This is a genomic window from Gilliamella sp. B3127 (assembly GCF_026536935.1).
Lineage (GTDB): Bacteria > Pseudomonadota > Gammaproteobacteria > Enterobacterales > Orbaceae > Gilliamella > Gilliamella apicola_E.
Window position 1 is genome coordinate 57,672 of sequence record NZ_JAFNNI010000001.1, and the last position, 57,671, is coordinate 115,342.

The following is a 57,671-nucleotide window of genomic DNA, read 5'->3' on the forward strand; positions in this document are numbered from 1 at the left end:
TATCTGCTATTGGTGCCAAAATACCATCAATATTAAACGTTAATGTCACATTTAGCTCACGTGCTCGGCTAAATTTACTATTTAAAAACCCTGCAATAATTGGATCTTTAATATATTGACTAACAAGTTTAGATTCCGCTTGTTGATTGCCAATAATTTCTTCAAGATAATCAATTAATTCAGATTTATTGTCATTAAAGGCTAACCCATAAATAACATGTAATTTATTATTAAACTCATGAGATTGTGAACGTAAAGCATCGGCATAACGATTAACTCCTGTTAAATTTTCTGCCAATCTACGTACTTCTGTCATATCTCTAAACGAAGCAATAGCTCCAACTAAAATATCATTAACAAATAATGGAGTTCGATTGGTTAGTATCACCACCCCATTAATATTTTGTTCACAATCATATTCAGCTTTTCCACTCATCATCACTTCATGCAGTCGAGTATTTGGAATAAAGTCACCAATAGGTAAGCTTATAATATTTTCTTTATCTTTTTTAATGCGCAAAATTCTAATTGCTTCATCATTGATCTGTGTAATTAATCCATCTCGATTGATAACCACAATGCCTTCTTTTACCGTTCGGATAATAGCATTTCGCTCAGCAAATAGCTGTGCCATTTCAACTGGCTCAAGGCCGTATAAAATTTTCTTTATATTGCGAGATAACAAATAGGCCAAAAGAATAGCTATCGATAATGAAGCAAACAAGGATAGCCAAATCGGCTGACTTGTTCTTGATGCTAAATGATTAATTTTTTGCAAGGTCTGACCAACTAAAACTACACCAATTTGTTGATCTTTATCATTCATAATTGGCTTAAATGCCCGAACAGAATCTCCCAAAGTGCCTTTCGCAATTGAAGTATAGGACTCACCATTTAATGCGCGCTGTTCATCTCCGCCGACTATAGTTTGACCTATTTTATTTTCATCGGGATGCGAATATCGAACGCCTTGCATATTAAATATCACAATAAAATCAGTTTGTGTTAATACTCTGGATTGTTCTGTTGTTTTTTGAATGGAAGCAATATTTTGTGGTGTTGGATTTTGTATTTCGTCAATGATACTTTGTGATGTAGAGATAATATTTGCGATATTCTCAACTCGTTGGCGAGAGTTGATAAGATATTCGTTATTCACTACATGAACAATATAAATATTTTGTGCAATAACTGAAAGTATAAACACTAAGCAAATCAGGCTTATTAACTTAACTTTGAGTGGTAATTTATTAAATAAATATCTCATTCTCATTTACTGTATAAAAAGCGATCACTTACTATCATAACTTATTAGGCAGGAAAACCTACTAATAAATTTCGTATTAGTAGGTTTTTAGCTAATTTAATCGACTATTAAAGATTATTTGCTGCATTTTTTACACTTTCAGCAACCACCTTGGCTACATTAGGTTCAAATGCATTTGGCAATATACAATCAATTGATAGTTTGTCAGGTGTAATGATATTGGCTAATCCTTTTGCTGCTGCAAGCTGCATGGCCAATGTAATATTTTTTGCTCTAGCATCTAAAGCGCCTCTAAATATGCCAGGGAATGCTAAAACATTATTAATTTGATTCGGATAATCACTACGCCCAGTACCGACAATATAAGCACCAGCTGCTTTAGCTTCGTCTGGGAATATTTCTGGTGTTGGATTTGCCATAGCAAAAATAATTGATTTTTCTGCCATCGTTTTAACCCAATCTGCTTTTAATACTCCTGGGGCTGAAACACCAATAAACACATCAGCACCTTTAACCGCATCTTGTAATGTACCTTTTTGTTTGTTCTTATTGGTTCTCTTCGCCATGGCCAAATGGTGAGGTGGTAAAGAAAGATCATCTTCGGATAAAATACCAATCTTATCGACAATTTTAAGATCGGTTACTCCAGCGGCTAATAACATATCGGCAATTGCTAAACCAGCTGCTCCGCCACCGTTAATCACCACCTTGGCCGATTCGATCGACTTACCTGCAACTTTAAGTGCATTATAAAGCGCTGCTAATACAACGATTGCTGTACCATGTTGATCATCATGGAATACAGGAATATCTAATAATTCTTGTAATCGTTTTTCAATCTCAAAACACCTTGGTGCACTAATATCTTCTAGATTGATACCGCCAAATGAGGGCGCTAATGCTGCTATATGTTTAACTAACTCATCTGGATCTTGAGTATTAATTGATAAAGGTATTGCATCAACATCTGCAAATTGTTTAAATAAAATTGCCTTGCCTTCCATTACTGGAATTGCTGCTTCTGGCCCAATATTTCCTAACCCTAAAACAGCTGAACCATCAGTGATAACCGCAACTAAATTACGTTTACTGGTATATTCATAAACTGAATCGGGATTTTTAGCAATTTCTGTGCAAACTGCCGCAACCCCTGGTGTATAAGCAACACTAAGATCTGCCATTGAATTAACAGGGACTTTCGAGTGAGTTTCAAATTTACCGTGCATTTGTTTACTGATTGCTAACGCTTTTTCTTGTACTGTTGTCATAATGCTTACCTTTTTAAATACTTAAAACTATATTTAATATTTTTTGAGATCAAACCAATATTCATCTCAAACTGCTTTTAAAACTTCTTATTCATTCTTTAATGTTTATAAAACTACATATGTAAATAACGCATCAGTGCCGTGGTGCATATCACCATTAAAGCTCCCCCTAATCGTGTTGCAACTTGAGCAAAAGGCATCAAGTTCATTCTGTTGGCTGTTGAAAGTATTGCTACATCACCAGTTCCACCCATTCCACTTTGGCAAGATGAAATAATAGATGCCTCAACTGGATACATTTTTAAGAAGAAGCTACAAACAAATCCTGTCATTGAAACAGTGAAGACGATAGAGATAATGGTAATAAAGTATGGGATAGTTAATACCTTAACTACGCTATTTAAATCTATATAAAGTAGCCCAAGTCCTGCCATTAATGGAAAGGTAAAGTTTCCTGAGATAAATTTGTACCATTGTTGGCTTCCTCGTTCGACACTCGCTGGTAATAAACGAAAATATTTAACTACAGCGGTAGCAATAATCATTAAAACAGGACCAGGGAAATGAGTTACTTTTTCTAAAATCATACCGAAGATAAATAGCGTAGCTAAAATCATAACTGCGCCACTCATTGCACGAGCATCAAGTGGTGTCTTATCATCTTTTAACGCTTCAGCTAAGCCATCAAATTCAATTTTTACTAATTGACCGTGCCCACTTAAGTGAGGTTTAACTTCACCAATTCGGCTCATAATCGCCGTAAAAGTGATTGCAAAAAAGTTACCTACAACAGTTGCAGGAATTAATGCGCTAACAAAAACATTATAATCTTGATTAAGGATATTGCTGTAGGCATTGGAAAGTTGCAAAACACCTTCACCAATTCCTCCTGCCATTACTGGTGAAACTGTATAAAAGAAGGCGTGCTCCCAATCATCACCAAAAGCTACGGCGACACAGACGCCAACAAACGCAGCTAAACACATACCTAATAGCATCGGAATCATCATTCGAATAAAGCCTTGAACTAAAATAACTCGATGCATACCAAGAATACTACCGCACACTAAACTGGCGATATAAAAGAGTAAAAAGTTAGAGTCTTTCATTAACATCTTTGTTGCTGATAAAGTATTCTCATCAAAAACGTTGTAGTAAACCAATAATGAAGGAACGATAAGTGACAAAATGGCAGGCGCGCCAAATTTTTTGAAAAATGGAATATTCTGCCCGACAGTGCCTAAAAACCAACCTAAAGGTAATATCACAGCAAAACCACCAATAAGGCTTTTAGGTAGCATATCTAATTGTGCAGCAATAATAACGATAATCGAACAAACTAAAAATATGGGGAGGGGAAGTGAACCTATATACATTTTGTTTTCTTTTATATCTTGTAACATACTCATAACTAAACCTCTTTATTTTTTTATAGCACATATGCAGTATAGTTATGCAGAAAGAAATCAGAAGAATAAGAAAGTTAACTAACTAGTTTTGTAACTAATGTAAGTATCTTAATAATTTTATGATTGATTTATATAGGTTTTTATGACAAAGTCACCTTTAAAATGGAAGAATTAGTAATGACTAATTTATTAGAAAGACTTTTATCAGTTATCTAATTAAAGAATGGATTGATGTCAAATTTTGACTATTTTTAGACTCAAAAAACCCCGCTCCTCAACTTTTTTTATACATCAATGAATCAACAATTTTTGTATTGTTTATCTAATAGATAACAAATAATTTAGGGAATAATAAATTAAGGAGTTAGTTTAATTTAATGAAAAGAAGGATATTACTTACTTATTAGCTTATTATTTTATAGCTAGTCTTCATTCATCCTTTAATTTAACTAATTGATAGCCATTTTCAGTTGGTTTAATTTCAAAAGTTCCTAAATCTCGAACTGTTCTATCTTCTACGTCTTCACAATCGCCAGAACGCGAGAATAAATTGATTTGTAATCGAAGATGTGTTTCATCAATTTTTTCAAAAGTACCTTCCGAACCGGTAAAACAATCGTTACCACACCTAGCAGAGTATTTTGATAAGAAAGTACCATTAGTATTAAAAGTTAGCGAGTTACCGTAAATAAATTTCGTTCCATCCGAACTTATATGTAATCTTTCAGCGGGGGGATTGGATAACTCAAATAAATCCAATTTATGATTTACTACTTTATTAATTTGCCAAAAATCATTTTTCCAAAAGTCATTTATGTCATTTTGTGCAAAGCTAGAAAATGGAAGCAATAATAAAAAAAGAATTTTTTTCATGATGAGTTTTACTTTTTAAAAAGTTTTGATAAAAATTGTGTATAGATTTTAGACTAAAAAAAACCGTTCCTCAACTGTAACTTTTTTTGAGGATGCAGTATTAATGTAATAAACAAGCTTGAATTTTATCGACTTCTTTATTGAGTGCATCAATAACTAAATCTGGGTGGGCTCTTTCTAAGGTTTTTACATTTTCAAACCCTTCATTGCCAATAGAACCAGTATATTGTTGAGCTTGTTTGATATTGCTAAATAGGTAACGGATATTTTTGGCATTGCGAGTTGCGGTTAATGTATAACTAACGAAGTATTTGGATTGTGATTGATAATTGGTAACAGCGTTAGCAACAATATTATTACCTTCAACTAATTTGATAGTATCACCACCATTTATCGTAATTGCTTGTTGAGAAGGCATATTATAATATGGCCACCATGCCGAACTTAAATAGTTTTCACGGCCCAAAACTACTGGGCTATTATCAAGTTCTTGTGCAATACAGAGTGATAAAGAAGAATGAAGGACGGTAATCGGTTGTGAAGTGCTGTATTTATTTATGATATCCACACCTGACGTGTTTTGAGTAATTTCTACACCTTCCGTTTGATAGATTGACAGCATTTTCTGAGAAGAACAACCAGTTAGCAACGCAACTAAAACAGTAAAACCAATTAACTTTCTCATAACTCATCCTTCTTTGCTTGATTAGTTTAATTCTAAACGGTTATAAAAGTATTTACCAGTATTTAGGTGAGAAGGATTTAAATATTTTTTAGCACTAAAGCTATTAAAAATATTCTATTTATTGTTGTGAATTAGTTATAATTTTTTAAAGAAAAATGAGAGAAGTTTGTCTTTCTCCCATTTAATTTATTAATCTTCTTTACCGCGAATTTTACGTGATAACCGTTTAAATCCGTGAGTAAATTTTTTAATTGCCATAGCCATGAAAGGAACATTAATTTTAATACCAAAGCGTTCACGTAATTCGATTGCATCATTGGCTTTAGTTAACCAAATAAAACCGGAGTTAGTTAAGTCTATTGCTTTGATTTTACCGTCTGGAGTTAAAATAAAGTTACCACCATGAACATCGTTTGAAACAAGATTATAGCTATGCAGTTTTTCAATGCATGCTTTAACTTGTTCTCCATATTCACGCATTTCATCCCATGTTAATGAGCGTCCTTCTATAAAATTAAAGATCATATAGTGGCGATTGGTGGTTTTATCAAAAGCAACTAAATAGAGTTCATAAGCGATATCGCATTTATCCAACGAAATTTTAGCTAGCTTACGAATTAGATTAAAATAAAAATCACCAGTTATTTTAGCAATAAGTCTACGTTCTAAACGATGCTCAACACCGCCATCAATTTTGAAAATAAATTTAGATTGATTGTGATTAATTAGATAAGTATATCTCTCAATTTTATCACTTGGATCGAGTAGCTCATGATGTCCTTCTTCGGCCAAAAATTGGTCAAAAAGTTCCAAATAATTTATCTCATCATTTTGTACGTAAGCGAACTTCATATTGCCGCGATCGATTTCAATAATGTTTGCAAAGTTATTCAAGTTTTAAAGTCCTAAGATACATCAAAAAATGAGTTTATCTTAAACACTATCAAGCTTAAAGTAAATGAAACAGTCAATATTAACAGGTGATGCGTGCGAAAAAATATTGGTTACTAGTTAGCTGATGTTTATTTTACATAAAATTGGCAAAAGGCGGGCAAGTAACGTTTACTACAAAAGCATTTTTGCTATGTCTCAGTGTATTTATTGTCAATAAAGTTAAATCAATCTTTACTCTAATTATGCAATTTAGCTTAGCGATTAAATACAAATGAGTTTATTGTTAAAAGCGGATCAAAACACGATTTTTTTATTTGCAAAATAATTTAATTTCTTCAACAATTCCTTAATTAGGATCTCATTATCTTTGATTAATGCTGAAACTAAATGCAATCCTTTTTCTAAATTATATTGATAAATATGAAAATGTGATTAAACTCACATTTTGTTTAAAAAACTAGTTGTCCATAGTTGTACATGGTTGTCTATGGATGTATATTTAACTTAACCAACATTTTGGGGTAACCAATGAGTATCAATAAATTTTCTAGCACACCACTTTATGTACAAGTCAAAGAGTGGATAAGAAATCAGATTTATCGTAATGATTTAAAAGCGGGCGACAGAATCCCGTCGGAAAACGAGATCATGAGCCTACTTTCTGTTAGTCGAGGCACAGTTCGAAAAGCGGTAGAGTTACTGATTAATGAATCTGTGTTGGAACAGATTCAAGGTAAAGGAACGTATGTAAAAGCTGAAAACATCTCTTATCAATTAGGTTATGGACTACAGTCATTTGCCGAATCGTTAGAAATGCAGCACGTCAAGTTCACCACCGAGGTTATCACCAAAAGAGTAGAGAAAGCAAACGAATATATTAGTGGAAAATTACAAGTTCCGCTTAACGCAAATATTTTTTATATGGAAAGGGTAAGAAGCGTCAATGGTGAAAAAATCATGTTTATTGAAAACCGAATCAATTTAGCTTTATGTCCTGAAATAGAGCAGGTCGATTTTACTAAACATAGTTTATTTAACCAAATTGAACGCATTACCCATAAAAAAATAGATCATTCGGACTGCCGTTATTCAGCCCGAGTGGTAGGTAAGGAGCGGGCAGATATATTAAATATTAGTGATATCTCCCCCGTTCTTCATTTAGAACAATTAGTTTACCTTGATAATGGTCTACCAATCGAGTTTGGTAATGTATGGCTAAAATCAAACGTAAACTACTTGGGGACAACACTTAGACGAAAGTAGGAGTTAGTTATGGCATTAGTCAATGGGTATACTTTATTAGGTGAAGCTAAAAAACAAAAAACATTAGCTGGCGCATTTAATACAACAAATTTGGAAACAACTTTAGCCATATTAGATGCAATTGAAGAGAGCAACATACCAAGCATGGTGCAGATTGCACCGACAAACATCGTGTTATCGGGTTATAAATATATTGTCGATATGGTTCGTAATCGAGCTAGTACCATGAAGACACCATTTTGTCTGCATTTGGATCATGGCAAAACTTTTGAAGATGTTAAGCAAGCGGTTGAGGCTGGTTTTACCTCAATTATGATTGATGGCTCTCATTTATCTTTTGAAGAAAATATTCAATTGACAAAAAAAGTGGTCGATTTTTGTGGTGGATACAACATTCCGGTAGAAGCAGAGTTAGGCGCCATCACCGGTAAAGAGGACGATGAAGTTAATGAAGCCGATCGCAAAACCGATCCTAATCAAGTTCAAGAATTTGTTAAACGAACTGGCTGTGCAACTTTGGCTGTATCAGTTGGTAATGTGCATGGTTTTGAACAACAGCCCAAAATAGACTTTGATTTACTTGGCAAACTATCCGACATATCTCCCGTATCATTGGTTATCCATGGTGGCTCAGGAATTGATGATCAAACTTTGCAAAAAATCAGCCAATATAATGTTGTTAAACTCAATATTGGTGGTGATTTGCGTAGAGCTTATATTAGTTCAATTGGTAAACAATATGTCGCTAATAATAATGAATATAATCTTATTAAAGTATTGTTAAAAGCAAAAGGCGATGTGAAGCAAGTTGTTTACAACAAAATACTATCTATGAATTTATTAAACATTCATCGTTAAACTAACGTCATAGGTGGTAAATATGCAATTAGAACAATTGGATGACAATATTATTTTTTTAAACAAAAGCTTTGAAAGCCGTGAAACAATGTTTAAAGCCATTAGCCATGAATTATTAGCAAATCATTATGTTACAGAACAATACTTACAAAAAGTTATTGAACGAGAAAATGAACATCCAACCGGATTTAAATTAAAAACCCTTAATGTTGCGATGCCTCATGTTGACAGTGAGTTTGTAAAAAAAGATGGCATGTTTGTTGTGACCAGTAAACAAGGCATTATTTTTAAAAATGCCGAAACTGATGAAGACCTCTCCGTCAATATCGTATTTGGTTTACTGTTAAAACAATCCGATACCCACTTAACTTTTTTAATGAAATTAGCATCATCGTTCAGCAATGATCAGATTTTGCAAAAAATAGTTGAAAGTAATAACAAATTTGAAATCAAAAAAATCTTAAAAGATATTTTGAAATAAGGAGCTTTATTATGAAAAAAAGAATCATTTTTGCCTGTACCAGTGGTATTGCAACTTCAACTATTGCAACTGAGAAAGTTAAAAATTATTGTGCCGAGCATGGTATCGAGGTTGAAAACATTCAGTCTGATGTCGCAACTGTACAATCTCAAGACGGTATGGCTGATTTAATTATCGTGACTTCTAAAGTGTCTTATCAATTAGAAAAAACACCAATTATCAATGGTGTACCTTTAATTACCACTATAGGTGAAGAAGAAGTCTTAGCCGAAATCGTTAGGATCTTGCAAGGAGATTGATTATGGCTGATAAGTTACTTGAAATTGTCCAATATATTTTGGGCTTCGGGCCGACCGTCATGTTACCTGTTGTCATCTTTATAATGGCACTGTGTTTAGGGGTAAAAATAGGGCGGGCAATTCGTTCATCATTAACCATTGGAATGGGTTTTGTTGGTATCTTTGTTATTTTTGACTTGTTAGGAACCAGTCTTAGCAGTGCAACAACTGATTTAGTTGAACATGCCGGAATTGATTTACCCGTCATTGATCTTGGGTGGCCACCGTTAGCAGCAATTGCTTGGGCTTCACCGATTGCCCCTTTTGTGATTCCAATGACCATTATTATCAATATTGTGATGTTAACCGTTAATTGGACTAAAACTGTAGATATTGATTTATGGAATTTCTGGCATTTTACCTTTGTTGGTGCGCTGGTTTATAGCAGTACTGGCAGCTTTGTCTATGGATTGATTATAGCAGGGGTTACTGCCGTGATAACTTTTGTTTTGGCTGACTGGTGTGCGCCTATGATTCAAAAGTATTTTGAGTTACCCGGTATATCACTTCCGACACTATCATCTGTTATCTTCTTTCCTATTGGTGTGTTAGGTAATCTTATCTTAGATAAAATACCGGGATTACAAAAATTGCATGCCGACCCTCAAACGATACAAAAAAGATTTGGTATTTTTGGCGAACCGATGATGATTGGATTTGTCATAGGTGGCGCAATTGGTATAGCGGCGGGTTATGATGTTAAAGGGATTTTAAACTTAGCGATTAATCTTGGTGCTGTCATGTTAATTATGCCAAGAATGGTTAAATTACTCATGGAAGGATTGTTACCATTATCCGATGCAGTGAAGCAATTTTTAAATAAAAAATTTCCTAACCGAAAAAATTTATACATTGGTTTAGATATTGCTGTTGCTGTTGGGCATCCATCGGTGCTTTCTACTGCACTTTTACTTATTCCCGTTGGATTGATTTTATCAATTATATTACCCGGTAATAGGTTATTACCACTTGGCGATTTAACCAATATTTGGGTACCTATTTCCATGGTGGTATTAGCTTGTCGTGGCAATATTGTGAGATCATTTATTATCGGCATACCTTGCTTAATTGTGAATCTTTATGTTGCTTCAGCAGTGGCGCCGATAATTACCAACATTGCAAAAAGTATTAATTTCCCGGTAAAAACCGACGGTGAATTTTCAAGCTTATTAGATGGTGGTAATCCCTACCGTTTTTGGGCAGTGAAAGTATTTGAAGGAAATTATATCGCTTTAGCGTTAATTCCAATAATTTTCATCACTTGTCTTTTATTGTATCGCCACACTAAAAAAACATGGGATCTGGTCTAAAAAAATAACGTATACCCACTATAAATAACACTTTTAATTGAAGTAATGAATCTGATAAGGCAACTTATCGGAATGGAGAAAGCTACACTTTTTTCAAGATAAATAAATTTAACTATATGATTAATTTGTTATTTTATGGTGGTATGCACTCAATTTGCTTGAAAACTATTAAGCGAAAGGGTAAGTAAGGAGGTTAATATGTACTCGATTGGGATCGATATCGGGACAACAAATTGTAAATTATGTGTTTTTGAATTGCCTTCACTAAAACTGGTTGATAGCGTTGCTTTTCAAACCCCTAAAGTGATTTCAGAATATGGATCGGACTTTGATATTACATCGTTATATAACCAGCTTGAAAAGGCTATCATTACGCTTATTGGTTCATCTTCTCAAGCGCAAAATGTCAAAAATATCGTTATTGCAAGCGTAGGTGAATCAGGTGTACTGATTAATGAAAAAGGTGAGGTGGTAGGTCCGGCAATCACTTGGTATGACACCAGAACTAAGAAAAATGTAGCAGAAATTAATCAAAAATTCACCGATGATGAGCTTTATGCAATTACCGGTATTCCTGTGCATAGTAACTATAGTTTAACTAAAATCTTATGGATTCGAAAAAACATTGATTTGGATATCGATAAAGTTAAATGGTTATGTATTGCCGAATATATTGCTTATAAATTGACTGATGTAAAAAGAGCAGAGCCTTCACTTGCGTCAAGAACGCTAGTTTATGATCTGAAAAATCATTGTTGGTCACAAAAAATTGCGTCAGCTTTTGCGCACAATCATCTATTTTGCGATCTTGTTCAATCCGGCAAAAATATTGCGAAACTTAAACCAGCGTTGGCCCAAAAACTCAATTGTAGTCAGTCAATCATGGTTTCAATTGGTGGCCATGACCATATGTGTGGTTCGATCGCAGCCGAACTTAAACTGGGTGAAATTCTAAACTCAACCGGCACCACTGAAGGATTACTGTTATTACGTAATCAAGTCAATTTTGACAACGGTTTTTTAGATAGTCATCTATCAAATGGGCAATATGTTATTGATGATTTATATACGCTTTATGCTTCGCTTCCGTCAGCGGGATATAGCATTGAGTGGTTTAAACGATCTTTTTCGGTGAGTGATGATGAATTTAATCAATTAATCGATTCATTGCTTGGCAAACTGACCGATTTACCTTACCTCAAAGCAAACCTATCAATCTTTATTCCACATTTGCGGGGAAGTGGACCACCTAAGCGTAATATCGATGCCAAAGGGCTTTGGTATGGGTTTGATGAAAACAGCACTTTATCAAATATATTATTGGCTGTTTTTCAAGGGTTGTGTTTTGAATTAAAAAATACCTTGACCACTATTGAGCAATTAACCGCAAGCTATCATCCCATAATAAAGGTAATCGGTGCGGCGGCAAAAAATCCACTGTGGTTGCAGTTAAAAGCCGACATTCTTGGTCGAGAAATCATATCGTGTAATATCAAAGAAGCGGTTTGCAAAGGTGCAGTCATGTTAGCCGGATATCAAAATCACTATATTGATAAAAATTCAGATAAGCAGAGTGATAACTATATGGTTCGGTATATCCCCAATTTGCAAATAAATCACTATTACAATTCCGTTTTTAAACACTATTACCAGCCATTTTTTGATTTTAAAAACCGTTTAGAATTTCAAAGTAAAAAGGACAATAAAGATGAAAGCGTCAGTATGTTATAAACAAAACGATTTAAGAACAGAGGATCTTCCGATTCCTGATATTTCTGATAATGAAGTATTGATAAAAATGCTCGCCTGTGGTTTGTGTGGTACCGATATTCAAAAAATTAGGGGCGATAGTGTTAATAAGCCTACCGTGCTAGGACATGAAGTAGTCGGTGAGATTGTTAAAAAAGGCCAAAACGTTGATCGTTTTGAGCTGGGCGATAGAGTTATCACCGCAATACATGTTCCTTGTTTTACTTGCCACTATTGTAATAAAGGACATTACACAATTTGTGAGCAATTTAGAACAAATAATATCTATCCCGGTGGTTTTGCCCAATTTATTCGTATTCCCGAATTACATTTAAAGCATTTGACCCATAAGGTTTCCGATAGTGTTACAGATGAAGAAGCTACCTTAATTGAACCTATTGCTTGTTGTTTGCATGGTCTTAAGCAAGCAGATATTAGACCTAATGATAGTGTACTTATTATGGGCGCCGGAACAATCGGCATCTTACATGCGCAGTTAGCCAAAATTAAAGGCGCAAATAAAGTCATTATTAGTGATATGTCTGAATTTAAATTACAAACAGCACTAAAAGTAGGATGTGATTATGCAATTAATATTGCAGAGAAAAATATTTTTGAAGAAGTGAATAAAATCACCCATGGGCAAGGCGTGGATGTCATTGTTATTGCTGCAGGGGTTTCATCATTAGTGTCTGATGCAATTAATCTGGTAAAAAGGGCGGGGAAAATCATTGTCTTTTCCGGGTTTGATAAAAATAAAATGGTGAATATTGATGCCAGCCGTTTCTTTAAGGATGAAATTAGTATTATCGGCACTTATTCGGTGACACCTTATGAGTTTCCGGAAGCGTTAGATCTACTTGAGAAGAAAAAGCTCAATACTCAAGAAATGATAACCCACGTTTTTCCTTTAGATAAATTAAGCGAAGCGATTGACTTATCGACTGATCCTAAACAATCAGTATTAAAAGTTGTCATAAAAACTGAACTATAACAAGCCAATTACTTTGTTTAAAACAGCACAATCATTGGCAATGATGAGATGAGCAAAATTTAGTATTAATAAGGTAGAACAGATGAAAAAAGTATCGATTATTCTTATTTTAGTTGTGTTGTTGATTAACTTTTATTCTATCAGTTATGGTTTATATTCGAATTTTGCTCATTCTCAATTAGATGTTTTTTCAACACTGCTTTACTTGGTCATACTGTGCTGTATTGCGCTGTTGATTTATTTGATTATCAAAAAAAATCAGAACACGCCAATTTATCTCACTTTTTACTTTTTTCTTTGTTTAATTACCACAACGGTAGAGATTATCTATTTATCTTCACAGCAAATCGGTACAGGTAACAATATAATTTATTTTTTGATCTATTTTTCACTATTTATTTATGTCATCAAATCAATCAGCCTTAAAAAATATTTCTCTACTTCAAAAAATTGAAAGGTAACAACTTTATGTTTAAAAACATCAATCTTTATTTTGTCCGCCATGGTGAAACAAAATGGAATCAATTACAGTTATTTCAAGGATCATCAGATTCTCAACTCACTTTAAATGGTATTAATCAAGCAAAATTAACTGCTAAAGCAGTAGACAAGGTGAATTTTGTTAACGCTTATGTAAGCCCACAAAAGAGGGCTGTTGATACTGCAAAGCTTATTATTAATAACCGAGATATTTCCTTAAATTTGCATGAAGGATTAAAAGAGATTGATTTTGGTCAATGGGAGGGTAAATTTGTGCCCGATTATTATGCTGACCCAAACTTTATCTATTTACAAACTGATGCCCAAAAATATTCAATAGCTGACAATCAAGGAGAAGATTTTAGACGTGTATTTATGCGTTCCATACAGGCAATTGACGATATCATAACTGAAAATCATCATGGAAATATTTTAATTGTTTCGCATGGTTCATTGTTAAGACAACTGATTTATGTTCTTACGGGTGGAAATTGGCAAGAACATTTACAAAATACAGAAATTTTAGCAAATACCAGCATTAGCATTATTAATTATAAACAAGATGATATTGACTCGTGTGGTTATTTTACGTTGACATCGATTAATCAAACCGATCATCTCTAATAATAGAACGGGACTTTACTGATTAAATTGGTTAAACAGCGTATTATATCCATCTAAATTACATCTGCGTTTTAAATTTGGTTATGGGTAATCATTCTGCTATTTGGATTTTGTATATTATCAGAACGGCTAAACACTCTTTATATACCGGTATCACAACTGATGTCGCCAGGCGTTTACGCCAGCATCAAAATGGTAAAGGAGCTAAACACCTTAAAGGGCATCATAATTTAACCGTTGTTTATCAAATCAGTGTAGGTGACAGATCAACCGCATTGAAACTTGAGTATCGTATAAAACAGCTTTCTAAACAGAAAAAAGAGCAACTGGTGGCAAACGCCCCCGACTTAGTGAATTTATTAACTTTGATCAATCGATGATTTGCTCAATTTAAAACATTGACATCAATTGTAGCGGTGGCGCTTTAATGGCTTGACTTTGACGATTAAATTCAGCTAATTGCTGATACCAAAAATCAGCATCGATTATCCAAGGAAATGCGATTGGAAAAGCTCGGTCTTGCCAACGCTGAACTATCCAAGCCAGGTAGTGCACCATTCTCATTGCTCTAAGTGGTTCAATTAAACTCAGTTGGTTCATATCAAAATTATAAAACTCTTGATAGCATTCAAGAATGCTATCAAGTTGCAATTGTTGCGCTTTTCGATCGCCATTGAGTAACATCCAAATATCTTGAATCGCTGGTCCATTACGTGCATCATCAAAATCGACAAACATGGCACTATCACGCCATAATATATTACCCGCATGGCAATCAGCATGAAGGCGAATTGGTTGCCAATCGGTATGCCAATGCTGCTCAACAATCTGTATTAAGTGGGTTAAACTGGTCTTGAGCTCGTCATGGATTTTCTTAGGGATCAAATTAGAGGTTAACAAAACTTCTTTAGGCTGATAAAGGTATTCTTCCAGTCCAATTGTAGGGCGATAAATAAAAGGTTGTTTTGCACCAATTTGATGAATACGTCCCAGTAAGGTGGCAACCGATTCCATTTGTTCGATATTATCACTTTCATATTGCCGTCCTCCTACACTTGGGAACAGAGCAAATAGGTAGCCTTCATATTCATGTAAAGTTTGACCATTAAAGGTTAATGGCGCAGCGACAGGAATATTAGCTTCTGATATTTGCTTAGTAAATTGATGCTCTTCAAGAATTTGTGCCTGATTCCAACGATAGGGGCGATAGTATTTAGCGACATATCGTGTGCGATCCTCATCAGAAAATTGATAGACACGATTTTCATAACTATTTAAAGCAGTCAGCCCCGAATCAACTCGAATACCAACGGTTGCCAAACTAGCAAAAATAACGTCGGGTGATAATGATTGAAATGAAAAGGCTGAACTATCCATTTTAACGTTCCTTTATTGCTGGCTGAACCATTGGTCTAATTTCTGTTTCAAAGGCTCTAAGCCGATACGTTTTGGCGATGAAAACGGTGCAACAGTAATATCACCTTGAAAAGGTAAGATAGCTTCTTTAACCATGTTAACCTGTTTTTTTAATGCGCCTGAAGCGAGTTTATCGGCTTTAGTTAACAGTAGCATAACTGGAATATCAACTGAAACAGCCCACTCAATCATTTGTTGGTCGAGATCTTTAAGCGGATGCCGAACATCCATTAATACAATTAAGCCTTTTAAGCTTTCTCGTTTTTGCAGATATTCGCCTAACGATTTTTGCCATTTGCGTTTAATCGCTTCCGGTACTTGTGCATAACCATAGCCCGGTAAATCGACTAAACGACAATTTTCTTCCACTTCAAATAGGTTAATAAGTTGCGTTCGTCCCGGTGTTTTACTGGTTCTTGCTAAAGATTTTTGATTGGTTAATGTGTTAAGTGCACTTGATTTACCCGCATTAGATCTGCCGGCAAAGGCAACTTCAACGCCACTATCAATTGGTAAATGTGAAATATCGGGTGCACTTAAAATAAAATGTGTTCTAGCATAGTTTAATGGTCGAATGTCGGTCATAAAAAATGTCCTTTAAGTGCATTAACGGCACTTAATCACTTAAAATGCCGTTACTGTATAGAAAAACTTAGGAATTGACAACTTTTTCGACTGCTTTGCTAAGTCGGTTCATTCCTTCGTTTATTTCGTCTTCAGATATAATTAGTGAAGGGGTAAAACGAAGCACATTTGGTCCTGCATTAAGGATCATTACTTTAAATTCGGAGGCAACATTCAAGAAGTCACGTGCTTTATTATGAAACACTGGTTGTAATTCAGCACCTAAAAGTAGTCCTTTACCACGGTATTCTCGAAATACTTTGAATTTATCATTTATATTTTCAAGTTGTTCAATAAAGATTGCTCGGCGTTTTTGAACGCCTTGAAGTACATCAGGTGTGTTGATAATATCAAATGCCTCACAACCAACAGCACAAGCAAGAAGGTTACCACCATAAGTCGTGCCGTGAACACCTGGGTGCATTACCGATGCTATGTCATCGGTTGTTAACATTGCACTGATAGGGAATCCTCCGCCAAGTGCTTTTGCAGAAGTTAAAATATCTGGAACTACGTCATATTGTTGATAAGTGTATAAAGTGCCCGTTCTTCCCATTCCACATTGAACTTCATCAAAGATCAACAAAGAGTTATATTGATCGCAAAGTGCTCTCAGACCTTTCAAAAATTCTGGTGTTGCTGCGTTTAATCCACCTTCTCCTTGTACCGGTTCTAACACCACTGCACACGTATGATCATCCATTACTGCCTTAACGGCATTTAAATCATTAAAAGGGACATGAATAATATCAGCAGGTTTGGGACCAAAACCATCGGAATATTTAGCTTGTCCACCCACTGATACAGTAAAAAAGGTACGACCGTGAAAAGATTGATAGAACGAAATAATTTTAGTTTTATAAGGACTATATTTTTGAGCCGCATAATATCTTGCTAATTTGAAGGCGGCTTCATTTGCTTCGGCACCTGAGTTAGCAAAGAAAACGCGCTGAGCAAAGGTATTATTAATAATTTTTTGGGCAAGGCGTAAAGCCGGTTCATTGGTAAAAACATTACTTACATGCCATAATTGTTCACTTTGTTGGTGTAAGGCATTAATTAGCCTAGGATGGCAATGACCAAGCGCGTTAACCGCAATCCCTCCTGCAAAATCGATATACTCTTCACCATGTTGATCCCATACTCTACTACCTTTCCCTTTAATAGGTATAAATTTAGCTGGTGAGTAAACGGGTAGGATTACTTTATCAAACAGTTCTCGTGTTATCTCTGGCTGCATTATACGATCCTTATCTTATCTAACAGTCTTATTCTATTTTATGTTATTTATAAAGATAGTAAAGTAAATATTTATTCATAAATATTGAATTTATATTCATTTAAAAAAGTTGGATATTTTGTATATTTTATTCTTTTCTGCAATTATTTTCGGGTATAATTAGCGATTAATTAATAATCGTTAAAAAAATAGGAATAAATATGAGTCGTATTATTTATTGCCATTATTTAAAAAAAGAATCCGAAGGTCTAGATTTTCAGCTTTACCCAGGAGAGCTAGGCAAGCGTATTTATAATGAAATTTCTAAAATAGCATGGCATGAATGGCTTAAGAAGCAAACAATGTTAATTAATGAAAATAAGCTTAATATGATGAATTTAGAACATCGTAAAAAAATTGAAACCGAAATGATAAAGTTTTTGTTTGAAGGTGAAGATGTGGTTATTGATGGATATAAACCTGAAAATTGAGAGATTACAATGAAAAACAATTTTAAAATTCTAACATTACTCATTTCAGTAAGTTTATTAACAGCCTGTCCAGGCTCAAATAACAAAAAAACTGATGAAGACTATTATATAAAAGATACTAATGCATTTAATATTTTAATAAGTCAGTACGCTAATAATATAGAACAAATCTGGGGACCTAAAGAGGTTCTTATTGCTGGTCCTAAAGATTATGTTCAATATGAAGATAATCTACAAACTCGAGTTCATATCAATTTTGTTTCTGGGATAATTACCATTGAAACTTTATCTGATACACCAATCAATAATTTGAAGGACGCAATTGTATCAACATTACTTATGCCAGAACCTGTTGATATTATCAGGCGAGATAAAATAAGTCAGGATTTATCACAAGAACCTTTTTTATATAACCAGGTTCTTGATCAAGAAAGACAACCAATTCGTTGGAGTGGTAGGGCAAATAGCTTTGCCGATTATTTGCTTGCCAATAATTTAAAAGTACGCTCTTCTGGAGCTCATAAAATCACTTATGTTGAAATCAAACTTGTTCCAAACCACATTAATCAACGTGCAAGAAAATTCTTACCTTTAGTGACTGAAGCCTCAAATCGTTACTTTATTGATGAACGATTGATTTTAGCTATTATGGAAGTTGAATCAGCATTTAACCCATTTGCGGTAAGTCGTACAGATGCATTAGGATTAATGCAAGTACAACAACATACTGCTGGTCGAGACATCTTCAAGTTGCGTGGAAAACCAGGTGAACCGAGTCGTCAGTTTTTACTTGACCCTCGTAATAATGTTGATATGGGAACTGCCTATTTATCCTTACTAAAAACTAAGTATTTAGCAGGCATAAATAATCCAATATCACTACGATATGCGATGATCACATCTTATAATGGTGGAGCAGGAAGTGTACTACGTACTTTTTCTGATGACCGAAATGAGGCAATAAATATAATTAATTCTATGACCCCTCAACAAGTTTATCGAAAATTAGTAACTTCACATGTTTCACAAGAGTCACGAAATTATCTTATCAAAGTTAGTAGAATTCTAGATAATAAATAAAAGTATCTATTTTTTAAAAACCATCACATTATTTTAAACAAGTAATAATGTGATGGTTTTTTTACAAATATTAAATTATTTATGAAAAATTTAATATTTTAACCTTTCTCTTTCATTTCTTAAACAATACTTACCAAAAGAGTTAAAAATAACGCTTAACAATATGTTTTATTATTTTTTTTTGACTTACAACTCTTATCAAATATGAAGTTGCTGACTATCAAGGTCAAATCTAGAATATATTAAAATTTTTATAAAAAAATTCCTGATATTTATATGTTTGTAAATGAACATATAGAAAGATTTTCATTTCTTTAATTTTAAAATTTCTTCAGCCCTATTTTTATAACAACAATATGTATTTAAGTGAAAGGAAATAATAGTTCATGGTCAAATTTAATCGTTTCCGTAACATTTCTTATCTGAGTATAAGTGCTGCATTTTTACTTGGTTCAAATAGTGTTTATGCGAGTACAGAGACCGTACCAAAATTAAATATTATTCGCGATGAATTTAATTCTGTGGAAAAACTAAATTTAAGTATCTATAATCCGAAACTTAAATTAACATCCCAAGGTTTATTCAATACCCCAATGGGGCTTTATGTTTATACCAACTATCCGAGCAAAATAGCAGAATATCAAATCACTATTTATCGCCAATCTGATGTCGATAACCAGCATCCAATAAAAACATTGAAGTTTAATGAAATTAGCCCATATGAAGCGCTATTGTGGCAAGGTGATACCGACAATGGAGAACCATTGTCAATTGATAGTGACTATAAAGCGATTTTAACCACGACTAGTCATGATGGCTTAAAAGATAACGTTCATGCCGTTAACTTTAGTACATTAGGCCATGGTATAAAACAAGAGAGTGAATTTATTTCATATAGCAAATCTAATGTTTCTTCCTCACCCGCCACTAACTTGACCTTTGGTAAATTAAAATCAGATAGTACTATTCCTGGTTTTGGAGAAAGTCGGATCGATCATCAAGGCATTGTCAGTGGTGCGCAAGATCGTAAAGTTGTCATTCAAATGGCGGGACTAAAAGATAAAAAAGATGTGATGTTAAATGGTGAACTATTGGTGGTGGACAATAGTGGACGCGCCATGCGAGAGATGATCTTATCGCCAGGAGAGTATCAGTTCGATTTAACTTGGAAAGATGAATTTGGTCAAACTCATTCACAAAACGAAAAATTAGTTGTTCAAAAAGAAAATGATATTTTTTATGTTGGTATTGTTGATGTCACATATGCACAAAATAATGTTAGCGGTGAAGGCCAATCAATAGTAGAAGATGCTGATAGCCATCATTATAGTGGTAAAGGGAGTTGGGATGGTCGAGTTGCATTTTATTTAAAAGCCAATAAAGAAGATTATCGCTTAACAGCTCATTTAGATACCACCGAAACCAAATTAAAAAATGCATTTGGTCATTTAGGCGAAAAAGACCCAACGCGTTTTGTTCGAGAAATCGATCCTCAAGCTTATTATCCAATTTATGGTGATGACTCAACCACTGAAAGTGATGTTGATACCGAAGGTAAATTCTATGTTAAGTTAGAAAAAGGCAAAAATTACGGGTTATGGGGTAATTATAATACCCAAATTACTGGCAATGAATTTGCAAATTTTAACCGAAGTCTATACGGTGCTAAGCTTTACCATGAAAGCGAGCAGACAACAAAATATGGTGATACTCGTACATTAGCCACCATATTTTTATCAAATGGTGAAACACGAGGTAGTCACAATGAATTAGCCTCAACTGGTGGTAGCTTATACTTTTTGAAACATCAACGTGTAACTCAAGGTAGTTTAAAACTTTCGGTCGAAGTACGCGATCGTAACACTGGACGAGTATTAAATACCAGTTCCTTAACCGAAGGTGTGGATTATGAAGTTAACCAATTCCAAGGTCGTATAATGCTAACTAAACCATTACCGATGACCTCCAGTGGTGGCTCGGGTAGTTCTATTATCGAAGGTGGAAATTTAGTTGGTGGTGACCCAGTTTGGATTATTGCTGAATATGAATATTATTCGGATGGATTTGATCTTGAAGGTCAGAAAGTATTTGGTGGAAGAGCTTATCACTGGTTAAACGATTATCTACGTATTGGGGGGACTTACCTAAGTGAAGATCAGGCTAGTGGTGATAATTATGAATTGAAAGGTGTGGATTTAATTGTAAGGCCAACGCAAGGAACACATACTCAATTAGAATACGCCAAAACCAAAGCGAAAATGAATGATATATTTGTATCGAGCAATGGTGGTCTATCATTTACTGAAACTGTGCTATCAGGTGATACTCGTGGAGCCGCTTGGAAAATAGAACAAAAAATCGATTTTAATGATTTTACCGAAAAAGATGTTCCACTAAGCTTCAAAGGCTATTACTCGATGCAACAAGAAGGTTTTTCATCTTTTGCTAAAGCTCGTAGTAGTGATTTAGAAGAGTGGGGCGGTGAATTGCGTTATGACTTTGAACCAGATAAACAAGGTGTATTGGTTGGTCATAGCCAAGAAAAAGATAAAGCAAATTACGTTGAACGAATTACTCGTGCACAATATTACACTGCCTTAGGTGAATTATATAAAACCGCTTTAGAGCTCCAACAACGAAATGATCATAATTATGGTAGTGATTCAACTAAAGAAACATTAGTGGCAGCAAAATTAGAACGTTCATTTTTTGATGGTCGAGATAAAGGTTATATCATCCAACAATTAACCTTAAATAAATCAGGCGATGTTGCCGATGATAACCGCACAACGTTAGGTTATAACTCTCAAGTGACAGAAAACATCAATATCGGTGCTGAAGTTTTTGGTTCTAACCGAGGTGCAGGAGGTGGTGTACAAGGTAGCTGGGATGTTAATGAACGAACCAGTTTATACACTAAATTATTAAATGATGTCGATTCAACTTCTGGTCGTGGAATAACTACTGTTTTTGGTGGAAAAACCAATGCGACAAGTAAAATGGAGTTATATTCTGAGCGTCAATTTAAAACCAGCAAAATCGATCACACTACTTCAGATATCTATGGTGTCAATTATAAGCCAACTGAAGCGCAATATGTCGAAGGGTCTTACTCTATAGGTCGAGTAAATAACCGTAATCGAAATAGTACCAGTCTGACGGGAAATGATGAAACTCGCCGAGATGTATATGCAGTAGGTTATGGCTTTAAAAATGACAAATTTCAAATGCGTAACCGCCTTGAATATCGTATAGATGAAGCGAGTGAGCGTATCAAACAATGGGTAACGACAAACCGAGCTAAAACTATCGTAAGTGAGAACTTAAGTTGGCTTACTCAGTTTGATTTTGATAAAACATTAGGTGAACGCGATGATAAAGTTGTGAGCAATTATACTGAATCTATGGTTGGTTTTGCTTATCGACCCCAAGCCATTAATAACCTAAATCTGTTTGGAAAACTAACCTATGTATATGGATTAGATCCTGACGATCAACTAATCGCAAACTCTACCTCATCAGGCAGTAAAAGTTACACATCAAGCTTATATGATCAGAAGAGCTGGGTGTGGTCGTTAGAAGGGGTTTACGAATGGAATGCAAATTGGGAAACGGCGTTTAAAGCGGCACACCGTCAAGGGCATTTACGTTACAAAAGCGAAAGTAATTGGTACTCATCAGGCGCAGACTTATATGCCTTAAGAGTCAATTACAAGCTTGGCGATTGGGAATATCAAGTAGAAGGAAGAACCTTACGCACAAGTTTAGCTGATGACCATAAAGATGGTTTAGTCACAAGTGTTTATCGCAATGTTGGTGACAATATCAAGATGGGTGTAGGTTACAACTTCACTGATTATAACGATAACTTAACGCACCTGAACTATCGTTCACATGGTTGGTTTGTAAATGTCGTGGGGAGTTTCTAATGAAAAGTTGGCAAAAAGTTAAAAATGGTCAACCGCATTTACATATGCAAGTTAAATCAGATCAAAAAGTTGAAAACGTTAAAAAGAATTTACGCATATCAGGAGATAAGATAATGCGAACTGAGCATAACGCAAAATCTAAAGAAAGATCATTAGTAAAAATTTTTAATTATAAAGCGATAATAAAACACTTTAATTTGGTGTTGTTCTCATTTTTTATTTCGTTTATGGCATTATCTGCAGCAAATGCAATACCGATATCAGGTAAAGTATTTTTAGACTATGATGGAAAATCTAATAATGTTAACTTCCCATTAAAGAACTTACCTGTTGAATTAAAAGACTATACAGGTGCAAAAATTGCTAGCGTACAAACTGATGATAGTGGGACCTTTCAATTTGATGTCTCTTCATTAGGTTCTTATAAGATTGAAGTAAAAACTAGTAATAATGAAAGTGTAGCGAAGTCAGTTTCGATAAATGGTATGACGGGGGAATTAGGTCAAAACCTATTTTTAAAAGGTAATGGAGGATCAATTTATCTTAAAGTTAAAAATGATAATAATCAGGGGGTTGGTAATATCCCTGTTAAATTACTTAATTCATCAACCAAAAATGTCATAGTGTTAAATACTGATACTAATGGTGAGATAGAGATAAAAAATACATTATTGAATGATGAATATACTGTTTACTTCGATAACGAAGTTGATGTCTTCCTAAAAAATTTAAAGTATAAATTGTGGGATGTAACCTTACCTAATGGTAATAATGTTTATGAAGACAAAGTTAAATTCTTAATGAAAGGGGCGGTACAAAAAGGCTCTTTTAATCTTAAACAACGAAATCAAAATAAACTAGATGGTGTTGTTGTAACCGATATAGATAATGATGGACTGTATACGGTCAATACAGATATAGGTATAGAAGGTATCAAAGTAAATATTTATTATGAAAATACCAATATTCCTGTAATGGGAACAACAACTGTTACAACTGGGGTTGATGGTTTCTATGGTTTCATCGACTTACCTGTAGCGACTTATGATATTGTAGTATCGGGCGTACCAGCTCCTCCATATAAATACTTACAAAGTGATTTAAAAAAGAAAGCAAAAATACCCGATGCAATAGGTATTCCTACTGGTCCTGATTTCGTTTTTCAAATCGATCCAAAAGATAAAACTTTATCAAGTATATCTGGTAATGTTTTTAAAATTCAAAAATATATTCAAGCAGGTCCTGATTCTGGTAAAACGGGCAATAACCTTTATGATGCTTCGGCCGGAGATGTTGGTATTGCAACTGTAGTTGAACTTCATCAACATGATGGTTCTGCATGGAAGAAAATTTCTACTGTAAACACAGATGGTTCTTCAGGGTTTTACCAATTTAGAGGTCTTACTAAAGGTAAAGATTACAAAGTTGTATTGACTGAAAAAGGTATTGATAAAAGTAAATTCTTTTTCATCAATGATACGGATGGTAAATCAACAAGTACTTCACCAAAATCAAGAAGTAGTCATAAAGGTAAAGTGACATTAAGCAATAACACAAAAGACAATATTGCTGGAAAAGAAATTATTTTACCTAATTTAGGTGATAAAATAGCAAATCAAAATTTCTGGTATTCATCAATACTAGATAAGCTAGGTGATTTATTTGTTGTTAATTATCTAGAAACAGCTGGTGGACATTGGAGCTGGAGTACAACTTACAATGGATTAGAGGCTCAGTCGGCAGGTACCTATACCAAAATAGTGTTTTATGAAGAAGATGGGGTTACACAAGCAACTGATTCTAAAAATAATAAACTTGAAGTTTCATATCAAACACCAGGATTTTATGGTTTAAGAGGTTCTCAAAATTATTTCGTTGATCGCGCTGGTTTATTTTATTATTCAGTCGTGGATTATGATGATACTCTTTTAGATACACCTAGATCAAGAAACCAGAATTATGAAATAACTGTAATTCCTGGTAAAAATTGGGAAGATGCATTATATTTCACACCTAAACAAAGAAATACTATATCAGGTTATATTTATTTAAATAATAGTCACCATGATGCTTTAGGTAGTTATGTACCTGGTTATGATACTCCTATTAAATATAATCGAGTTGTTTTAGAAAGGAAAGTTCAAGGTAGATGGACTGAATTTACTGTCTTTTCTACTGATGAAAATGGTAAATATGAATTTACAAATATACCAAACGGTGATTATCGAATTACTGCCAAACAAATATATGGTTTAGCTAGTAATATAAAAGACGGTGATTTAGTATTTGAAAATAACGATAAAAATAACGGTTTTTTAATAGATCCAAGTAATAACCAAAGAACAATCTCACAAATTGAAATATCAGTTAATGGAGGTAATACATATAATACTAATACTAATTTTTGGTATAAATTGAAAGTCAATGAATATGTAATACGAGGAACCGTATATCTTGATACATGGCTAGGCGACAGTATAATACAGACTGGACAACTTTATAATTCTAATGATTTGCCATTGAAATATGCAACTGTTTTACTTTGCCAAGATGGTGATGAAAGCGATTGTACAGAAAACGGTAGGAATTTCCTTGATAAGAAAATTACAGATGATAAAGGCGAGTATTTATTTGATAGTCAACTTAATGGTGTAACTGCTAATAAAAATTACATGATTAAGGTAAAATATGATGGAATAAAAACAGTTACTAATCCTCGTGAGAATTTATATCCTTTTTATAGAGTTAGCTTTACAAAACTTGATGCACCTATTACTAAAAACTTTCTTATGCAAGGTAAAGGTACTATTTCTGGTGGTCCAGTTAATGATTTAAATGGTGACACTGAATATGCTGGTGATCAATCAAGTGAAAATGGTAAAGGGCTCTTTGTATTATATTATTGGGATAAGGAGACTAATAAATGGGCATATTGGTCTAAACTTGGTGATTATTATCGAACATTCAATTTAAAATCACTACCAAAGGGCAAATATCGAATTGTTCATGACACTAACACTTTTGACTATATTGATATAGCAGATCAAGATCCAGCCACTAGTCCTGGTACATTAGAGTTTGAAGTTTTAGCTGATGGTTCTTTAGCTAATGATATGCAAGCAGATAAACAGTGGTTTATGCAAGCAACTAGTGCTCCAGATGCTTTAACTGAAGGTATTACAGGTAACTTGTATTTAGATGTTACTGGTTCAAATGTTAAGAATGAACAGTCAATATTGTTAACTAAGGAACAATTAGAAAAATATAATTCTTCCCAAATAACTGTTGAAGGGGTGTTTACTCCTCGTCTTTACAATAAGTATTACAATGGAAATTTTGAATCAATCTTTGATACACCAGATTTTACTGATAATGAAGTAAAACAAAAAGGTAGCTTTGTTTATAATCTATCTACCTCAAGAAGAAAAAATAAATTATACCTTTCCAATATGATGTTAAAACTCAAAGGATTAGATAATGCATTTGAAATAGTAGGAAATAGCAGTGAAATAAAAGGAAACTTCTTACCCAACAAGGTACAAAAGGGTTTGGAGTATATGAAAGTTGGAATATCGCCAAGTGGTGCTCGAGATCAATATTGGTTATTAAGATTAAGAGAAACAACAGAAATTGGTGGGAAACTTTATTACGACTACGATAATAATGGCGCTTTTGAGCCTAGTAGCGGTGACGTACCAATGACTGGAGTTCGAGTAGAATTATATCGTGATGGTAATTTATACTCATTTACAACGACCGATCGTGACGGTAATTATAAGTTTACAAATCTTTTATATGATGACTATACAATTAAAGTCACAGATGAAGGTTTAGATAAGACTCGTTATGAATTAAAAAGTTTATCTGACACAATTTCTAATATCAAAATTACACAAAGTAATCCAACTGTTACTAGTGGAGCGTTAGATTTTCTTTATAAAAAAGAAGGTGACACTTCTATTTATGGCTATGTATTGATTGATATTAATAATAATGGTGTAGCAGATATTCATTTTGATAAAACAGGTGATATGCCAGTACAAAATGTTACTATTAATTTGTATAAAGGTTCTACGAATAGTTCACCATTTAAGACAATACAAACAAATCAAATTGGGGTTTACAGTTTTGATTTAGATAAAAATCAACTCAATGATACTTATTTTATAGAAATTGTACCTCCAACTGGTTATGGTGTTATTTCTAATGTGGATAATAATACTAATACGATTTTATCTCCAATCAATTTTAGTACAGGAAGAGAAAGTCAAAGAAGTAAATACTTTTTATTAGCAGGAGGAACGAACCCAAATCCTTCAGATGGCATTAATAGTCCTACAGCAAAAAATAGTGGTATTGCTGGTAAAACATTGATTGATGATCCAGAACCAGCAAACTATAAACCATTAAAGAATGTTTTATTAAGTTTAGTTGATGGAAATGGTAAAGAGTTAGCACGTCAATATAGTGATTCTAATGGCGAATACCACTTTTATAATTTGCCGAGTGGAACTTATAAGGTAAATGTGAAACAACCACCAGCAAATTATGCTATTGTTAGAAATAGTGTGAGTACCATTCAACCAATTGATACTATTTCAGGTATTGCTATTACTAATACAGGGGTAACGGATAAAACCTTCTTCTATAGCAAAGCAAGCCATGATGGTATCCAAGGTAATATTTATGTTGATTTTAGTGATACTAATACTGATACAAGTCATTTGAATGAGTATGCACATTTAATCAATAGTTCACACCAAGTAAAAGTTGAGCTTTATGATGGTTTAAATGGTACAGGTCAGTTGTTAATGACACAATTGACAACCGATGGGCACTATCATTTTGCAGATCTTCTATATGGAAATGATGTTAATTACTCAGTTAAAATTGAAATGAACACTCTTCCGGGCTATGACTTTAAATTCAGTAAAGCAGGTAATCGAGCGCAAGATATTGTTATTCCTGTAAAAGCATTGAAAGAAGAGGGATCATTAGATAATCACTATGTAGTTTTAGGTAAACAACAACTAGGTGGTGATGTTTGGATAGATAATAATAATGATAAGATTAAAACTGATCAAAAACTGACTAATGATGTTGAGGTTGAATTATCTTATCAAGCACCTAATACAGATACTTTTAAAACGCTTAAAAAAACTAAAACAGCTAATATTGCATTGAATGGTAATGCATCGAAAAATGGGCAATATTTGTTTGATAAATTACCAAAAGATTATAATTATCAAATTAAGGTTAGTACGCCTAATTCGACTGTATTAGTACCAGCGACGGATATACCGAATAATACTAATACATTCAATTTTGAACCTTTAACTGATAATGATTTTAATAGCAGTACAGCTTTCAAATATACTGGACGAGTATCAGGTCAAGTTGTTATTGATGTTGATGATAGCAAAGATAGAACCGGTGCAGACACTAGTTTTGCAGGTGTTAAACTGGTTCTAACGAAAGTATCAAGTTCAACTTTCAGTGGTGGACAAACTTCATTTGAAGCAACAACTGATCCAAATGGTAACTTTGCATTTGATAATGTTCCGGTAGGAAAATGGGCTATTTCAACAGCATCTTCACAAACAATAACTGATTGGGATAAATATGTTCTAAATTATACGACTATTGGAAATAATGTTGTTCCAATACAATCAGGTAATAATTTATCGTTAGAAGTTGAAGTGACAACTACTCAAAGTGTTGTTGATAACATTGATATTGGTTATCGAGGTAATAGTAAGATTACCGGTTATGTCGTTATTGATAGTGATAGTGATGAACAATATAGTTCTAACGATATGAGCTTTGGTCAGCTAGCTACTCCTATAACTCCGAAAATAACACTAACTTCGGCAACCAATAAAGCTGGATTTAAAACAAAAGAATTTACTGTTGATGCATCAAACGGTCTTTTCGAAATAACAGGATTGAGCGCTTATAATTATGAAATAAGTAGTACTGTGAGTGATTCTAATTATAAATTAGTCTTTAGTCCTGGATATCCATCACCTGCATCTGCGACAGCAACGTTTAATGTAAATGGACCAAATGATGCAAGTTTTGAAACAAATCCAAATACAAGAGCGTTTGGGTATCAATTTGCTCGTAAATTATCAGGGAATGTTTATTTAGATATCGGTGGGAATGAGTCTGAAAAAACATTTAATCCAAAACTTGATGGGGCGGTAGTTAAAGTTGAAGGCGTATTGATTAACAATAAGCATGTAACTTATACTAAAACTGTAGGAAGTAACGGTGAATTTACCTTCAATAATATTACTGAAGGTAAATGGACAGTATCTGTTTCTCATCCGACACGAACTGATTTAACCTATAGTTATTTTGTTGAAAAATTGGTAACCCCAACTGTTGTCAATAATAATAGTATCACTTATGAAGTAGATTCAAATACTGGCAATGAGATCAAGCTTGATTTAGGTATGAAAGGCCAAGCTAAGATTACTGGTAAAGTCGTGTTTGATAATGATACGGATGAGCAATTGTCATCACTCGATACTGGTGTCGATGGTTTAACCATAAAATTGGTAGACCTAAATAGTGATACAGTTATTTATAAGGAAGCTGTATCGAATAGTGATGGTGAATTTACTTTTGATAATTTAGCCAATGGCAGCTACCGAATTAGAGTGACTGACCCATCTAATAAATTAAATGGTTATGTCATCAGCTTTAGTCCTTCGGGTAAAGCATCTGCAAATACTGCTTCGGATATTGCGACAATTTCTATTTCAGGCGATGCTGCGCAATCGGATAGGAATGACTTTGGTTATAAATCTAATTTAGGTATAAGTGGACATATCTATCAAGACATTATGGGGAATGGTCAGCATAATACTAACTATCCTCCGTTAGCTGGTGTTGGAATTACCGCAGTTAATCAAAGTAATAATTTAGCTATTAATGCAGTTTCTCTTGCAGATGGTAGTTATTCACTAAACAATCTAACTGCAGGTACTTGGATAATTAAAATTTCAAATTCACCTTCAGGTTGGAATTATAGTTATTTTGATGCTGCCGTAGGTAATGCAACTATTAGCGAAGTTAACCCAGGCGAATTGAAAATAATAATCGCGTCAAATGATACGGTAGGAAAAAATATTAATTTCGGTTTGAAAGGTAGTGCAAAAATATCAGGTAAAGTTGTTGTTGACGTGGATGTAAATGATAATGTCGGTTTAAATTATCATGCAGCATCAATTGATAGACCATTAAGCGGTGTAGAGGTTACCCTTAAAGCAAATGGTTTAAACGGTACAACGGCTATTTCAACAACTACAGGAAGTGACGGTAGTTATAAGTTTGAAAACCTTACCGCATATAATGATTATGAATTGACTGTTAATGATAGTAACTTGACTAGAGCTGGCTATCAAATCAGTTTCAGTCCTGCTATGATAAATGGTGGACTTGCAATTAATCATGATACATTAGCATTAACATCTACTACTCAAGATCTTGCTCAGATTGACTATGGCTATAAGAGCCAAAAAACCTTGAAAGGAACTATTTATAAAGATATTTCTGGAAAAGGTGTGCATCAAACATACGATACAACTTTAGCGGGAGTTACCGTTGAGGCAAGAGATGTTAATGATCATAATACAGTATTAACTGCAATTAGTGATGCTAATGGTCAATATGAAATTAATAATATAGCTGAAGGTCAATGGGATGTAACTGTAAACTCAACAGCCGTTGCAGGTTATAGTTACAGTTATGTAATTCAGCCTCAAGGTTCAAATTCAACATCTATAACAAATGGAACAAGAATTAAAATTGAAGCAACATCTTCTAATTTGGTCACAAATGTTGATTTTGGATTGAAGGGACAAGCAAGTATTAGCGGTCAAGTTGTAATTGATGTTGATACTCAAGATGGTAATGCTATTTCATCTCGAGATATTGGTATTGATTCTCTAATTCCAAATTATCAAGTTGAGTTATTTGTAGACAATAATTTAATTGATAAGAAAGCCGCAACTACTACTGGAACAAATATTGATGAGCTTGGTAAATATCAATTTGAAAATTTAGCTTCTGGTATTAATTATAAAGTTAAAGTTAGTATGGGAAGTAATAGTTACATTAGTAGCTTCATGCTTACTGATAGTAATATTGCAGCAACAATCAATAAAACAGATAACTTGATGGAAGAAACCTATCAGTTTGCTAGTGCAACAGACCAAGCTAAAAACGTTACATTTGCTTGGAGTGGTATTAGTGGCATTAAAGGTAAAGTGTTCTTGGATAATAATGATGATGGAGAATATAATCCTTCAATAGATACAGCTATTAATGCTCCAATAACAATTACCTTTAAAAATGTGAATAATCCGTCAATTAACTTCACACGTAATTTAGCTGCTGGTGATATAGATTATGATGTTGCTAATCTTATTCCGGGCAAATGGAGTATTGAAATTGCTGGTGTACCATCAACACTGAAAGCTAGCTTTGACCCTGATGATGCGCATCATAATGCAAGTGGTGAATTAAAATTACCGCAAACTGCAAATATTGCCGTCATAAATATTACAGGTAAGTTATCTGATCAAAACTTTGGTTATATCAATGGTGGTATTATCGAAGGTAAAGTTCTAGATGATAATCAAGGTGCTGGTTTAACTGGAGTATCTAGTTATAAAGGTTTATCTGGAGTTAAAGTTTACTTATTAGATGGTAATAAAAACCATGTAATGGATAGAAATGGTCGTCCAATTGTTTCGACCAGCAATGACAATGGTAAATTTAATTTCCGTAATCTAATCAGTGATACTACTCGTAGTACAAGCCCACGTTACTTTATCCGTGTTCTTTATGGCGATTATAATGATGGAACTGTTAGTGTAGGTCGAGGTAATCCTTTATATGATCTAATACCATCATTTGATAAGTATAGAGATGCTAGTGGCAATTTAGTAGAGCATGATTTAATTAATCTCTCTAACCCACCGGCTACAATAAACTTTAATGGTGTAGGTGGTGAACATACTGTACCAGTTATGGTAAATGATGGAACAAGTAATTTAGCATATGGAATTTTATTAGGTTATCGTAGTTCAGATGCTGATATAACTATTGCTAAAATTGCATTAAAAGATAAGGTAACGGTTGGTGATATTGTTCCTTACTCTATTAAAATAACGAATAATAGTTCACGCGTTTCAATCATTAAGATCAAAGACGTTTTACCAGCAGGCTTTAAATTTGTTAAAGGCTCCACTCGCCTTAATGGTAAAAAAGTTGAAGATCCTACTGGAGGAAGAACAGTAAATTCACAACTTATTCAATTAAAACCAAAAGGTGAATTAACCTTTACCTATATGCTTGTTGTTGGTGCTGGTGTCACTCAAGGTGAATACACTAATACAGCTGTAGCAGTTAATTCAATAAATGGAAAAGTTGTATCTAATACTTCTCAGGCAACAGTAACTGTTACTGCTGATCCATTATTTGATGATGCACTAATCTTCGGAAAAGTGTATGTTGATAAAAATGGTAATGGCGTTCAGGACGAAGGTGAAGAAGGCTTAGGTGGTGTAAAACTAGTTACTGTACGTGGTGAAATTATTACAACTGATGCTAGTGGCCGTTATCACATAGTTGGTGTATCTGGTGGACGTTGGGAACGAGGTGCGAATTTTGTTCTTAAATTAGATACAAGATCACTACCGAAAGGCTATGAAGTAATTGGGCGTAATCCTAAAGTAGTGAGAGTATCACCAGGCTTACCAAGTAAAGTTGACTTCACAGTTTCAGAGGAAAAGAGTCAATAACAAATGAATTTGGATCGTAAGATCCAAATTTTAAACCACCTTATTTCCGTCCTTTTCTGATTTATTAGGAAAAGGGCGGAATTTTTTATTTCTAACTGATAATTACATTGATTTATAATTGTTTATCTCTAAATATTAACTATTTAAGTACAGAAAAAAACATTGAAAAGTAACTAAAAAAACAAGTGGTTAAAAAAAATGTTTTTTTTTACCTAAAAAATTGATGATCTGACTTAAATTAGTAGTATACTATGCGCCTCATAAAAGCATAGTTTTTTTGAGGATGTCAACTTGAGTAATGATAAGCTTGTGGACTCGTTTTCCCCCGCGCAAATGACCCAAATCGCCGAGGAACTTGGCAACTATAAAGTAAATAAAAACCCTACTAGTACTATAGTATCAGCTATCCTTGCAGGTGTTTTTATCTCTATTGCATTCGTATTCTACATTACAGCTACAACAGGGACTTCAACCGTTGCTTTTGGCTTGGCTAAATTAGTTGGCGGTATCTGCTTCTCGTTAGGTTTGATGCTTGTTGTATGTTGTGGAACAGATCTTTTTACTTCAACTATTTTAACCATTTTACCTAAAATGACACATAAAATTAGTTGGATAAAAATGTTCCGTAATTGGATTTTGGTCTATATTGGTAACTTTATCGGTGCTATACTATTTGTAGGAATTATTTGGTTTTCTGGGCAATATATGGTAGCCAATGGTTTGTGGGGATTGAATGTATTACAAACCGCAGATCATAAATTACATCATACTTTCATCGAAGCTGTATTTCTTGGTTTATTAGCTAATTTAATGGTTTGCTTAGCTGCTTGGATGAGTTATGCTGGTCGCAGTCTACTTGATAAAATGCTAATTATGGTATTACCTGTAGCAATGTTTGTTGCAAGTGGTTTTGAACATAGTATTGCAAATATGTTTATGATCCCTATGGGAATTGTAATTAATAATTTTGCATTACCTGAGTTTTGGACTGCTGTTGGGATATCTCCTGATTCATTTAAGGCATTAACCGTTGAGCATTTTATTGTAAATAATTTAATTCCTGTTACTATCGGGAATATTTTAGGAGGCTTGTTAGTCGCTATCCCTAATTGGGCTTTACATCTTCGTAAGCCACATTGATTTTATAATATTTACCCTTATGTAAGAGTAGATAGATATTTTTGTAAACCTGAGGTTAATAACTATGAGTAATTTAAACGAAGTACAAGCAGCAGCTTGGAAAGGATTTAAAGAGGGTGATTGGCAAAGTAATGTCAATGTTCGCGATTTCATTCAAAAAAATTACACACCATATGAGGGTGATGAATCTTTTTTAGCTGGCGCAACAGATGCTACAACTAAATTATGGGATAAAGTCATGGAAGGCATTAAAATTGAAAATGCTACTCATGCTCCTGTAGATTTTGATACAAGTGTAATCTCTACTATTACTGCTCATGATGCAGGTTATATCGAAAAAGATTTAGAGAAGATTGTTGGTTTACAAACTGAAAAACCATTAAAACGCGCGATTATCCCGTTTGGTGGTATCAAAATGATCGAGAACTCTTGTAAAGCTTACAACAGAACGCTTGATCCATTAGTCAAAAAAATCTTTACTGACTATCGTAAAACACATAACCAAGGTGTGTTTGACATCTATACTCCGGATATCCTTCGTTGTCGTAAATCAGGTGTTATCACTGGTCTTCCTGATGCTTATGGTCGTGGTCGTATCATTGGTGATTACCGTCGTGTTGCACTTTACGGTATCGACTTCTTAATGCAAGATAAATTTGCTCAATTCAATTCATTACAAGCTGATTTTGAAAATGGTGTTGATTTAGCAATGACTATGCAACGTCGTGAAGAAATCGCTGAACAACATCGTGCTCTTGGTCAAATCAAAGAAATGGCAGCTAAATATGGCTACGACATCTCTGGACCAGCTAAAACAGCTCAAGAAGCAGTGCAATGGACATATTTCGGTTACTTAGCTGCAGTTAAATCTCAAAATGGTGCGGCAATGTCTCTTGGTCGTACTTCTACATTCTTTGATATTTACTTCCAACGTGACCTTGAAGCAGGTTTAATTACTGAAAAAGACGCTCAAGAAATTGTTGACCATTTCGTTATGAAATTACGTATGGTTCGTTTCTTACGTACGCCTGAATATGATGAATTATTCTCTGGTGACCCAATTTGGGCAACTGAATCAATCGCAGGTATGGGTGTTGACGGACGTACTTTAGTTACTAAAACTTCATTCCGTTTCTTAAACACACTATATACAATGGGTCCATCACCTGAGCCTAACATGACTATTCTTTGGTCAGAACAGTTACCAAGTGGATTCAAAGAGTTCGCATCTAAAGTATCTATTGATACCTCATCATTACAATATGAAAATGATGATTTAATGCGTCCTGACTTCAATAACGATGACTATGCAATCGCATGTTGTGTAAGCCCGATGATCGTTGGTAAACAAATGCAATTCTTCGGTGCGCGTGCCAACCTTGCTAAAACTCTTCTATACGCAATCAATGGCGGTGTGGATGAAAAACTTAAAATGCAAGTTGGACCAAAAGAAGATCCAATCACTGACGAATACCTTGATTTTGACAAAGTATTTGCTCGTTTAGATCACTTTATGGATTGGTTAGCAAAACAATACGTAACTGCACTAAATGCAATTCACTATATGCATGACAAATACAGCTACGAAGCATCATTAATGGCACTACATGATCGTGACATTATTCGTACAATGGCATGTGGTATTGCAGGTCTATCTGTTGCTGCTGACTCATTATCAGCTATCAAATATGCAAAAGTAAAAACGATTCGTGATGAAGATGGTTTAGCAGTGGACTTTGAAATCGAAGGTGAATATCCACAATTCGGTAACAACGATCCACGTGTAGATGATATTGCAGTTGATTTAGTTGAACGTTTCATGAAGAAAATTCAAAAACTTAAAACTTATCGTAATGCGATTCCTACACAATCTGTATTAACCATTACTTCAAACGTTGTATATGGTAAGAAAACAGGTAACACTCCAGACGGTCGTCGTGCTGGTGCGCCATTTGGACCAGGTGCTAACCCAATGCACGGACGTGACCAAAAAGGTGCGGTTGCTTCATTAACATCTGTTGCTAAACTACCATTTGCTTATGCGAAAGATGGTATTTCATATACTTTCTCAATCGTTCCTAATGCATTAGGTAAAGATGATGATGTTCGTAAACGTAACTTAGCTGGTTTAATGGATGGTTACTTCCATCACGAAGCTACTATTGAAGGTGGTCAACATTTAAATGTTAACGTATTAAATCGTGAAACATTATTAGATGCGATGGAACACCCTGAAAAATATCCACAATTAACTATTCGTGTTTCTGGATATGCAGTACGTTTCAACTCACTAACTAAAGAACAACAAAAAGACGTTATTACACGTACTTTCACACAATCAATGTAATTTAGTTAACTGATACTAATTAAAAATGGCGCCTACTTGAGGCGCTATTTTTTTATCAGAATAAGATTAAGATTTATTGATTCCATATCAATATTATTAAAAAGAACAGTTTTTCAACTGTTATTCTCATCATTAATTTAATAAGCGATTATCCAATTAATACAATTGGTGTAAGAAAGTATCATATGAGTTAAAATATCTTAAACAATAAAAAAGTAATATGAGCAAGCACTAGAGAATTTTTATGGAACAAAATATTATTATGACAACAAAGCAACCAATCAAAGGTCGCATCCACTCCTATGAGTCATTTGGCACTGTAGATGGGCCGGGTATACGTTTCATTGTTTTTTTTCAGGGTTGCTTGATGCGTTGCTTGTACTGCCACAACCGTGATACTTGGGATTTAAAAGCTGGCCGTGAAGTCACTGTTGACGAACTGATGAAAGAGATCGTTACTTACAAAAGTTTTATTATGCCTAATGGCGGGGGCGTAACCGCTTCTGGCGGTGAAGCGACACTACAATCTGAGTTTATTACTGAATGGTTCAAAGCTTGTCATCAAGAAGGTATTCACACATGCTTAGATACCAATGGTTATGCAAGACAGTTAGATTACACCGTTGAAGCACTTATGGAAGTGACAGACTTGGTCATGTTAGATCTCAAACAAATCAATGATGAAATACATCAGAAACTAGTTGGCGTACCCAATAAGCGTGTGCTCGAGTTTGCTAAATATCTACAAAAAATTAATAAGCGAACCTGGATACGATATGTAGTTGTACCGGGGTGGACTGATGATGATAATTCGGCACATCTTTTAGGGCAATTTATTCAAGGTATGGAGAATATTGAGCGAGTGGAGTTATTACCCTATCATAAAATGGGTGCTTACAAATGGGATACGTTTGGAGATAAATACCAGTTAGAAGGGGTAGAGGCGCCACCTCGAGAAACCTTAGACAGAATACAACAGATCATAGAAAGTTATGGTCAATCGGTTACATTTAGTAAATAACATGATAATAAAAAAGGTACCAGCTAGGGTACCTTTTTAATTGCTGTCCTTTTTTATTTAATTCTTTTACGCTTTATTGCCCGCAAAACAAAAATCGTTCCCTCCAGCGCAAGTACGCATACTGACAACCAAATAAAGCTGTAAGAGATAATATGTTGTGTCGAGATCGATTCATGCAAAAATAGGACTGACACAAGCGTTAATAAAACGGGTTCAACATATCCAAGCAAACCAAATAACCCCAAAGGTAATAATCGTCTAGCTAAAAAGTACATAGCAAAAGCGATAGCCGTAATGATCCCAAGCATAGGGATAAAAATGTGAAAGTGCGTAATATCACGCACAATCTGGCTAAATGGGTAATTAAAGGCGAAATAAATCACGCAGCCAATAAATATAAAAAAGAAATCAGAAAAGGTGCCACAAATCCCCTCTATTTGCAATTTACGACGTGTAATAAAGTAAATGGGGTAACCCAATGCAACCACTGCTGTTTCCCACGAAAATGCGCCTGTGGTATAGATTTCAACGGCTACGCCGATAGCAGCAAGGCAAACGGCAATCTTTTGCAAAAAGCTGAATTTTTCCTTGTAAAAAATCTGACCTGAAATCACCATGGTTAATGGTAATAAGAAATAACCTAAAGAAGCCGATAAGCCATGCCCATTAAGCGGTGCCCAAATGAAAATTAACATCTGAATAGTTAACAATAGGGAGGAAAAGATCAATCCGACTAAAATCATCGGTTGCTCTCTAATACGCTTAAATAAATCCCTAATTGCGGACCACTGGTGTTCTATAAAGACTAACACCACTATGGCTGGAAACGAGGTTAATAAACGCCAGCAAAAGATGTCAACCACAGGAAGAGGCTGTAGTAAAACCGGATAGTAGTAAAGTAAGCCAAAAAGGCATGATGCGAGTATTGAAAGGACAACACCTTTAATCATTTTTCCACCTTTAATAAAAAAATAGCGCTAATTAATAGCGCTAAAAATGAAGTAAGCAAACTTTTAGTACATGGTTAACCGATTACTTCAACACCATTCATATATGGTACTAAAACAGAAGGCACTTTAATGCTTCCGTCTGCCTGTTGGTAGTTTTCCATGATTGCCACTAATGTGCGTCCAACAGCTAATCCTGAGCCATTTAAGGTATGGACTAAATAGGTTTTGTTATCAGCTTTATTACGATATCGAGCTTGCATTCGGCGAGCTTGGAAATCCCACATATTAGAACAAGACGAGATTTCTCGATAAGTGTTTTGAGCCGGTACCCAAACTTCAAGATCGTAAGTTTTGCATGAACCAAAGCCCATATCGCCGGTACACAATACGATTTTTCGGTATGGCAATTCAAGTAGCTGTAAAACCTTTTCCGCATGTGCTGTCAGCTCTTCTAAAGCTTTCATTGATTCTTCCGGTTTAACAATTTGCACAAGTTCGACTTTATCAAACTGATGCATACGAATTAAGCCACGGGTATCTTTGCCATAAGAGCCTGCTTCAGAACGGAAACAAGGTGTATGAGCAGTCATTTTCATCGGAAGCTGGCTTTCATCAAGTATCTCATCACGCACTAAGTTAGTTACTGGCACTTCTGCCGTTGGAATTAATGCATAGTTACTGCTTTCAGCTTCTTCATCGAGAGGTTTAGTATGGAAAAGATCACCTGCAAATTTAGGTAATTGACCTGTGCCAAATAAGGTAGCATGATTAACAAGATATGGAACATAGATTTCAGCATAGCCATGTTGTTCAGTATGCAGATCTAACATAAATTGAGTAATCGCTCGATGTAAACGGGCTAATTGTGATTTCATCACCACAAAACGTGCACCAGTAAGTTTTACCCCAGCAGCAAAATCAAGGCCACCAAAACGTTCACCTAAAGCGACATGGTCTTGGATTGGAAAATCAAAAGTCCTTGGAGTACCAAAACGAGATACTTCAACATTATCGCTTTCATCTTTACCATCGGGTACAGAGTCATCAGGAATATTTGGAATGTTGGATGCAATATCTTTAATTTGGTTTAAAAGGATATCAAGCTCTGCTTTAGCGCTGTTAAGCTTTTCGCCTAATTGGTTTACTTCTTCTCGTACAACTGAAATATCTTCACCACGTGCTTTAGCTTCCCCAATAGCTTTAGAGCGGGCATTACGCTGTGCTTGTAAATTTTCAGTTTCAACTTGTAATATTTTGCGCTTTTCTTCTAATTGTCGAATGGTTTCAACATCTAATTTAAAACCACGACGTGCTAATTTGCTAGCAACAAGATCTAATTCGTTTCGAAGTAAATTTGGGTCCAACATAAAAAAGTCCATTATCGTTTATTAATGTTATCTATTTAATTTTCTGTTTGAGTTAACAAAAAATATGATGAATAACACATATGAAATTTGTGAGCTTAGTATACTAGAATTATATCGGGTTTCAACCGAAGTGGTAAACCCGAAGAAATCTAACTGATAGCCATAAATCAAAGTAGTTCAATAGGATAAAAAATAATCATTTTTTATATACGCTGATTTTATACATATATAAATTTTATCTATTATTTTATTTGCTAATACTGTTGAATATTTTAACTTAACTATTATTCATAAAAGGAAAAACAAATACAAGTTATTAACAATCATTTTTTAGTAAATTTTATAATACCAATGCTGTATTTTGAGTTGAAGTCTATTTTTCTGTATTTCATAGTTGTAAATCAACGTACAAACCATTTATTTAAGATTATATGTATATTTTTGCTGATATAAATCTTATTAAGATATTTAATGGAATAAATTATTATGATTTGCCATTGGTAAAGTGGAATCTGTCTTAGATTGATCTGCTAAACCGATAATATTATACTTAATCACAATTTGTTTAACTTTTCGAAATCTTTACGGAGCAAAAAATAAGTGGATCAACAGCAATATAAAGTAATAAGTGGTTTAGCTATAGCAGGGATGGTTTGCGGAATTATATCACTAATCCCAATAGGCCTTATAAGCATTGTATTAGCTATTGTAGCTATAGTATTAAGTGCAGTTGCTAAAAGTGATATAAAAACTAATAACAAAAGTGGTTCTGGTTTTGCAATGGCAGGGATAATTTGTGGAGTCATTACCCTTGTATTATGGTTTTTATTATTTTTTGTAATTGGCGGGTTAATATTATCAGCTATCCCTTAATCTAATAAAGAATAATGTTATGGTGAATTAAAAGCTGTCAGCTTATTATGAATAAAAGATTGTGTTCTAATAAATACCCAATTGTTTTAGCAATAAACGTATTGCATTTCATATCAAACATTCAATATAGGCTTTTTAATATTTAATTCTTTAATTTTATCATTGAAAGTATAAACAAAGCTTTTAAGTAATTATTTTTCGGTTGTTCTTGATGTTCTTTTTATAACTTTATTTTTTCTAAGTCGATGTACTTTAATTTTATTATTGCCAATTTAAAATTTAAGCTTGTACGAAGCTTTTTAAGAGAGGGTAGGGTAATATTTAAGGGAAAACAGAAAAAGCTTTGTATAGTGATTTATAGCATTCAACGTTTTTAAAATAGTTTGTAGTCCTTATAAGCTAAAAAGTAAATAACATTGTTAATGAGTATAACTTTTTATGATATTCAATATAACGTTTAATTGGCATTATAAATCGAAGAAGGTTTTTAGGTTGCTTAAATGGCGCACCCGAAGGGATTCGAACCCCTGACCGCTCGGTTCGAAGCCGAGTGCTCTATCCAGCTGAGCTACGGATGCTTGTAAGTTCGTAAAAAAATGGTGCATCCGAAGGGATTCGAACCCCTGACCGCCCGGTTCGTAGCCGGGTACTCTATCCAGCTGAGCTACGGATGCGTATTAGATTTTTAAAATGGTGCATCCGAAGGGATTCGAACCCCTGACCGCCCGGTTCGTAGCCGGGTACTCTATCCAGCTGAGCTACGGATGCATATTTTAATTTTTAAAATGGCGGTGAGAGAGGGATTCGAACCCTCGATGCAGCTTTTGACCGCATACTCCCTTAGCAGGGGAGCGCCTTCAGCCTCTCGGCCATCTCACCAAAACATTATGACTCTGCTTGAACAACAAAATCATAATGTGTGGCGCACATATTACGTTCTACAAAAAATAAGTCAAACATTTTTTTGCGAACACGTGCTGGTTGTTTATTTAGTGCCCAATATTACTCTTTGGGTTGAACTAATTCATCAACTTTGTCTTGTGATTGATGAATACGGTTGTAGATCTCTTCTCTATGAATAGAAACTTCTTTAGGTGCGTTAATACCGACTCTGACCTGATTACCTTTCACGCCCAAGACGGTAATAACAACATCGTCACCAATGATAAGTGTTTCACCTACTCTCCTAGTTAAAATTAACATTAGATCTCCTAATATCAGTTAAGTATATATCCAAACAATTTTAAGATATAGCTTCGTCAGCCTACTATCGAAGAGATAGAAAGACGTAATTTTACAGAAATACACTAATGTCTAATTAACAACACTGGAGTACTTCCGGCTAACTTGCTTGTAATTTATTACTGATTTCCTTTTTTACAGAAGATAACGCTTCTGGTAACGCCGAAAGATCCATTCCACCTGCTTGGGCGAAATCAGGCCGCCCACCGCCTTTACCACCTACTTTTAATGCTAATTGAGAAACTAATTCGCCAGCTTTAACAATGTTTAATAAATCATTGGTTACACCAGCAGCTAAATTGATTTTGCCATCATTGACAGCAGCTAAAATAATTACGCCAGTTTTTAATTGATTTTTGAGATCATCAATCATGGTACGTAACATTTTTGCCTCGACGTTATCAACCTTAGCAATTAGTAAGTTTTTATTATTGATTTCCACACATTGATTAAGCAATTGCCCACTTTGTTGGCTAGCTTGTTGGGCTTTTAACTGCTCTATTGCTTTTTCAAGTGTTTTGGTTTGATCGAGCAGTTGCTCAATTCGTGATAAAACAGCAGATTTATCACTTTTAACCAATTGTCCAATTTGATTTAGCAAATTGGATTCATGGTGTATATATTCCATCGCATTTTGACCTGAAGTAGCTTCAATACGACGTACTCCTGATGCAATACTTGACTCAGAAATAATTTTAAATAGTCCTATATCTCCAGTTCTATCAACATGTGTTCCACCGCAAAGCTCAATGGAGAAATCTCCCATAGTTAATACTCTTACAATATCTTCGTATTTTTCACCAAATAGCGCCATAGCACCTTTATTTTTAGCCTGATCAATAGGCATGAGTTCTATGTCTACTGGTAAATTACGTCGAATTTGTTGATTAACTAAATTTTCAATTTCTTCAATTTGTTCCGATGTAATCGGTTGATTATGTGAAAAATCAAACCGAAGATAGCTATCGTTAACTAATGATCCCTTTTGATGTACATGACTTCCTAAAATATGTTGTAACGCTGCTTGTAATAAATGTGTTGCAGAATGATTACGACGAATGCGTTCACGTATCTCTACATCGATTGCAGCTGTTACTATATCACCAACTTTCAAAGATCCTTTGGTGACCTTACCTATATGACCAATGCTTTTACCATATTTCTGGCTGTCTGAAACGTTAAATACTAAATCGGCAGCGGTTAATACACCTTTATCCCCAACTTGACCACCAGATTCCCCATAAAATGGTGTTTTATCTAATATGACAACAGCTTGATCACCGGCATTTATTGTTTCAACTTTGTTTCCATTTTGGAAGATTGCAATCACTTTTCCTGAAGCTTCGCTAGATTGATAACCTAAAAACTCTGTCTTATCATCAAGCTTAATCATATTGCTATAATCAAAGCTGAATGAACTAGATTCACGAGCTCGTTTACGTTGTTCTTCCATGCATTGATTAAAGCCATTTTCATCAATAGTGATATTCTTCTCGCGACAAACGTCAGCGGTTAAATCTAATGGAAAACCATAAGTATCATAGAGTTTAAAAGCAATATCGCCAGGTAATACATTGTTAGTAATCTTACCTAACTCTTGGTCTAGTAAGAATAAACCCCGTTCTAATGTTTTTAAGAACTGCTCTTCTTCAGTTTTAAGTGTATTTTCAACTATCTTTTGATTATCAGCTAGTTCATTAGCAGCACTTCCCATTACGTCAATTAATGGTTTAACTAGCTTATAGAAGAAAATATCTTTAGCACCTAACATATGTCCATGACGTACTGCTCGGCGAATAATTCGACGTAATACATAACCACGCCCTTCATTTGAAGGTAGGACTCCATCAGAAACTAAAAAGGCGCAAGAACGTATATGATCTGCAATTACTCTTAATGATTTACTTTCTAAATTTTTAACTTGAATGATTTCAGCTGCAGCTTTTATTAATGTTTTAAACAGATCAATATCATAATTTGAATTGACATGTTGTAACACAGCCGCTATTCGTTCAAGCCCCATACCAGTATCAACTGATGGTTTAGGCAAAGGTTCCATAGTACCGTCAGCAAGGCGGTTAAATTGCATAAAGACGAGATTCCAAATTTCAATAAATCTGTCACCATCTTCTTCTGCACTTCCAGGTGGTCCACCCCATATATGATCACCATGATCATAAAAAATTTCTGTACAAGGCCCACAAGGTCCTGTATCACCCATTTGCCAAAAGTTATCGGATGCATATGGTGCACCTTTATTATCGCCTATGCGGATGATACGCTCTTTAGGAATACCGATTTCATTTTCCCAAATAGCAAATGCTTCATCATCAGTTGCATAAACAGTAACCGTCAATCTGTCTTTTGGAAGATTAAACCATTTTTCACTGGTTAGTAGCTCCCAAGCAAAATGAATCGCATCACGTTTAAAATAATCGCCAAAACTGAAATTCCCAAGCATTTCAAAAAAAGTATGATGCCTAGCAGTATAACCTACGTTGTCAAGGTCATTATGTTTTCCGCCTGCTCGTACACAACGTTGAGATGTTGTTGCTCTGGTATAAGGTCGTTTATCAATACCAAGAAAAACATCTTTAAACTGATTCATTCCCGCATTTGTAAATAAAAGTGTTGGGTCATTGTGTGGAACAAGGGAACTACTTGCAACGATTTCGTGTCCTTTGCTATGGAAAAAGTCAAGAAAACTTTGACGAATTTCTGCAGTGCTTTTCATTTATGCTTCCATATTAAACGATAAATTTTTAGACATAGTAATATACCCGTTACAACTTAAGTTGAAAAGTAAATATTCTTAGTACAACGATTGATCTAGTTACTATTAATAAGTAATAGGGAATAAAATTAAAAGATCTTGAGAGCTTTTTACGTAATGGATATTATCTAAGTAATATTGTAGGGACTATAATAATTTAAGTCAACAAACTATACGCAGTTTTTATATCAAGTTGTGTAAATCCTCGGGCTTTTAAAAATTGTATTACTTTTTGTTTTTGTTGATTATTCTGGGGTTCGATAAGTTTGAACTTTTTTAATAATTGATCATGTGCAATTTTTGACCAATCAATATCAGCTAAAAGTAATAACTCTCTACTAAGATCTGATGACAAACCTCGCTGTTTTAATTCCAAGCTTATTTTATATTTTCCATAACCTTTATGAGCACGCATAAAGATATACTTTTCAATATACTGCTTATCATCCATCCAATGTTGATTAGTACAGTGTGCAATTACATGTTCTATTTCTGTTTTTAACTTATTTAGTTGTTCTGGATAATCATCTTTTGAGCAAGTAATTTTTTTGCTAAAAAATAATGTTAATTTTCGGCTAAGTTCGCATGATGAGTGATCACGCTGTGCAAGTAATTGCACAGCTTTATTTAAGATTAATTTATTGAGTTTTTTTTCCATTACTCAAAGCTTTCATCATCTGCCGAAACGTCTTCATCATCAGCAGAGAAAACAGCAGGGCTGTTTAACAATAAATCGCGTAATTTAGTTTCAAGTTCTTTGGCAATTTCAGGATGTTCTTGTAAAAACTTAATTGAATTTGCTTTACCTTGACCTACTTTCTCACCGTTGTAGCTATACCAAGCTCCAGCCTTATCGACTAATTTATGTTTAACACCTAAATCAATCAATTCACCTTCTTTAGAGATACCACATCCATAAAGGATTTGGAATTCAGCTTGTCTAAACGGCGCAGCTACTTTATTTTTAACTACTTTTACACGCGTATCACTACCAATAACATCTTCGCCTTCTTTTACCGCACCAGTACGACGAATATCTAAACGAACAGATGCATAGAATTTTAAGGCATTACCACCGGTAGTGGTTTCTGGATTTCCAAACATTACACCAATTTTCATACGAATTTGGTTAATGAAAACGACAAGACAATTTGCATTTTTGATATTAGCGGTTAATTTACGTAATGCTTGAGACATTAAGCGTGCTTGTAACCCCATGTGAGAATCGCCCATTTCACCTTCAATTTCTGCTTTTGGTGTTAATGCTGCAACCGAGTCCACAATAATCACATCAACTGCACCAGAACGAACTAATGCATCACAAATTTCAAGAGCTTGCTCTCCTGTATCAGGTTGAGAAACTAATAAATCATCGACTTGAACACCTAACTTAGCTGCATAGATAGGATCTAAAGCATGTTCAGCATCGATAAATGCACAGGTTTTACCTTCTTTTTGTGCTTGAGCAATAACAGATAATGTTAATGTTGTTTTCCCTGATGACTCCGGCCCAAAAATTTCAACAATTCTTCCCATTGGCAAGCCGCCGATACCTAATGCAATATCTAACCCTAAAGAACCTGTTGAAACCGCATCTACGTCTAGTGTCTGAGTATCACCTAAACGCATTATTGAACCTTTACCAAATTGTTTCTCGATTTGGTTTAATGCTGCAGAAAGTGCACGTTGTTTGTTTTCATTCATATAATAAAATTCCAATAAGTAAGGATATTGGGGTACATTATACTGTATTGTTATACAGTATCAAGTTTTTTTTATAAACATTCATAAATTAGTTAACTCTGTGAAATTGGTCACAAAATTTATTAATTTTTTGCAGAATTTGTTTATGATCTAGTGCTGGAAAAGATATTGAATTATTTAAAAAGGCGACTAAAAAAATAGAGCTTTCAAAAAATGAGAATAATCAAATTAAGGTAATTTAATTAGGTAATACTTTCATAAAAAAAGACCATTTGGTATGATGATAGAAATAAATTTTAGTCGTTATTGATGTATTAAATTAATTGCCTCAACATATTATAATCCTTGAAGATTTTTATACCTAAATGTTATGCTAATCAAAAACATCTTTATAGCTTAAAATATAAATAAAGGAAAATAATGACCACTGATAGTCAAGACTATGTATTGTGTTCTCATTGTGATATGGTCATCGAATTAGCTGATGTTGCAGTTGGCCACAAAGCTGTTTGTCCACGATGTAATACAATATTATTTAAAAACAATGTCAATATGAAGTTTAGAGCGGCAATATATGCAATTTGCTCTCTAATTATGCTCATTGTTGCTTGTGGTTTTGTTTTTATTGATATCAATTTAGTTGGTAATGTCAATGGTGTAAGTGTGCTGGACATTCCAAGAATACTTTTTATTGATAAATATAGTTATATTTCAGCGTTATTTATTTTTTTCGTATTAGTCTTTCCATTACTCAATTTATCTATTATTGCCTTACTTTGTTCAAATATTAATTTAACCAAATATCGGAAAAGAGATTTACTTATTGTTTATGAAAAATTCCAACATTGGTGTATGCCTGAAATATTTTTAACTGGCATATTAGTTAGTTTCGTTAAATTAATGAGTTATGGCAATATTGGTGTCACTAGCACGTTTTGGGCATTTTGTTTATTTGTATTCTTTTATATTAAAGCATTAGTTATCTTCACTCCGGGTAAAATTTGGAATGAAATTCATCGAAGTAATTTTTCAATAAAAGCATTAGAAGTAGGTGAGACGGGAATTTCTCAAAATATAAAATTGTGTCAATGTTGCCATGCAATCGTCCCTGTTGAGTATGCTAAATGCCCAAGATGTAAACAAAAAAGCCAAGTAAGAGGGCGAGATAAAATACAATGGACAATTGCATTATTGGTAACTTCATTAATAATTTATATTCCCGCTAATTTATTCGGAATTATGATCACAGTTGTATTTGGCTCAGCGTCGACCTCAACTATTATGGATGGTGTTATCTATATGTGGCAGTCAGGGGATGTACCAGTGGCATTAGTTATCTTTTCCGCAAGTGTGGTTATTCCAATTTTAAAGATTATTTCACTCAGCTGGTTATGTTATTTTGCTTTAGCCGTGAAAGATAAAAATAAACATAATTGCTTAAAAATGAAGAAATTATATAATGCGGTAGAATTTATTGGTAAATGGTCAATGATAGATATCTTTGTTGTTTCTGTAGTTTGTTCTTTAGTTAGAAACCAACAAATGATGGGAGTTTATCCTGATATTGGTGTTACTTTTTTCGCAACCGTCGTCATCATTACTATGATTGCATCCCAAAAATTTGATCCACGCTTACTTTGGGATCGAAATCGAAAATAGAATAATAGGAATAATATGGCAACCTCAAGAAAATTAGCAAAAATAATTAAAATCCGAGCAATTTCTGCAATATGGATTATTCCCATAGTAACCGCCGTTGTTGGATTATGGATTATCTATGCCCACTTTGCTGATAGAGGCACATCTTTTACCTTATTAGCCAATGATGCAAATGGCATTGTTGCAGGTAAGACAGTAATCAAAAATCGTAGTGTTGACGTTGGTATAGTTGATGAAGTGACATTATCTGATGACTACAAGAAAGTCGTCATAAAAGGTCGAATTTATAATGATATGGAGCCATTGTTAAAAAATGACTCAATTTTTTGGGTAGTTAAACCTGAAATTGGCCGTGATGGTGTGACAGGACTTGGCACTATTTTATCTGGTGTATATATTGAACTGGTCTCAGGCAACGATACGCATAGTTTCAAAAATAACCCATTTATTCTATCTGATACACCACCGTTATCTGATCCAAGTATAAAAGGAATTCGCTTAAATTTAGAAAGTGACCAAAGTGGTGTAGTACCTCGAGGTGCAAAAGTGATGTTCCGTGGTTATCAAGTCGGTAATGTTGAAACATCCTTATTTGATGTCGATGCTCGTAAAATGAAATATCAAATTTTTATAACGAAACCTTATGATGCATTAGTTACCGAAAATGTACGCTTTTGGAAAGAGGGCGGAATCAATTTATCGCTATCTTCACGAGGAGCAAGTCTTGAAGTTCCTTCGTTAGATGTTCTAATGTCTGGTGGAATCAGCTTTGATTTACCAGATGGCGCGAAATTAGGTGAACCGGCGAAGCAACATGATGTTTATAAATTATATGACGATAGAAAATCGATTCAAGATTCACAGTACACTGAATATAAAGAATTTCTAATTATGATTACTGATTCCATATCGGGATTAACCGAAGGTGCGCCAGTGGAATATCATGGTATAAGATTGGGTACAGTGAGTAAAGTACCGTTTTATACCACAGAAATGTTAAAAGAAAGATCAATTCTCAACCAAAAAGTACCAGTATTAATCAGAATAGAGCCTGACCGTCTATCAGAATTAGTTGATGATAAGATCGATATAGCAGCTTTGATAAAAGATGAACAAAAAAATGGACTTAGAGCATCATTAAAAACGTCCAATATGTTTACTGGTGCGCTTTATATTGATTTAGATTTTTATCCTGATTTGAAAAATAAATACGATATAAAATTAGCTAACCAATATGGTTACGATACTATTGAAACAACATCAACAGGATTTGCTCAAATTCAAGCAAAAATATTGCAATTACTCGACAACTTTAATAGTTTACCGTTGAATAACACTATGACTCAATTTAATAAATCATTAGAATCAAGTGAAAAACTAATGAATTCATTAAATCAAATTATGGCGAGTAAAGAGATGCAAGCTATGCCGAAGGATTTACAAAAGGCAATTCGTTCATTACACGAGACCATGAAAGGGTTGCAACCGGGATCTGAACTTAACACGCAAATGATCGAAAGTTTACAGAAAATTCAACTAATGATGGATGAGCTGACTCCTTTACTTAACACATTAAATAATAAAAGTAATGCATTGATTTTCTCAGCGCCAAATAAAAAAGACCAAGAACCCAAAGCCAGAGGTAAGAAATAATGGTTAAATTAATTCGAACGCTAAAAGTTACGATATTGGTGACATTATTAGGAACTATAATTGGTTGTTCATCAAATGCACCGAGTAAAAGTTATTTTCAATTAACTAGTAATTTGACTGGCTCAAGAATGACACAAACTACAGATCATTTTATTTGGATTGAGTCCATTGAGGTAGCTAGTTTCTTAAACAAACCCGGTATTGTCCTGCAAACACAGGACATAAAATATGTCACAGCAACTAATCATTTATGGGCATCAACGCTGTCTCAACAACTTGCCGATCGATTGTCACAAGACTTAACTCAAATTTTGCCTAATTATTTGGTGTCAACTAAATCAATTACCACGCCAACTTTTACAGTTAAACTTTTTATTGATGGTTTCCATGGCGGTTATAATGGCGATGCAATCATAAAAGGACGCTGGGTAGTGACAGATAAGAAAGGTAAAATCGTTACTAAAGCTATTGAACGTCATGTTCCACTTGCAACAAATGGTTATGATGCTTTGGTAAAAGCCTTATCCGAAGGCTGGCAAAATGAAGAATTAGACTTTGCAAATTCAATTAAACATTAATACTTACTAAACATTCCGTCAATATGATGACGGAATGTTCTCTGCTCTTAATTTCAGATCCCGAAAACTGTGCTTTTAATTTATCTAATATCTGGTCTTTAATTTCAACCCATCCTCGAACACTATTAATAAATGCTATTTTCTCGGCTTGCAAAATATCTTGTTTGACAACCTTTTGCTCGGTTAATTGATGATTATCCAAATAATACTGTCGCATAGTACCAGCAAGTAAACCCGAAGTAATAGTTGGTGTGACCCACTTTTCATTAATCAACAACGCAATATTACCATTAACAAACTCAGTGATTTCATCATATTGATTATAATTGATATATTCTTGCCCAACTGCTAATTCGGGAAAGTGTTGTCGATTAGTCGTTTTATGATAGAGAAAAGTGTTTTCCTTATCGACACATTTGGGTGCAAAATCAAGCTTATCAATTACCATTGAATGAGTAAGTTTATCGAGACTTATTTTTGCTTGGCCATATTTAGGTTGCAGAAGCCTAATTTTATATCTTCCTGATGAATGAGTTTTTGCTAAATTAGTTAATGTCTGTTTAATTGTTTGAATATCACATTCAAAATCAAAATAACTCGTTGAATTTATCAACCTATCTAAATGCATATCAAACAAAACCAACTCGCCATCTTTAAGCAATAATGTTTCAATAATATATTCAGGAATAGTTAGCGTTCGATTTAAGATAGCTGTTTTAGCTAAAATCTCATGATATTCATCATCAGCAGTTGAATCCCATGTAATGCCACCACCAACACCATAATTCAACTGTTGATTATGTATGGTTAAAGTTCGTATTGGAATATTAAATACTGCCTTTTTCATTAAAGGTTCTACATAACCAATTGTGCCACAGTAAACCCCACGGGCCGAGTTTTCAATATCACTAATGATTTGCATGGTACTTGATTTGGGCGCACCAGTAATTGAACCACACGGAAACAGCGCTTGAAATAGCTGATACAAACTTATATTTTCTTTTACGGTTGCTTGAATAGTTGAAGTGAGTTGCCAGACAGTCGGATACTTTTCTGCTGTAAATAAATGTGGAACGGTTACTGAACCTGGCTCTGATATTTTGCTTAAATCATTACGAAGTAAATCAACAATCATCATATTTTCAGCAAGATTTTTTTCTGACTTCAACAAGGCCACTTGTTGTTTATCTTGGTCAGAATTTAAACCTCGTGCTGCTGTTCCTTTCATCGGTTTAGTTGTAATGGTTCTATCTTCTAATTTAAAAAATAGCTCAGGGGAGATAGATAAAATATGATAATTTTCAAATTCAATATAGGCACAATAATTTGCCTGATTATTTTTTTGTAGAAAATGATAATAATCTAAAGGATCACCATTGAATGGAGCGTTAAATTGAATGGTATAGTTAGTTTGATAAGTATTGCCTAATTCAATTTGTGATCGAATATAACTAATTTTCTGCTGATATTCGTCAATATTTGCGTCACAAGACAATTCAAAATACTCGGGTGAAGCACACTCAGTATGAGCTATTGTTGTATAGCTCTCAAAAATACCAAAAAAAAGTAAAGGTAAATCCTGGTCTGACTTTGTGACTATTTTGGTCTTATTCGACTCATTAAAACCCATAGCGCTTTCATAAGCAAGATAGCCGCAAGCAAAATAACCTTGTTGTATAAACTCTTCTATCTCATCAATATGTTTTTTTATTGAGTGATAATCAGATGACTTTATAATCTTTATTGGATCACAAAAATATTTACGTTGCCCCTCAAAATCGATATAAATTTTCATGCTTATTGCTCACTAACAAAATTGCTTATCATTTTTAAACCAAATTCAGTCTTGATCGCTTCAGGGTGGAATTGTACTGATTCGATAGGTAATGTTTTATGACGTAACCCCATAATCAACCCTTGTTTATTAGTAGCAGTGATTGTTAAAGGTGACTCATTTGACGAATTTTGTACAATTAACGAATGATATCTTACAACAGACAGAGGATTTTTAATTCCAGAAAATAATCCCTTTTCATCATGAATGATCTCATCAATTTTTCCATGCATGGGTACAGGTGCTTTAATAATCGAGAATCCAAAATATTGAGCAATCGCTTGATGGCCTAAACAGATACCAAGTATTGGACATTTATTCTCAAAAGCCTGAATTGCTGACAACGATATCCCAGCATTATCTGGCGTACCTGGCCCTGGGGAAATTACCATTTTAGAAAACGACAATCGTTTTAATTCATCAATAGATTTTTCATCATTTTTAATGACCATAACCTTCGCGCCAGCACGGCACAGGTAATCATATATATTAAATGTAAATGAATCGTAGTTATCAATCAGAAGAATCAAAATTATATCCAATACTTATTATTTTAAAAAATGAAGGTTCGAAATGTGACAGATGATTCTATTATAAAAAGGGATATCACATAAAGCAGTTTATATATAAGCTTTCAAAAACCCCGTTCCTCAACTTTTTTTTAAATTTTGAGGAACGGGGTTTTTCAATAACACTCAATGTATTACATATGCCTACTTTTATTAAATCTTTTGTGACGCGTATTAAAAACCTCATTTTTCTTTGCCATATTTTTCCTTAATGTGATCTTACTCACAAAAATATACTAATCTACTTGTATGGTAGTATTTAATGGATTAATTTGTTGCTACAGAAATTATTTATGAGGTATTCAATGAAAATTGTAAAAGCGGAAGTTTTTGTTTGTAGTCCAGGAAGGAATTTTGTCACAGTAAAAATAACAACAGATGACGGCGTATATGGAGTAGGTGATGCAACACTCAATGGACGTGAGCTTTCCGTCGCATCATATCTTAAAGATCATCTTTGCCCACAATTAATAGGGCGAGATGCCAGTCAAATAGAAGATATTTTTCAATATTTCTATAAAGGTGCCTATTGGCGTCGTGGACCTGTGACGATGTCAGCAATATCAGCCATAGATATGGCGTTATGGGATATCAAAGGTAAAGTTGCCAATATGCCACTTTATCAATTATTAGGTGGAGCTTCTCGTACCGGTGTAATGGTGTATTGCCATACCACAGGTAAAGATATTGAAGAAGCGTTAGATGATTATGCTAAACATAAAGAAATGGGCTTTAAGGCCATTCGAGTGCAGTGTGGCATACCAGGAATGAAAACCACCTATGGTCAAAGTAAAGGTAAAAACTTAGCTTACGAGCCAGCAACACGAGGTAACTATCCTGAAGAACAGTTTTGGGCTACCGATAAATATCTTGATTTCACACCAAAATTATTTGAGGCAGTAAGAAATAAATTTGGTTTTAACGAACATTTATTGCATGACATGCACCATCGTTTAACACCGATTGAAGCTGCTCGATTTGGTAAAAGTGTTGAAGACTATCGCCTATTTTGGATGGAAGACCCAACACCAGCGGAAAATCAAGAATGTTTCCGTTTAATTCGCCAACACACCGTAACACCAATTGCCGTAGGTGAAGTATTTAACAGTATTTGGGACTGTAAACAGTTAATTGAAGAACAGCTTATTGACTATATCCGAACCACAATAACCCATGCAGGCGGTATAACTCATATGCGTCGAATAGCTGATTTTGCGTCGCTTTATCAAGTTAGAACAGGCTCTCATGGACCATCAGATTTATCACCAATCTGTCATGCAGCTGCACTTCATTTTGATATGTGGGTACCTAACTTTGGTGTTCAAGAATTTATGGGTTACTCAGAGCAAATGCTAGAAGTCTTCTCACCAAACTGGACCTTTACTGATGGTTATATGCACCCAAGTGACAAACCAGGTTTAGGTATCGATTTTGATGAAAAACTAGCAGCAAAATATCCATACAACCCCGCTTATTTGCCAATTGCTCGTTTAGAAGATGGCACGTTGTGGAATTGGTAAGTAGAGGGAGCTTATATGAAAAGTATCGTTGTAAAAAAACCTAATGAACTAGAAATCGAGGAACGTGAAGTTCGTTTATCAGGTTAACTAGCAGGTCAAGTTACGATACTTTTTATGAAAATATAACCATCTAATATTTTAGATATTACATCCAGAATAGATGAAAAAAGAAGTATTAAAGTGTCCATAAAATATTGTATCGGTCATTTTAAATCTATATTGGATATGTGTGTTCTTATTTGGATATAGAACTAGTGTTACAACTATCTATATGCAAAGGAGATTTTATTTATGCACAACGAGGTAATAAAATATGTTTTTTATACATGAAAATTTTCTATTAAATAGCAAAGCGGCACAAAAATTATACCATGAATTTGCCGAAAATTTGCCAATCATTGATTACCATTGTCACTTGGATCCAAAAGAAATTGTTGAAAATAAAAAATTTGATTCAATCTATGACTTATGGTTGTCAGGCGATCATTACAAATGGCGAGCAATGAGAGCCAATGGTGTTGATGAAGAGTTCATTACAGGTAATGCAACACCTTTACAAAAATTTAAAGCCTGGAGTGAAACTCTTGAAAACACCATCGGTAATCCTTTGTTTCATTGGAGTCATCTTGAGTTAGCTAACTATTTTGATATTACTCAATCATTAAATGCCAAAAATTATAATGAAATATGGGAACAATGTAACCATATTTTAAAAGAAAAAAATTATACAGCCCAACGACTGATCAGTTTGTCAAATGTCGAAGTTATTTGTACTACTGATTCCCCTTTAGATAGCTTAGAACATCATGATGACATAAAAAAGCAGCATGATTTTAAAACTAAAGTGCTACCAACATTTAGACCAGATGAAGCATTGGATGGTGAGGGTGAAAAATTTATTGCTTTTGTCCAACATCTTGAAAAAAAATCATTAGTTAAAATCAATAATTTTAGTGATTACTTAACAGCTTTAGAGAATCGAGTTGAATATTTTCATCAAAAGGGTTGTCGATTATCTGATCATGGATTGATGAGCATTGAATTTTACCCAAGTGATCTTGAAACACAAAATAGGTTATTTGAGAAAAAGATGAATAACATTGCTTTGGATAAAGTTGAAAAAATACAATATAAATCAGCAGTATTAATTGCATTATCTGGTTTTTATCATAAAAGAAATTGGACTATGCAAATTCACTTTGGTGTTGTTCGTAACAACAATATGATCATGCTCAATAAAGTTGGTATCAATGCTGGATTTGATTCTATTTGTGATCAACAAAATTTAGCAATTAATTTAAATCAACTATTTAATAAAATGAATGAATTAAATTCATTACCTAAAACGATTATCTATAATTTAGATCCTAGTGTGAATGATATTGTTGCCTCGGCAATAGCGAATTTTCAAAAATCAGGATTAGTAAAATCCAATATGCAATATGGAGCTGGATGGTGGTTCAGTGATACTAAAAGAGGAATGTTAAGACAACTTACCACCCTTGCAGACCATGGATTATTAATGAATTTTGTCGGAATGTTAACAGATTCAAGAAGTTTCATCTCTTATACCCGTCATGAATATTTCCGCCGTATCTTATGTAATTTAATTGGTAAATGGGTTACAGACGGAGAAGTACCAGAAGATTATCAATTGCTAGGAAAACTGGTTACGGGCATTTGCTATAAAAATGCGCTTTCCTATTTCGAATTTTAAGTTCGAAGCAAACTTGCAACTTAGATCTTTAAAAAAGGTAAATAAAAATTTGATTATCAAATTAAGGAATAAAGAATGGATACACAAATAAATAAAAAAAGGAAAATAACCCTTCCTATTGCAATTGGTTATGGTCTAACCGACATCATGGGTGGAGGTGCTTTCTCAATTATTGGTGCATGGTTACTATTTTTTTACACAACTTTTGTAGGATTAACACCATTAGAAGCAGCGTCTATTGTTGCTATTGCAAGAATTGTTGATGCAATTGTCAGTCTATTTATGGGCAGTTTTACTGATCACTTCTATAAATATAAATTGGGTCAAAAGTTTGGTCGTAGACGATTTTTCTTATTAATTGGTTCGCCATTGATGTTACTTTATGTATTATTATGGATAGTTGGTATGAATTTTTGGTTCTATCTTGCTGCTTATTTGGCTTTTGAAATCGTCGCTGCAATAGTGCTTATTCCATGGGAAACACTTCCATCTGAAATGACTAAGGACTACAACGACAGAACTAAATTATCAACCGGAAGAATGTTCCTGTCCGCTTGTGGTACTTTTTTAGCGACCTTTGTTCCAGGCATTTTAATTAGTTATTTTGGTGAAAATAATGCCTATGCCTATTTTATTAATGGATTATTCTTTGCAGTAATATTTGCTATTTGTGTATTTATTTCCTATAAAGTTACATGGGAGAGAGAACCAACAGCTGAAATGTTAGCTCACTTACAACAAGCGCCTATCAAAAAAACTTTTGCTGAAAAGTTAACAGCTTTTAAAAAATTATTTGCTGAATACTTCTCTACTTTTAACATAAAAGCATTTAGACGTCATTTAGCTATTTATTTATTTTCATTTACCGCCAAAGATGTATTCAATACAGTATTTGTTTTTTTCTGTGTATATTGTTTAATTGTTCCATCCTCAGTTGCGGCTGCATTACTTTCACTTAGTATTATTGGTCTACCAATAACATTGATTGCTGGTTTTGCCATGGTAAAATATGGACCAGGTAAATTATATACCTTTTCTTATTCAACAATGATTATTTGTATCATTGGTTTTTACTGTGTATATATATTTAATCCTGAATCAAAAATATTACTACTTTATGTTTTTGCCGTTTGCTATCAGGCAGGAAGATGTGTGCTTGAGTTTACACCTTGGAATGTATTTCCTTTTATTCCGGATGTAGATGAAATATTAACCAGACAAAGACGAGAAGGATTATATGCTGCGGTGATGACATTTGGTAGAAAAACGACTGTTGCAATTGCTACATTCGTTGTGGGTCTTATTTTACAAAAAGGTGGTTTTGTGCAAGGAAGTCTTACACAAAGTGAACAAGCAATTACCACCATAGGATTATTATTCCTTTGTGGTACCGCAGGGCTGTTATTTATTGCTTTAATTTTTGCACTCACCTTTAAATTAAATAAACAAACTCATGCTATTTTAGTTAATGAGATTGAAAGATTAAGAAATAATGGTGTTAAAGAAGATGTTACCGATGAAACCAGAAAAGTTATTGAGGATTTAACGGGCCATAAATATGAAAATGTTTGGCGTACTGTTTAATAATTTAATGGAATAAAAAATGAGATTATCGAATCAAACTTTATCACAACTACCTAAGGAGGTAGTTGTCCCT

41 protein-coding genes and 4 tRNA genes (2 of these 45 cut by a window edge) are annotated in these 57,671 nt (G+C 34.1%); 24 read left to right on the forward strand and 21 right to left on the reverse strand.

The genetic code is table 11. The features are described 5' to 3' along the window. The 6 genes from dcuS to J3U00_RS00310 all read right to left on the reverse strand — a co-directional run. Positions 1-1,267: the 5' portion of a DcuS/MalK family sensor histidine kinase gene (gene dcuS / locus J3U00_RS00285; RefSeq protein ID WP_267331165.1), read on the reverse strand. 350 nt of this gene lie to the left of the window's left edge; only the first 1,267 of its 1,617 coding nucleotides appear in the window; its start codon is at positions 1,265-1,267; its stop codon lies off the left edge, out of view. 107 nt (positions 1,268-1,374) lie between these two features. After that, on the reverse strand, positions 1,375-2,535 hold the full coding sequence (locus J3U00_RS00290; protein ID WP_065562314.1) for an NAD(P)-dependent malic enzyme: 1,161 nt from the start codon (positions 2,533-2,535) through the stop codon (positions 1,375-1,377). A gap of 113 nt (positions 2,536-2,648) precedes the next feature. Further along, positions 2,649-3,944, reverse strand: a complete 1,296-nt coding sequence (locus J3U00_RS00295; RefSeq protein ID WP_065562313.1) for a 2-hydroxycarboxylate transporter family protein — start codon at positions 3,942-3,944, stop codon at positions 2,649-2,651. A gap of 429 nt (positions 3,945-4,373) precedes the next feature. Next, the gene (locus J3U00_RS00300; protein ID WP_267331166.1) at positions 4,374-4,817 is read right to left on the reverse strand and encodes a hypothetical protein; all 444 of its coding nucleotides are present in this window, start codon (positions 4,815-4,817) and stop codon (positions 4,374-4,376) included. A 100-nt stretch (positions 4,818-4,917) separates the two neighbouring features. After that, complete coding sequence (locus tag J3U00_RS00305; protein ID WP_267331167.1) at positions 4,918-5,502, reverse strand: hypothetical protein; 585 nt, start codon at positions 5,500-5,502, stop codon at positions 4,918-4,920. A gap of 189 nt (positions 5,503-5,691) precedes the next feature. Continuing rightward, positions 5,692-6,396: a lipopolysaccharide core heptose(II) kinase RfaY gene (locus tag J3U00_RS00310; RefSeq protein ID WP_267331168.1), complete on the reverse strand. Its 705-nt coding sequence runs from the start codon at positions 6,394-6,396 to the stop codon at positions 5,692-5,694. Positions 6,397-6,924: 528 nt separating this feature from the next. Between J3U00_RS00310 and J3U00_RS00315 the strand changes: the two genes are divergently transcribed. From J3U00_RS00315 to J3U00_RS00355, 9 genes are all read left to right on the forward strand, one after another. Then, a complete protein-coding gene (locus tag J3U00_RS00315; protein ID WP_220217999.1) occupies positions 6,925-7,659 on the forward strand; it encodes a GntR family transcriptional regulator in 735 nt (244 codons plus the stop codon). 9 nt (positions 7,660-7,668) lie between these two features. Beyond that, the gene (locus J3U00_RS00320; protein ID WP_267331169.1) at positions 7,669-8,517 is read left to right on the forward strand and encodes a class II aldolase; all 849 of its coding nucleotides are present in this window, start codon (positions 7,669-7,671) and stop codon (positions 8,515-8,517) included. A gap of 22 nt (positions 8,518-8,539) precedes the next feature. Continuing rightward, positions 8,540-8,998: a PTS sugar transporter subunit IIA gene (locus J3U00_RS00325; protein ID WP_267331170.1), complete on the forward strand. Its 459-nt coding sequence runs from the start codon at positions 8,540-8,542 to the stop codon at positions 8,996-8,998. Positions 8,999-9,009: 11 nt separating this feature from the next. Continuing rightward, positions 9,010-9,297 (forward strand): PTS sugar transporter subunit IIB, encoded by a 288-nt coding sequence (locus J3U00_RS00330; RefSeq protein ID WP_220217996.1) that lies wholly within the window; start codon positions 9,010-9,012, stop codon positions 9,295-9,297. 2 nt (positions 9,298-9,299) lie between these two features. Further along, entirely contained in the window at positions 9,300-10,646 is a 1,347-nt protein-coding gene (locus J3U00_RS00335; RefSeq protein WP_267331171.1) for a PTS galactitol transporter subunit IIC, read from the forward strand. 198 nt (positions 10,647-10,844) lie between these two features. Then, on the forward strand, positions 10,845-12,377 hold the full coding sequence (locus tag J3U00_RS00340; protein WP_267331172.1) for an FGGY-family carbohydrate kinase: 1,533 nt from the start codon (positions 10,845-10,847) through the stop codon (positions 12,375-12,377). Continuing rightward, a complete protein-coding gene (locus J3U00_RS00345) occupies positions 12,355-13,389 on the forward strand; it encodes a zinc-dependent dehydrogenase (RefSeq protein WP_267331173.1) in 1,035 nt (344 codons plus the stop codon). Before J3U00_RS00340 ends, J3U00_RS00345 begins: the two co-directional genes overlap by 23 nt. 468 nt (positions 13,390-13,857) lie before the next feature. Further along, positions 13,858-14,493, forward strand: a complete 636-nt coding sequence (locus tag J3U00_RS00350; protein ID WP_267331174.1) for a histidine phosphatase family protein — start codon at positions 13,858-13,860, stop codon at positions 14,491-14,493. Between the two features lie 83 nt (positions 14,494-14,576). Continuing rightward, positions 14,577-14,873 (forward strand): GIY-YIG nuclease family protein, encoded by a 297-nt coding sequence (locus tag J3U00_RS00355; RefSeq protein WP_065562309.1) that lies wholly within the window; start codon positions 14,577-14,579, stop codon positions 14,871-14,873. Positions 14,874-14,883: 10 nt separating this feature from the next. On the opposite strand, the gene J3U00_RS00360 is transcribed toward J3U00_RS00355, so the two are convergent. The 3 genes from J3U00_RS00360 to J3U00_RS00370 form a co-directional block, all read right to left on the reverse strand. Continuing rightward, positions 14,884-15,870 carry a serine/threonine protein kinase gene (locus tag J3U00_RS00360; protein ID WP_267331175.1) on the reverse strand — a complete coding sequence of 329 codons (987 nt, stop codon included), beginning with the start codon at positions 15,868-15,870 and terminating at the stop codon, positions 14,884-14,886. A 12-nt stretch (positions 15,871-15,882) separates the two neighbouring features. After that, positions 15,883-16,494 carry a ribosome biogenesis GTP-binding protein YihA/YsxC gene (gene yihA / locus J3U00_RS00365; protein ID WP_416379865.1) on the reverse strand — a complete coding sequence of 204 codons (612 nt, stop codon included), beginning with the start codon at positions 16,492-16,494 and terminating at the stop codon, positions 15,883-15,885. A gap of 67 nt (positions 16,495-16,561) precedes the next feature. Continuing rightward, a complete protein-coding gene (locus J3U00_RS00370) occupies positions 16,562-17,773 on the reverse strand; it encodes an aspartate aminotransferase family protein (protein ID WP_267331176.1) in 1,212 nt (403 codons plus the stop codon). Positions 17,774-17,973: 200 nt separating this feature from the next. Between J3U00_RS00370 and J3U00_RS00375 the strand changes: the two genes are divergently transcribed. The 7 genes from J3U00_RS00375 (at position 17,974) to pflA (ending at position 37,575) form a co-directional block, all read left to right on the forward strand. Further along, positions 17,974-18,243 carry an oxidative damage protection protein gene (locus J3U00_RS00375; protein WP_267331177.1) on the forward strand — a complete coding sequence of 90 codons (270 nt, stop codon included), beginning with the start codon at positions 17,974-17,976 and terminating at the stop codon, positions 18,241-18,243. A 9-nt stretch (positions 18,244-18,252) separates the two neighbouring features. Beyond that, complete coding sequence (gene mltC / locus J3U00_RS00380) at positions 18,253-19,323, forward strand: membrane-bound lytic murein transglycosylase MltC (protein WP_065562304.1); 1,071 nt, start codon at positions 18,253-18,255, stop codon at positions 19,321-19,323. A gap of 386 nt (positions 19,324-19,709) precedes the next feature. Further along, on the forward strand, positions 19,710-23,252 hold the full coding sequence (locus tag J3U00_RS00385) for a hypothetical protein (protein WP_267331178.1): 3,543 nt from the start codon (positions 19,710-19,712) through the stop codon (positions 23,250-23,252). Then, complete coding sequence (locus J3U00_RS00390; RefSeq protein ID WP_267331179.1) at positions 23,252-33,067, forward strand: SdrD B-like domain-containing protein; 9,816 nt, start codon at positions 23,252-23,254, stop codon at positions 33,065-33,067. Before J3U00_RS00385 ends, J3U00_RS00390 begins: the two co-directional genes overlap by 1 nt. 291 nt (positions 33,068-33,358) lie before the next feature. Next, a complete protein-coding gene (focA, locus tag J3U00_RS00395) occupies positions 33,359-34,207 on the forward strand; it encodes a formate transporter FocA (RefSeq protein ID WP_267331180.1) in 849 nt (282 codons plus the stop codon). Positions 34,208-34,271: 64 nt separating this feature from the next. Further along, a complete protein-coding gene (gene pflB, locus J3U00_RS00400; protein ID WP_220225109.1) occupies positions 34,272-36,554 on the forward strand; it encodes a formate C-acetyltransferase in 2,283 nt (760 codons plus the stop codon). Positions 36,555-36,816: 262 nt separating this feature from the next. Beyond that, positions 36,817-37,575 (forward strand): pyruvate formate lyase 1-activating protein, encoded by a 759-nt coding sequence (pflA, locus tag J3U00_RS00405; RefSeq protein ID WP_267331181.1) that lies wholly within the window; start codon positions 36,817-36,819, stop codon positions 37,573-37,575. 53 nt (positions 37,576-37,628) lie between these two features. Here pflA and rarD read toward each other — a convergent pair whose 3' ends face one another. Further along, the gene (gene rarD, locus J3U00_RS00410; protein WP_267331182.1) at positions 37,629-38,525 is read right to left on the reverse strand and encodes an EamA family transporter RarD; all 897 of its coding nucleotides are present in this window, start codon (positions 38,523-38,525) and stop codon (positions 37,629-37,631) included. Positions 38,526-38,599: 74 nt separating this feature from the next. Next, a complete protein-coding gene (gene serS, locus J3U00_RS00415) occupies positions 38,600-39,892 on the reverse strand; it encodes a serine--tRNA ligase (RefSeq protein ID WP_065734216.1) in 1,293 nt (430 codons plus the stop codon). Positions 39,893-40,492: 600 nt separating this feature from the next. Here serS and J3U00_RS00420 point away from each other — a divergent pair. Beyond that, positions 40,493-40,765 carry a DUF4190 domain-containing protein gene (locus J3U00_RS00420; protein WP_267331183.1) on the forward strand — a complete coding sequence of 91 codons (273 nt, stop codon included), beginning with the start codon at positions 40,493-40,495 and terminating at the stop codon, positions 40,763-40,765. A 501-nt stretch (positions 40,766-41,266) separates the two neighbouring features. On the opposite strand, the gene J3U00_RS00425 is transcribed toward J3U00_RS00420, so the two are convergent. From J3U00_RS00425 to recA, 8 genes are all read right to left on the reverse strand, one after another. After that, positions 41,267-41,343: transfer RNA gene (locus J3U00_RS00425), tRNA-Arg, on the reverse strand. 19 nt (positions 41,344-41,362) lie between these two features. Further along, positions 41,363-41,439, reverse strand: a tRNA-Arg gene (locus J3U00_RS00430). 17 nt (positions 41,440-41,456) lie between these two features. Next, positions 41,457-41,533, reverse strand: a tRNA-Arg gene (locus J3U00_RS00435). A gap of 18 nt (positions 41,534-41,551) precedes the next feature. Next, positions 41,552-41,644: transfer RNA gene (locus tag J3U00_RS00440), tRNA-Ser, on the reverse strand. A 123-nt stretch (positions 41,645-41,767) separates the two neighbouring features. Next, positions 41,768-41,968, reverse strand: coding sequence for a carbon storage regulator CsrA (csrA, locus tag J3U00_RS00445; RefSeq protein ID WP_065562297.1), 201 nt, complete (start codon positions 41,966-41,968; stop codon positions 41,768-41,770). Positions 41,969-42,107: 139 nt separating this feature from the next. Next, entirely contained in the window at positions 42,108-44,741 is a 2,634-nt protein-coding gene (gene alaS, locus J3U00_RS00450) for an alanine--tRNA ligase (protein ID WP_267331184.1), read from the reverse strand. A 196-nt stretch (positions 44,742-44,937) separates the two neighbouring features. Then, a complete protein-coding gene (locus J3U00_RS00455; RefSeq protein ID WP_267331185.1) occupies positions 44,938-45,438 on the reverse strand; it encodes a regulatory protein RecX in 501 nt (166 codons plus the stop codon). Next, positions 45,438-46,484, reverse strand: coding sequence for a recombinase RecA (gene recA / locus J3U00_RS00460; RefSeq protein WP_267331186.1), 1,047 nt, complete (start codon positions 46,482-46,484; stop codon positions 45,438-45,440). Before recA ends, J3U00_RS00455 begins: the two co-directional genes overlap by 1 nt. A gap of 420 nt (positions 46,485-46,904) precedes the next feature. Here recA and J3U00_RS00465 point away from each other — a divergent pair, with 420 nt between their 5' ends. Genes J3U00_RS00465 through J3U00_RS00475 form a run of 3 tightly spaced genes read left to right on the forward strand, consistent with a single transcriptional unit; the run spans position 46,905 to position 50,374 of the window. Beyond that, positions 46,905-48,143 (forward strand): PqiA/YebS family transporter subunit, encoded by a 1,239-nt coding sequence (locus tag J3U00_RS00465; RefSeq protein ID WP_267331187.1) that lies wholly within the window; start codon positions 46,905-46,907, stop codon positions 48,141-48,143. A 15-nt stretch (positions 48,144-48,158) separates the two neighbouring features. Further along, positions 48,159-49,796, forward strand: a complete 1,638-nt coding sequence (gene pqiB / locus J3U00_RS00470) for an intermembrane transport protein PqiB (protein ID WP_267331188.1) — start codon at positions 48,159-48,161, stop codon at positions 49,794-49,796. Next, positions 49,796-50,374: a PqiC family protein gene (locus J3U00_RS00475; RefSeq protein ID WP_220225102.1), complete on the forward strand. Its 579-nt coding sequence runs from the start codon at positions 49,796-49,798 to the stop codon at positions 50,372-50,374. Before pqiB ends, J3U00_RS00475 begins: the two co-directional genes overlap by 1 nt. On the opposite strand, the gene pabB is transcribed toward J3U00_RS00475, so the two are convergent. Together pabB and J3U00_RS00485 are read right to left on the reverse strand one after the other, a co-directional pair. Next, a complete protein-coding gene (gene pabB, locus J3U00_RS00480; RefSeq protein ID WP_267331189.1) occupies positions 50,364-52,169 on the reverse strand; it encodes an aminodeoxychorismate synthase component I in 1,806 nt (601 codons plus the stop codon). The genes J3U00_RS00475 and pabB overlap by 11 nt on opposite strands. 2 nt (positions 52,170-52,171) lie before the next feature. After that, a complete protein-coding gene (locus J3U00_RS00485) occupies positions 52,172-52,738 on the reverse strand; it encodes an anthranilate synthase component II (protein WP_065734224.1) in 567 nt (188 codons plus the stop codon). Between the two features lie 344 nt (positions 52,739-53,082). Between J3U00_RS00485 and manD the strand changes: the two genes are divergently transcribed. The 4 genes from manD to J3U00_RS00505 form a co-directional block, all read left to right on the forward strand. After that, complete coding sequence (manD, locus tag J3U00_RS00490; protein ID WP_267331190.1) at positions 53,083-54,297, forward strand: D-mannonate dehydratase ManD; 1,215 nt, start codon at positions 53,083-53,085, stop codon at positions 54,295-54,297. 313 nt (positions 54,298-54,610) lie between these two features. Then, entirely contained in the window at positions 54,611-56,014 is a 1,404-nt protein-coding gene (uxaC, locus tag J3U00_RS00495; RefSeq protein WP_267331191.1) for a glucuronate isomerase, read from the forward strand. Positions 56,015-56,089: 75 nt separating this feature from the next. Next, positions 56,090-57,598, forward strand: coding sequence for an MFS transporter (locus J3U00_RS00500; protein ID WP_267331192.1), 1,509 nt, complete (start codon positions 56,090-56,092; stop codon positions 57,596-57,598). A gap of 19 nt (positions 57,599-57,617) precedes the next feature. Beyond that, on the forward strand, positions 57,618-57,671 hold the beginning of the coding sequence (locus tag J3U00_RS00505) for a mannitol dehydrogenase family protein (RefSeq protein WP_267330073.1). The gene runs 1,428 nt beyond the window's last position; only the first 54 of its 1,482 coding nucleotides appear in the window; the start codon lies at positions 57,618-57,620; its stop codon lies off the right edge, out of view.

Excerpts from the sequence above, each read along its gene's own strand:
- J3U00_RS00305 (WP_267331167.1), bottom strand. The coding sequence starts at position 5,502 with ATGAGAAAGTTAATTGGTTTTACTGTTTTAGTTGCGTTGCTAACTGGT.
- J3U00_RS00455 (WP_267331185.1), bottom strand. The coding sequence starts at position 45,438 with ATGGAAAAAAAACTCAATAAATTAATCTTAAATAAAGCTGTGCAATTA.
- J3U00_RS00300 (WP_267331166.1), bottom strand. The coding sequence starts at position 4,817 with ATGAAAAAAATTCTTTTTTTATTATTGCTTCCATTTTCTAGCTTTGCA.
- J3U00_RS00295 (WP_065562313.1), bottom strand. The coding sequence starts at position 3,944 with ATGAGTATGTTACAAGATATAAAAGAAAACAAAATGTATATAGGTTCA.
- J3U00_RS00465 (WP_267331187.1), top strand. The coding sequence starts at position 46,905 with ATGACCACTGATAGTCAAGACTATGTATTGTGTTCTCATTGTGATATG.
- J3U00_RS00325 (WP_267331170.1), top strand. The coding sequence starts at position 8,540 with ATGCAATTAGAACAATTGGATGACAATATTATTTTTTTAAACAAAAGC.
- J3U00_RS00335 (WP_267331171.1), top strand. The coding sequence starts at position 9,300 with ATGGCTGATAAGTTACTTGAAATTGTCCAATATATTTTGGGCTTCGGG.
- J3U00_RS00500 (WP_267331192.1), top strand. The coding sequence starts at position 56,090 with ATGGATACACAAATAAATAAAAAAAGGAAAATAACCCTTCCTATTGCA.
- J3U00_RS00320 (WP_267331169.1), top strand. The coding sequence starts at position 7,669 with ATGGCATTAGTCAATGGGTATACTTTATTAGGTGAAGCTAAAAAACAA.
- J3U00_RS00475 (WP_220225102.1), top strand. The coding sequence starts at position 49,796 with ATGGTTAAATTAATTCGAACGCTAAAAGTTACGATATTGGTGACATTA.
- pabB (WP_267331189.1), bottom strand. The coding sequence starts at position 52,169 with ATGAAAATTTATATCGATTTTGAGGGGCAACGTAAATATTTTTGTGAT.
- yihA (WP_416379865.1), bottom strand. The coding sequence starts at position 16,494 with ATGACCGACATTCGACCATTAAACTATGCTAGAACACATTTTATTTTA.
- uxaC (WP_267331191.1), top strand. The coding sequence starts at position 54,611 with ATGTTTTTTATACATGAAAATTTTCTATTAAATAGCAAAGCGGCACAA.
- J3U00_RS00355 (WP_065562309.1), top strand. The coding sequence starts at position 14,577 with ATGGGTAATCATTCTGCTATTTGGATTTTGTATATTATCAGAACGGCT.
- mltC (WP_065562304.1), top strand. The coding sequence starts at position 18,253 with ATGAAAAACAATTTTAAAATTCTAACATTACTCATTTCAGTAAGTTTA.
- manD (WP_267331190.1), top strand. The coding sequence starts at position 53,083 with ATGAAAATTGTAAAAGCGGAAGTTTTTGTTTGTAGTCCAGGAAGGAAT.
- pflB (WP_220225109.1), top strand. The coding sequence starts at position 34,272 with ATGAGTAATTTAAACGAAGTACAAGCAGCAGCTTGGAAAGGATTTAAA.
- J3U00_RS00345 (WP_267331173.1), top strand. The coding sequence starts at position 12,355 with ATGAAAGCGTCAGTATGTTATAAACAAAACGATTTAAGAACAGAGGAT.
- J3U00_RS00375 (WP_267331177.1), top strand. The coding sequence starts at position 17,974 with ATGAGTCGTATTATTTATTGCCATTATTTAAAAAAAGAATCCGAAGGT.
- J3U00_RS00350 (WP_267331174.1), top strand. The coding sequence starts at position 13,858 with ATGTTTAAAAACATCAATCTTTATTTTGTCCGCCATGGTGAAACAAAA.
- J3U00_RS00370 (WP_267331176.1), bottom strand. The coding sequence starts at position 17,773 with ATGCAGCCAGAGATAACACGAGAACTGTTTGATAAAGTAATCCTACCC.
- rarD (WP_267331182.1), bottom strand. The coding sequence starts at position 38,525 with ATGATTAAAGGTGTTGTCCTTTCAATACTCGCATCATGCCTTTTTGGC.
- recA (WP_267331186.1), bottom strand. The coding sequence starts at position 46,484 with ATGAATGAAAACAAACAACGTGCACTTTCTGCAGCATTAAACCAAATC.
- J3U00_RS00385 (WP_267331178.1), top strand. The coding sequence starts at position 19,710 with ATGGTCAAATTTAATCGTTTCCGTAACATTTCTTATCTGAGTATAAGT.
- csrA (WP_065562297.1), bottom strand. The coding sequence starts at position 41,968 with ATGTTAATTTTAACTAGGAGAGTAGGTGAAACACTTATCATTGGTGAC.
- pqiB (WP_267331188.1), top strand. The coding sequence starts at position 48,159 with ATGGCAACCTCAAGAAAATTAGCAAAAATAATTAAAATCCGAGCAATT.
- J3U00_RS00315 (WP_220217999.1), top strand. The coding sequence starts at position 6,925 with ATGAGTATCAATAAATTTTCTAGCACACCACTTTATGTACAAGTCAAA.
- J3U00_RS00390 (WP_267331179.1), top strand. The coding sequence starts at position 23,252 with ATGAAAAGTTGGCAAAAAGTTAAAAATGGTCAACCGCATTTACATATG.
- J3U00_RS00290 (WP_065562314.1), bottom strand. The coding sequence starts at position 2,535 with ATGACAACAGTACAAGAAAAAGCGTTAGCAATCAGTAAACAAATGCAC.
- J3U00_RS00340 (WP_267331172.1), top strand. The coding sequence starts at position 10,845 with ATGTACTCGATTGGGATCGATATCGGGACAACAAATTGTAAATTATGT.
- alaS (WP_267331184.1), bottom strand. The coding sequence starts at position 44,741 with ATGAAAAGCACTGCAGAAATTCGTCAAAGTTTTCTTGACTTTTTCCAT.
- pflA (WP_267331181.1), top strand. The coding sequence starts at position 36,817 with ATGACAACAAAGCAACCAATCAAAGGTCGCATCCACTCCTATGAGTCA.
- J3U00_RS00330 (WP_220217996.1), top strand. The coding sequence starts at position 9,010 with ATGAAAAAAAGAATCATTTTTGCCTGTACCAGTGGTATTGCAACTTCA.
- J3U00_RS00360 (WP_267331175.1), bottom strand. The coding sequence starts at position 15,870 with ATGGATAGTTCAGCCTTTTCATTTCAATCATTATCACCCGACGTTATT.
- serS (WP_065734216.1), bottom strand. The coding sequence starts at position 39,892 with ATGTTGGACCCAAATTTACTTCGAAACGAATTAGATCTTGTTGCTAGC.